This is a genomic window from Sphingomonas sp. QA11 (assembly GCF_028473665.1).
In the GTDB taxonomy this organism is placed as follows: Bacteria; Pseudomonadota; Alphaproteobacteria; order Sphingomonadales; family Sphingomonadaceae; genus Sphingomonas; species Sphingomonas phytovorans.
In genome coordinates, this window is record NZ_CP098774.1 from 450,093 (window position 1) to 505,612 (window position 55,520).

Annotated in this window: 55 protein-coding genes, 1 tRNA gene and 1 pseudogene (2 of these 57 cut by a window edge); 36 read left to right on the top strand and 21 right to left on the bottom strand. The window is 64.9% G+C overall.

Features of this window, described 5'->3' with window-relative positions; genetic code table 11:
• From NDN01_RS02160 to NDN01_RS02170, 3 genes are all read left to right on the top strand, one after another.
• Positions 1-2,941, top strand: the 3' portion of a protein-coding gene (locus tag NDN01_RS02160) for an acyl-[ACP]--phospholipid O-acyltransferase (RefSeq protein ID WP_272625498.1). It extends 464 nt beyond the left edge of the window; only the last 2,941 of its 3,405 coding nucleotides appear in the window; the start codon falls outside the window, past its left edge; the stop codon is at positions 2,939-2,941.
• 527 nt (positions 2,942-3,468) lie between these two features.
• Positions 3,469-3,807, top strand: coding sequence for a BLUF domain-containing protein (locus tag NDN01_RS25940; RefSeq protein ID WP_443025278.1), 339 nt, complete (start codon positions 3,469-3,471; stop codon positions 3,805-3,807).
• Positions 3,808-4,199: 392 nt separating this feature from the next.
• Positions 4,200-4,382, top strand: a complete 183-nt coding sequence (locus NDN01_RS02170; protein ID WP_272625500.1) for a CsbD family protein — start codon at positions 4,200-4,202, stop codon at positions 4,380-4,382.
• A 362-nt stretch (positions 4,383-4,744) separates the two neighbouring features.
• On the opposite strand, the gene NDN01_RS02175 is transcribed toward NDN01_RS02170, so the two are convergent.
• Positions 4,745-4,820, bottom strand: a tRNA-Ala gene (locus NDN01_RS02175).
• Between the two features lie 245 nt (positions 4,821-5,065).
• Between NDN01_RS02175 and NDN01_RS02180 the strand changes: the two genes are divergently transcribed.
• Positions 5,066-6,061 (top strand): DUF2171 domain-containing protein, encoded by a 996-nt coding sequence (locus tag NDN01_RS02180; RefSeq protein WP_272625501.1) that lies wholly within the window; start codon positions 5,066-5,068, stop codon positions 6,059-6,061.
• Positions 6,062-6,342: 281 nt separating this feature from the next.
• The gene (locus NDN01_RS02185) at positions 6,343-6,936 is read left to right on the top strand and encodes a DUF6058 family natural product biosynthesis protein (RefSeq protein WP_272625502.1); all 594 of its coding nucleotides are present in this window, start codon (positions 6,343-6,345) and stop codon (positions 6,934-6,936) included.
• On the opposite strand, the gene ypfJ is transcribed toward NDN01_RS02185, so the two are convergent.
• Complete coding sequence (gene ypfJ, locus NDN01_RS02190) at positions 6,933-7,853, bottom strand: KPN_02809 family neutral zinc metallopeptidase (RefSeq protein WP_272625503.1); 921 nt, start codon at positions 7,851-7,853, stop codon at positions 6,933-6,935. The genes NDN01_RS02185 and ypfJ overlap by 4 nt on opposite strands.
• Positions 7,854-8,050: 197 nt before the next feature.
• Between ypfJ and NDN01_RS02195 the strand changes: the two genes are divergently transcribed.
• From NDN01_RS02195 to NDN01_RS02205, 3 genes are all read left to right on the top strand, one after another.
• Entirely contained in the window at positions 8,051-9,214 is a 1,164-nt protein-coding gene (locus NDN01_RS02195) for a patatin-like phospholipase family protein (RefSeq protein WP_272628458.1), read from the top strand.
• A 22-nt stretch (positions 9,215-9,236) separates the two neighbouring features.
• On the top strand, positions 9,237-10,022 hold the full coding sequence (locus tag NDN01_RS02200; protein WP_272625504.1) for a 3-hydroxybutyrate dehydrogenase: 786 nt from the start codon (positions 9,237-9,239) through the stop codon (positions 10,020-10,022).
• 81 nt (positions 10,023-10,103) lie between these two features.
• Entirely contained in the window at positions 10,104-10,802 is a 699-nt protein-coding gene (locus tag NDN01_RS02205) for a DUF4893 domain-containing protein (RefSeq protein ID WP_272625505.1), read from the top strand.
• A gap of 10 nt (positions 10,803-10,812) precedes the next feature.
• Here NDN01_RS02205 and NDN01_RS02210 read toward each other — a convergent pair whose 3' ends face one another.
• Entirely contained in the window at positions 10,813-11,772 is a 960-nt protein-coding gene (locus NDN01_RS02210; protein ID WP_272625506.1) for a cation diffusion facilitator family transporter, read from the bottom strand.
• A 93-nt stretch (positions 11,773-11,865) separates the two neighbouring features.
• Between NDN01_RS02210 and NDN01_RS02215 the strand changes: the two genes are divergently transcribed.
• The 4 genes from NDN01_RS02215 to NDN01_RS02230 all read left to right on the top strand — a co-directional run bounded on the left by NDN01_RS02215 (position 11,866) and on the right by NDN01_RS02230 (position 15,906).
• The gene (locus tag NDN01_RS02215; RefSeq protein WP_272625507.1) at positions 11,866-12,111 is read left to right on the top strand and encodes an AbrB/MazE/SpoVT family DNA-binding domain-containing protein; all 246 of its coding nucleotides are present in this window, start codon (positions 11,866-11,868) and stop codon (positions 12,109-12,111) included.
• 3 nt (positions 12,112-12,114) lie between these two features.
• Positions 12,115-12,504 carry a type II toxin-antitoxin system death-on-curing family toxin gene (locus tag NDN01_RS02220; protein ID WP_272625508.1) on the top strand — a complete coding sequence of 130 codons (390 nt, stop codon included), beginning with the start codon at positions 12,115-12,117 and terminating at the stop codon, positions 12,502-12,504.
• Between the two features lie 284 nt (positions 12,505-12,788).
• Entirely contained in the window at positions 12,789-14,171 is a 1,383-nt protein-coding gene (locus tag NDN01_RS02225; protein WP_272625509.1) for a helix-turn-helix domain-containing protein, read from the top strand.
• A gap of 139 nt (positions 14,172-14,310) precedes the next feature.
• Positions 14,311-15,906, top strand: coding sequence for an isocitrate lyase (locus NDN01_RS02230; protein ID WP_272625510.1), 1,596 nt, complete (start codon positions 14,311-14,313; stop codon positions 15,904-15,906).
• Between the two features lie 354 nt (positions 15,907-16,260).
• On the opposite strand, the gene NDN01_RS02235 is transcribed toward NDN01_RS02230, so the two are convergent.
• Positions 16,261-16,701 carry a hypothetical protein gene (locus NDN01_RS02235; protein WP_272625511.1) on the bottom strand — a complete coding sequence of 147 codons (441 nt, stop codon included), beginning with the start codon at positions 16,699-16,701 and terminating at the stop codon, positions 16,261-16,263.
• A gap of 31 nt (positions 16,702-16,732) precedes the next feature.
• Positions 16,733-17,434 carry a helix-turn-helix transcriptional regulator gene (locus NDN01_RS02240; RefSeq protein ID WP_272625512.1) on the bottom strand — a complete coding sequence of 234 codons (702 nt, stop codon included), beginning with the start codon at positions 17,432-17,434 and terminating at the stop codon, positions 16,733-16,735.
• A gap of 96 nt (positions 17,435-17,530) precedes the next feature.
• On the opposite strand from NDN01_RS02240, the gene NDN01_RS02245 reads away from it, so the two are divergent.
• On the top strand, positions 17,531-17,935 hold the full coding sequence (locus NDN01_RS02245; RefSeq protein ID WP_272625513.1) for a GFA family protein: 405 nt from the start codon (positions 17,531-17,533) through the stop codon (positions 17,933-17,935).
• Between the two features lie 30 nt (positions 17,936-17,965).
• Here NDN01_RS02245 and NDN01_RS02250 read toward each other — a convergent pair whose 3' ends face one another.
• From NDN01_RS02250 to NDN01_RS02265, 4 genes are all read right to left on the bottom strand, one after another.
• On the bottom strand, positions 17,966-18,943 hold the full coding sequence (locus tag NDN01_RS02250; RefSeq protein ID WP_272625514.1) for an SMP-30/gluconolactonase/LRE family protein: 978 nt from the start codon (positions 18,941-18,943) through the stop codon (positions 17,966-17,968).
• 26 nt (positions 18,944-18,969) lie between these two features.
• Entirely contained in the window at positions 18,970-19,920 is a 951-nt protein-coding gene (locus NDN01_RS02255; protein ID WP_272625515.1) for an aldo/keto reductase, read from the bottom strand.
• On the bottom strand, positions 19,917-20,123 hold the full coding sequence (locus tag NDN01_RS02260; RefSeq protein ID WP_272625516.1) for a hypothetical protein: 207 nt from the start codon (positions 20,121-20,123) through the stop codon (positions 19,917-19,919). The genes NDN01_RS02255 and NDN01_RS02260 overlap by 4 nt, the downstream gene beginning before the upstream one ends.
• A 109-nt stretch (positions 20,124-20,232) precedes the next feature.
• The gene (locus NDN01_RS02265; RefSeq protein ID WP_272625517.1) at positions 20,233-20,523 is read right to left on the bottom strand and encodes a hypothetical protein; all 291 of its coding nucleotides are present in this window, start codon (positions 20,521-20,523) and stop codon (positions 20,233-20,235) included.
• 147 nt (positions 20,524-20,670) lie between these two features.
• Between NDN01_RS02265 and NDN01_RS02270 the strand changes: the two genes are divergently transcribed.
• From NDN01_RS02270 to NDN01_RS02300, 7 genes and pseudogenes are all read left to right on the top strand, one after another.
• Positions 20,671-21,642 (top strand): ArsR/SmtB family transcription factor, encoded by a 972-nt coding sequence (locus NDN01_RS02270; RefSeq protein ID WP_272625518.1) that lies wholly within the window; start codon positions 20,671-20,673, stop codon positions 21,640-21,642.
• The gene (metF, locus tag NDN01_RS02275; RefSeq protein WP_272625519.1) at positions 21,639-22,577 is read left to right on the top strand and encodes a methylenetetrahydrofolate reductase; all 939 of its coding nucleotides are present in this window, start codon (positions 21,639-21,641) and stop codon (positions 22,575-22,577) included. Before NDN01_RS02270 ends, metF begins: the two co-directional genes overlap by 4 nt.
• A gap of 11 nt (positions 22,578-22,588) precedes the next feature.
• The gene (locus NDN01_RS02280) at positions 22,589-23,635 is read left to right on the top strand and encodes a homocysteine S-methyltransferase family protein (protein WP_272625520.1); all 1,047 of its coding nucleotides are present in this window, start codon (positions 22,589-22,591) and stop codon (positions 23,633-23,635) included.
• Between the two features lie 103 nt (positions 23,636-23,738).
• Positions 23,739-26,342, top strand: a complete 2,604-nt coding sequence (gene metH, locus NDN01_RS02285) for a methionine synthase (protein ID WP_443025189.1) — start codon at positions 23,739-23,741, stop codon at positions 26,340-26,342.
• A 124-nt stretch (positions 26,343-26,466) separates the two neighbouring features.
• Positions 26,467-26,796: pseudogene (locus NDN01_RS02290) on the top strand (DMT family transporter).
• A gap of 309 nt (positions 26,797-27,105) precedes the next feature.
• Complete coding sequence (locus NDN01_RS02295; RefSeq protein WP_272625521.1) at positions 27,106-27,441, top strand: hypothetical protein; 336 nt, start codon at positions 27,106-27,108, stop codon at positions 27,439-27,441.
• 34 nt (positions 27,442-27,475) lie between these two features.
• Positions 27,476-27,730: a hypothetical protein gene (locus NDN01_RS02300; RefSeq protein ID WP_272625522.1), complete on the top strand. Its 255-nt coding sequence runs from the start codon at positions 27,476-27,478 to the stop codon at positions 27,728-27,730.
• 112 nt (positions 27,731-27,842) lie between these two features.
• Here NDN01_RS02300 and NDN01_RS02305 read toward each other — a convergent pair whose 3' ends face one another.
• Both NDN01_RS02305 and NDN01_RS02310 read right to left on the bottom strand, forming a co-directional pair.
• Positions 27,843-28,853: a phytanoyl-CoA dioxygenase family protein gene (locus NDN01_RS02305; RefSeq protein ID WP_272625523.1), complete on the bottom strand. Its 1,011-nt coding sequence runs from the start codon at positions 28,851-28,853 to the stop codon at positions 27,843-27,845.
• 54 nt (positions 28,854-28,907) lie between these two features.
• Positions 28,908-30,560, bottom strand: a complete 1,653-nt coding sequence (locus tag NDN01_RS02310) for an alkaline phosphatase family protein (RefSeq protein WP_272628460.1) — start codon at positions 30,558-30,560, stop codon at positions 28,908-28,910.
• An 89-nt stretch (positions 30,561-30,649) separates the two neighbouring features.
• Between NDN01_RS02310 and NDN01_RS02315 the strand changes: the two genes are divergently transcribed.
• A complete protein-coding gene (locus tag NDN01_RS02315) occupies positions 30,650-32,695 on the top strand; it encodes a protein-disulfide reductase DsbD family protein (RefSeq protein WP_272625525.1) in 2,046 nt (681 codons plus the stop codon).
• A gap of 97 nt (positions 32,696-32,792) precedes the next feature.
• On the opposite strand, the gene NDN01_RS02320 is transcribed toward NDN01_RS02315, so the two are convergent.
• Positions 32,793-33,071 (bottom strand): hypothetical protein, encoded by a 279-nt coding sequence (locus tag NDN01_RS02320; RefSeq protein WP_272625526.1) that lies wholly within the window; start codon positions 33,069-33,071, stop codon positions 32,793-32,795.
• 6 nt (positions 33,072-33,077) lie between these two features.
• Positions 33,078-34,136: a radical SAM/SPASM domain-containing protein gene (locus NDN01_RS02325; RefSeq protein ID WP_272625527.1), complete on the bottom strand. Its 1,059-nt coding sequence runs from the start codon at positions 34,134-34,136 to the stop codon at positions 33,078-33,080.
• A 425-nt stretch (positions 34,137-34,561) separates the two neighbouring features.
• Between NDN01_RS02325 and NDN01_RS02330 the strand changes: the two genes are divergently transcribed.
• Genes NDN01_RS02330 through NDN01_RS02340 form a run of 3 tightly spaced genes read left to right on the top strand, consistent with a single transcriptional unit; the run spans position 34,562 to position 37,822 of the window.
• The gene (locus NDN01_RS02330; RefSeq protein ID WP_272625528.1) at positions 34,562-36,025 is read left to right on the top strand and encodes a circularly permuted type 2 ATP-grasp protein; all 1,464 of its coding nucleotides are present in this window, start codon (positions 34,562-34,564) and stop codon (positions 36,023-36,025) included.
• 43 nt (positions 36,026-36,068) lie between these two features.
• Complete coding sequence (locus tag NDN01_RS02335; protein ID WP_272625529.1) at positions 36,069-37,004, top strand: alpha-E domain-containing protein; 936 nt, start codon at positions 36,069-36,071, stop codon at positions 37,002-37,004.
• Positions 37,004-37,822, top strand: coding sequence for a transglutaminase family protein (locus NDN01_RS02340; protein WP_272625530.1), 819 nt, complete (start codon positions 37,004-37,006; stop codon positions 37,820-37,822). The genes NDN01_RS02335 and NDN01_RS02340 overlap by 1 nt, the downstream gene beginning before the upstream one ends.
• Before the next feature lie 34 nt (positions 37,823-37,856).
• On the opposite strand, the gene NDN01_RS02345 is transcribed toward NDN01_RS02340, so the two are convergent.
• Together NDN01_RS02345 and NDN01_RS02350 are read right to left on the bottom strand one after the other, a co-directional pair.
• A complete protein-coding gene (locus tag NDN01_RS02345) occupies positions 37,857-38,651 on the bottom strand; it encodes an arginyltransferase (RefSeq protein WP_272625531.1) in 795 nt (264 codons plus the stop codon).
• Between the two features lie 227 nt (positions 38,652-38,878).
• Positions 38,879-40,117, bottom strand: a complete 1,239-nt coding sequence (locus NDN01_RS02350; RefSeq protein ID WP_272625532.1) for a threonine ammonia-lyase — start codon at positions 40,115-40,117, stop codon at positions 38,879-38,881.
• A 106-nt stretch (positions 40,118-40,223) separates the two neighbouring features.
• Between NDN01_RS02350 and NDN01_RS02355 the strand changes: the two genes are divergently transcribed.
• The 3 genes from NDN01_RS02355 (at position 40,224) to NDN01_RS02365 (ending at position 43,163) form a co-directional block, all read left to right on the top strand.
• A complete protein-coding gene (locus NDN01_RS02355; RefSeq protein WP_272625533.1) occupies positions 40,224-41,090 on the top strand; it encodes an NAD(P)-dependent oxidoreductase in 867 nt (288 codons plus the stop codon).
• On the top strand, positions 41,087-42,730 hold the full coding sequence (locus tag NDN01_RS02360; protein WP_272625534.1) for an amidohydrolase: 1,644 nt from the start codon (positions 41,087-41,089) through the stop codon (positions 42,728-42,730). Before NDN01_RS02355 ends, NDN01_RS02360 begins: the two co-directional genes overlap by 4 nt.
• Before the next feature lie 85 nt (positions 42,731-42,815).
• On the top strand, positions 42,816-43,163 hold the full coding sequence (locus tag NDN01_RS02365) for a GIY-YIG nuclease family protein (protein ID WP_272625535.1): 348 nt from the start codon (positions 42,816-42,818) through the stop codon (positions 43,161-43,163).
• 93 nt (positions 43,164-43,256) lie between these two features.
• Here NDN01_RS02365 and ctrA read toward each other — a convergent pair whose 3' ends face one another.
• Both ctrA and NDN01_RS02375 read right to left on the bottom strand, forming a co-directional pair.
• Positions 43,257-43,964, bottom strand: a complete 708-nt coding sequence (ctrA, locus tag NDN01_RS02370) for a response regulator transcription factor CtrA (protein WP_272625536.1) — start codon at positions 43,962-43,964, stop codon at positions 43,257-43,259.
• 175 nt (positions 43,965-44,139) lie between these two features.
• Complete coding sequence (locus NDN01_RS02375; protein WP_272625537.1) at positions 44,140-45,057, bottom strand: LysR family transcriptional regulator; 918 nt, start codon at positions 45,055-45,057, stop codon at positions 44,140-44,142.
• Positions 45,058-45,187: 130 nt separating this feature from the next.
• Here NDN01_RS02375 and NDN01_RS02380 point away from each other — a divergent pair, with 130 nt between their 5' ends.
• Together NDN01_RS02380 and wrbA are read left to right on the top strand one after the other, a co-directional pair.
• Positions 45,188-45,886, top strand: coding sequence for a pirin family protein (locus NDN01_RS02380; RefSeq protein ID WP_272625538.1), 699 nt, complete (start codon positions 45,188-45,190; stop codon positions 45,884-45,886).
• A 162-nt stretch (positions 45,887-46,048) separates the two neighbouring features.
• Positions 46,049-46,651 (top strand): NAD(P)H:quinone oxidoreductase, encoded by a 603-nt coding sequence (gene wrbA / locus NDN01_RS02385; RefSeq protein WP_272625539.1) that lies wholly within the window; start codon positions 46,049-46,051, stop codon positions 46,649-46,651.
• Between the two features lie 230 nt (positions 46,652-46,881).
• Here wrbA and NDN01_RS02390 read toward each other — a convergent pair whose 3' ends face one another.
• A complete protein-coding gene (locus tag NDN01_RS02390) occupies positions 46,882-47,580 on the bottom strand; it encodes a M15 family metallopeptidase (RefSeq protein WP_272625540.1) in 699 nt (232 codons plus the stop codon).
• 162 nt (positions 47,581-47,742) lie between these two features.
• On the opposite strand from NDN01_RS02390, the gene NDN01_RS02395 reads away from it, so the two are divergent.
• On the top strand, positions 47,743-48,402 hold the full coding sequence (locus NDN01_RS02395) for an RluA family pseudouridine synthase (protein ID WP_272625541.1): 660 nt from the start codon (positions 47,743-47,745) through the stop codon (positions 48,400-48,402).
• Between the two features lie 860 nt (positions 48,403-49,262).
• Here the strand turns inward: NDN01_RS02395 and arfB are convergent.
• On the bottom strand, positions 49,263-49,685 hold the full coding sequence (arfB, locus tag NDN01_RS02400; protein WP_272625542.1) for an alternative ribosome rescue aminoacyl-tRNA hydrolase ArfB: 423 nt from the start codon (positions 49,683-49,685) through the stop codon (positions 49,263-49,265).
• Between the two features lie 128 nt (positions 49,686-49,813).
• On the opposite strand from arfB, the gene NDN01_RS02405 reads away from it, so the two are divergent.
• Together NDN01_RS02405 and NDN01_RS02410 are read left to right on the top strand one after the other, a co-directional pair.
• Entirely contained in the window at positions 49,814-50,299 is a 486-nt protein-coding gene (locus NDN01_RS02405) for a GAF domain-containing protein (protein ID WP_272625543.1), read from the top strand.
• Positions 50,300-50,400: 101 nt separating this feature from the next.
• Entirely contained in the window at positions 50,401-51,435 is a 1,035-nt protein-coding gene (locus NDN01_RS02410; protein WP_272625544.1) for an RcnB family protein, read from the top strand.
• A gap of 97 nt (positions 51,436-51,532) precedes the next feature.
• On the opposite strand, the gene NDN01_RS02415 is transcribed toward NDN01_RS02410, so the two are convergent.
• On the bottom strand, positions 51,533-52,828 hold the full coding sequence (locus NDN01_RS02415; RefSeq protein ID WP_272625545.1) for a M20/M25/M40 family metallo-hydrolase: 1,296 nt from the start codon (positions 52,826-52,828) through the stop codon (positions 51,533-51,535).
• 56 nt (positions 52,829-52,884) lie between these two features.
• Positions 52,885-53,340, bottom strand: coding sequence for a universal stress protein (locus tag NDN01_RS02420; RefSeq protein ID WP_272625546.1), 456 nt, complete (start codon positions 53,338-53,340; stop codon positions 52,885-52,887).
• 143 nt (positions 53,341-53,483) lie between these two features.
• Between NDN01_RS02420 and NDN01_RS02425 the strand changes: the two genes are divergently transcribed.
• The 4 genes from NDN01_RS02425 to NDN01_RS02440 all read left to right on the top strand — a co-directional run.
• On the top strand, positions 53,484-54,767 hold the full coding sequence (locus tag NDN01_RS02425) for a pyruvate dehydrogenase complex dihydrolipoamide acetyltransferase (RefSeq protein WP_272625547.1): 1,284 nt from the start codon (positions 53,484-53,486) through the stop codon (positions 54,765-54,767).
• Between the two features lie 7 nt (positions 54,768-54,774).
• On the top strand, positions 54,775-54,999 hold the full coding sequence (locus NDN01_RS02430) for a hypothetical protein (protein ID WP_272625548.1): 225 nt from the start codon (positions 54,775-54,777) through the stop codon (positions 54,997-54,999).
• The gene (locus NDN01_RS02435; protein WP_272625549.1) at positions 54,992-55,372 is read left to right on the top strand and encodes an acyl-CoA thioesterase; all 381 of its coding nucleotides are present in this window, start codon (positions 54,992-54,994) and stop codon (positions 55,370-55,372) included. The genes NDN01_RS02430 and NDN01_RS02435 overlap by 8 nt, the downstream gene beginning before the upstream one ends.
• A gap of 113 nt (positions 55,373-55,485) precedes the next feature.
• Positions 55,486-55,520: the 5' end (the start) of an endonuclease domain-containing protein gene (locus NDN01_RS02440; RefSeq protein ID WP_443025190.1), read on the top strand. 361 nt of this gene lie beyond the right edge of the window; 35 of the gene's 396 nt are visible here — the first part of the coding sequence; it begins with the start codon at positions 55,486-55,488; its stop codon lies off the right edge, out of view.

Here is a 55,520-nt window from a genome sequence, read left to right on the forward strand (position 1 = left end):
CCTCGCCATCCTGGGCGGGCAGTTGCTCGCGGTGACCGGCGTGCTGCCGGCGTGGGAATGCGGCCTGGCGGCCACCGCGCTGGCTGGCGTTGGCTTCGCGGCAAGCCTGGCGATCCCGCCCGCGCCGCCGGCGGCGCCCGACCTGAGGATCGACCGAAATCCGTTCCGCAGTACCTGGCAGATCCTGAAGTCGGCGCATGAGGGTGAAGGGGTGTGGCTGTGCATCCTCGGGATCAGCTGGTTCTTCGCGGTTGGCGCGATCCTCGTCACCAATTTCCTGCCGCTGGTATCCGGCGCATTGGGCGGCACGCAGGGCGTGGTGACGCTGTTCCTGATCATCTTCTCCGTGTCGATCGCGCTCGGCTCGACCCTGGTCAACCGACTGCTCAAGGGAGCCGTGTCGGCGAAATATGTGCCGGCCTCGGCACTGGCGATGGCGGCCTTCATGATCGACCTGTGGCTCGCCACCCGCCACTATCCGATCCCCGGCACGCCGGTGACCTCCTGGGAGTTCGCGAAGAACCCGGGCAACTGGCGGGTGCTGGTCGATCTCGTCGGCATCTCGGCTGCAGGCGGCATGTTCGTCGTGCCGCTCTATGCGATCCTCCAGACGGCGACCCCGCCGGAGGAGCGCTCGCGCATCATCGCCGCCAACAATATCGTCAACGCGGCGATCATGGTCGCGGTGGTGGCGGTCGTCCTCTTCATCCAGGCCCAGGGCGCGAGCATCCCCGGCGTGATAGGGGCGCTTGGCTTCTCCACCATGGCGATCGCGCTGATCTCCTGCTGGCTGTTGCCGGAGACGGTGATCAAGTCGCTCCTGCGCGGCCTGCTCACCCTGGTCTATCGCATCGAGGTGCACGGCGCGGAGAATATGCCGCAACCGGGCGAACGCGCCGTCGTGGTGGTCAATCACGTGTCCTGGCTGGACGGCCTGCTCCTCGCCGTGTTCCTGCCCGGCAAGCCGGTGTTCGCGGTCAACAGCCTGGTGGTGAAGCTGTGGTGGATCCAGCCGGCGCTGAAGCTGTTCCGCGCCTTTCCGGTCGATCCGACCAACCCGATGTCGGCCAAGTCGATGGTCAAGGCGGTGCGCGGCGGTAACACCCTGGTGATCTTCCCTGAGGGGCGCATCACCGTCACCGGCGCGCTGATGAAGATCTTCGACGGCCCCGGCATGGTTGCCGACAAGGCCGATGCGCCGATCGTCCCGGTACGCATCGACGGGGCACAGTTCACACCCTTCTCCTATCTCAAGGGCAAGGTCAGGCAGCGCACCTTCCCGCAGATCAGCCTGACGATCCTGCCGCCGCGCCGCTTCGTGATCGAGGGGCAGATGAGCGCGCGTGCGCGCCGCGCCATCGCCGGGCGGCATCTCTACGACGTGATGAGCGACATGATCTTCGCCACCTCCGACATCGACCGGACCCTGTTCCAGGCGCTGCTCGACGCGAAGGACATTCATGGCGGCAAGACGGCGGTGGTCGAGGACATCAAGCGCGATCCGCTGACCTACAAAAAGCTGATCACCGGCAGCCTGGCGCTTGGCCGCACGTTCGAACGGGGCACGAAGCAGGGCGAGGCGGTCGGCGTGCTGCTGCCCAACGTGTCGAGCGTGGTGGCGACCTTCTTCGCGCTCCAGACGATCGGGCGGGTGCCGGCGATGCTCAACTATACCGCCGGTCTCGCCAACCTGAAGGCGGCGTGCGTGGCGGCGGAGGTCCGCACCATCGTCACCGCGCGCGCCTTCATCGCCCAGGCCAAGCTCGAGGCGGTGGCCGAGGGGCTGGCGGCGGAGGGTATTGCGATCCGCTATCTTGAGGATGTCGCGGCCGGCATCGGTACGGGTGCCAAGCTTCGTGCCCTGCTCGCCACCCGCTTTGCCGGCCGGCTGCATCGCCGTCGCGTCGTCCCGCCGACGAGCGGCGCGGTGATCCTGTTCACCAGCGGATCGGAAGGCCTGCCCAAGGGCGTGGTGCTCACTCATCGCAACCTGCTGGCCAATTGCCTGCAGCTCTCGGCGCGGATCGACTTCAACAAGAGCGACCTGGTGCTGAATGCGCTACCGGTCTTCCACAGCTTCGGTCTGACCGGTGGCACGCTCCTGCCGATCCTCAGCGGCATCAAGACCCTGCTTTATCCGAGCCCGCTGCATTACCGGATCGTGCCAGCCCTGGCCTATGACGCAAATGCGACGATCCTGTTCGGCACCGACACTTTCCTCGCCGGTTATGCGCGCATGGCGCACAGCTATGATTTCTATTCGCTGCGCTACATCTTCGCCGGGGCCGAGCGCGTGCGGGACGAGACGCGGCGTGCCTATGCCGACAAGTTCGGGCTGCGTATCCTTGAAGGTTACGGCGCGACCGAGGCGGGGCCGGTGATCGCGGTCAACACGCCGATGTATTTCCGCTCGGGCAGCGTCGGCCGCCTGCTGCCGGGGATCGAGGCGACGCTTGAGGCGGTACCCGGTATCGAGGAGGGCGGGCGCCTGTCGATCCGTGGCCCGAACATCATGGCCGGCTATCTCAAGGTCGACGCACCCGGCCAGCTCCAGCCCCCGGCCGAAGGCTGGCACGATACCGGCGATATCGTCACGATCGACGAGGCCGGCTTCGTCACCATTCGCGGCCGCGCCAAGCGCTTCGCCAAGATCGGCGGCGAGATGGTCTCGCTCCCCGCGGTCGAGGGCTATGCCGCCGCGCTATGGCCTGACTCGGAGCACGCCGTCGTCACCCGGCCTGACGCACGCAAGGGCGAGCAACTCGTGTTGTTCACCACCCGCGCAAATGCCAGCGCAGCCGAACTGCTGGCCTGGGGCAAGGCGAACGGCGTGGCCGAACTGGCGCTGCCGCGCGAGATACGCGTGGTCGACGCGCTGCCCGTGCTCGGCACCGGCAAGCTCGATTATGTGACGATGGGGGAGATGGCGGCGGGCGGCTGATCGGCTTGGATGAATCTGGCGCCGGAATGTGGTCAGTTTTTCGCCTCTCCAGCGGAGGAGCAGAGGGCGCGTTCGAATTGGTCGGCACAACCGCACCGGCTGGCTCGGATGGTTCATTGGCCAGAGATTCGAGGGTGCCGCTTAATCGATTATATTAAGGTTCTCAGCCCCTCCAGCCGGCAACGCTAGTCGCGGGTATGACAGGGATGTGGGTAGGATTTACCAAGTCCGCCCTGGATGTGAACTGCACTGGACTATACGGTGGGCGAGAAGATCCGCACCAACGAAAGACCCGGTATCCTGCTCGAGCAATGGAGCGACGAGGCCTCTCGTGTTCCTGGATGGGTTCAGAAGCTGCGGCAGTTTCTATTAGGCTGAATACACGACCTCTGACTAGCGGTGTGATCGTGCCCCGGAACGGAGGAACGATTGGCACGTTATGCCAAGTAGATGAAGGGCAAAGGAACTGATTTCTGCTGCAGCTTGTCTATACCAGCGTAGCCCGGAAGGGTCTTGATCTCGGCGAAATAACGCATTTATGCGAGCAGGCCCGGAGCAACAACAAGATCTTTGAGATTACCGGTGTCTTGGCATGCAAGTCGGGCCGATTCCTTCAGGTTCTTGAAGGTCCGAAAGAGGCCGTTGAGGATACCTTCCTGCGCATCGTCAGGGACGATCGTCATCACGACCTGCTCTTGCTGAGCCGACGCGTCACGACCCGGCGCGAGTTCGGTGAATGGGACATGGCCTATCGCGAGGATCGGGCCCAGATAGACGAGGTCGCGGCTCGGGTTGCCGAGCTGACCGCCAGCGCCGCCGAGCCGGTCAGGCAAGCCTTTGCCGATTTCCTGAACGCGCCAGATTAGGGCGCTTCCAGCTCCGGGGCGATCGCGGCACTGCTGGATCGATTGCGGACAACGGGGCGGTTTTGCGAGCATGGCTCCGGCAAGCCGATGCAGTCAGATCGATGGGGGAAACGTTGTCCTGGATGGTCTTGCGTGAGGTCGCGTGCGACCACCCTGTGAGCCGCCATTTCATCATTCAGGTTCTGCTCTCGGCGAACCCTTGGATACGAGCACCGTACCCTGGAGACGAAGGTGCCCGGAGCTGGCGAGAAAATTCCTCAGCGAGACGCCAGGTTCTACCGGGACCGGCTCATGCATCGTGTTCTGAGCCCATGTGTCGTTTTGGCGGAACGATTCGCGCCAGCGAGATTTGAGCACCCGCGGCATCGTTGCCGCTTGTGAGGAGAGTTCCCGTGGGTGAGTTCGCAGACAAAGCCAAAGGTGTTGCAAACGAGGCGATCGGCAAGACCAAGGAAGCGGTCGGCAAGGCGACCGGCGACCACAAGCTCGAGGCGTCAGGCGCGGCCCAGGTCATCAAGGGCAAAGCCGAAAAAGCCGTCGGTGACGCAAAGGGCGCGATCAAGAAGCACCTCTGAGCCGATATGGCGCGGCCTTTGATTGGGCCGCGCCTTATTCACCGCCGCCCACGCCTCCAGCGCCACACGCAAGGACAAGGACAGGTCCGCTCGCTGTACCGTCATAGGCGGCGTTGCCAGATACTAAGTTGACTCGCACCCTCGGATTCCGCCGTAGGTCGTCACGGCCTGACCTCGAACCGCGCGCATCCAGTTCCGCGCCAGGCTTATCGAGTGAATAATGCTTGGCGCTTTTGCTGGCTCGATCGTCATCATTCAGCGCCGCTCGCCCTTGTTCGCATCATTGTGTGGGAGCAATTGGGGCCTGGCGTATCTATTGTTCAATATTTTCGCAGGGTACCAATATCTTGGTCGGCGGGCGCTGGTGGAGCTGAGGGGAATCGAACCCCTGACCTCTGCAGTGCGATTGCAGCGCTCTCCCATCTGAGCTACAGCCCCGCACCCGCTCCGGGTCCGTATTTCGGGCCGGAACCGCGCGTTTAGCGAGCCTTTCAGGGCGATGCAACCGGATCGCCCGGGCCCTCCGAACTTTCGCTGCGCCGAACTGCTCCAACGACGCGGCGAGATTTCGCTACGTCAGCGTAACTATCGGAACAATCACGGCTTTCATCCCTTTCTTGGCTGTCGGGCAGGCGCGATAGTGCGGCCCGCCGGCACCGCAGAATTGAAGGAAGGACGCCGTCATGGATAATGGACGCTATCTCCGCAACACCAACCCGCAGGCCGACTATTCGGACAGCGGCGAAGGGAACTACACCCGCGATTACGGGTCTGGCCAGGACTACACCTATTCAAGCGCCCGGGAATATCGGGCGGCGGGCGAACTGGGGCGCGGTCGTGACGGGGACGAGGGTCGGCGCGACTATGGGCCGCGCGACTACGGCAATTCGGGCTATGCCTATCGCGACCAGCGCGGGCTTGGCCAGGGTCAGCGTCGCTATACTCGCGATAGCGGTTTCCAGGGCGACTATCGCGGCAGTTATGGTGCTGACGGGCATCGCTTCACCGAGACGGGTGACCGCGATTATCGCCGCCGGGACACCTATGGCCAGCGGCGGGATCGTGAACGGCCCGAAGGCTATGACTATCAGGATCGGGACTTTTTCAGCCGTGCCGGTGACGAGGTTCGTTCGTGGTTCGGCGACGAGGAGGCGGAGCGTCGCCGTGAACTGGACTCGCGCTACGACGAACGCCATGGCGGCGGACGCCAGCACAGCCCCTATGCGCGCGACGACGATTATCATAGCTGGCGCCGGTCGCAGATCGACGCGCTGGACCGTGACTATGACGAATATCGCCACGAGAACCGCTCGAAGTTCGAGAACGAGTTCGGCAGCTGGCGCACAGAACGCCAGACGCAGCGCAGCGCGCTGTCGAAGGTTTCCGAGCATATGGAAGTGCTCGGCTCCGATGGTGAGCATGTCGGCACCGTCGACAAGGTGCGCGGCGATCGCATCATCCTGACCAAGAGCGATGTCGATGCCGGCGGACGACACCATTCGATCCCGTCGCGCTGGATCGAGTCGGTCGATGACAAGGTGAAGATCCGCAAGACGGCGGAGGATGCCAAGGCACACTGGCGCGACGAGGAGCGCAGCGGCGCCTTCTTCAACGAGAATCGCGACGAGGACAGCGGCAAGGGCCGGCATACTCCCAACCGCAGCTTCTCGGGCACCTGAAGCCTTTTTCCCTCTCTCGGTAGGAGAGGGGCAAGTCGTTTAGCGGCGTGGGGTGAGGGCGATCGGTGTACATCGGTTGTCCTCGCCCTTCCCTTCGCAAATGCTCTTTGTGGCCGGGCATCGTTCAGGCACGGCCGAAGCATCTTTCCAGCTTACGGCGCTATGGCTGGCGCATGACAAATCTTGCCTAAGTCCAGCGCTGGTTCCTGACGCCTCAATTCTTCTGCCGACAGATCGGTGCTGCTCCTGATCTCGTCGAAAGTCTCGTCGCGGCCGGTGCGATGCCCGGTCCCATCTATGCCGAGCATGACGGCGTCTGGTGGAGTGCGCTCGAGGCGACTGAAGCGCCGCCGCTCGGCAAGCTCTGGTATGCTCCGGCCGCCATCTGGTGGGGGCGTCGCGCGCTGCTTGGTCTGAAGCGAGGCCTGTCCGTCGAGGAAGCGGCGATACGGAATCGCGCGCATTTCATCGCGACCTTTGTCGAGGCCCTGGCCGCTGAACCGCTTGCCATTCTTGCCTCTCCCGGCGCCTTCGCGAAAGCGAGTGTCGATCCCGAAGGCGCCATCCGTTGCGCCGAAGCCGAATGGGCAAGCTGGACTGATGGAGGCTATGCCGTCTGCCTGCGGCGGTTCTCGGGCGAGAGCTGCGTCAGGAAGGAATCCCTCTCTCGGCGCATCCGCCATCACATGGAACAGGTGCCCGGCTATCGGCTCGACGACGATGCGCTGTTCGACCTGGTCGAACGGCTGGAGAACCTGATGCTGCCTTTTGCGCCATGGCAGCGGCGCACGGGATCGCCGGGCCGGGCGGTGGATGCGCCGCTTGCCGCCATGGGGCTTGGTGCCGAGATCCCGTACGATATCGGCGGGGATTAGATCGCTCCGCTGAACGTATCGCACTGGTTGGGATCGCCGCTGTCGAGCCCGCGCTTCAACCAGGCCATGCGCTGCGCCGAGGTGCCATGAGTGAAGCTGTCGGGTACCACGCGGCCCTGGGCCTCCTGCTGCAGCGTGTCGTCGCCGATCGCGTGCGCGGCGGTCATGCCCTCTTCCAGGTCGCCTGGTTCCATGCGGTCGCGATTCTGCGCTGCCCAGACGCCGGCGAAGCAATCCGCCTGGAGCTCGAGCCGTACCGACAGCGCATTGCCTTGGGCCCGGCTGGAACGTGCCTGCTGCTGCTGCACCTTGTCGGAGGTGCCGAGCAGGTTCTGGATGTGATGGCCGAATTCATGGGCGATCACATAATCCTGCGCGAAATCGCCCTTGGCGCCGAAGCGGGTGGCGAGCTCGTCGAAGAAGCTGGTGTCGAGATAGATGCCCTGGTCGCTCGGGCAGTAGAATGGCCCCATCGCGCTCTGCGCAGCGCCGCAGCCGGAACGTCCTTCGCCGCCATAGAAGACCAGCTTGGGCTGGACGAAGCGCTCGCCGCCGCGGCTGAACAGTGCCGCCCAGGTCTTGTCGGCCGAGCTGAACGCGTTGCACGCCGCCTTGCTTGCCGCATTGAGCGTGCAGCTCGATTTCGTGTCGGTGCCGCCCGCCTGGCGATCGCTGACCTGAGTCGTCGGCGCGGACAATTGGCTGCCCCCGCCGGTGAGCGAGCCGAGACCGCCGCCAAAGATCGCGAAGACGATCAGCAGGACGACCACGCCGCCGCAGCCGAATCGGCTGAACACCAGCGGCAGCAGCCCGAACAGCATGCCGCCGCCCCCGCCACCGCCGCCGAACCCTAGTCCGCCGCCCTGTCCGCGCTGATCCTCGACATTGATGTTGGGATCGAAATCGTCGAGCCGCATGGGAGTGTTCCGGGGTCGTTGCCGATGCGGCATGAATGCGCGGCGGCCCGGCTTGTTGCAAGCGTCGCGGCGATATTCGGGCGTTAGGCCCTTTCTTGCCACCCGCCGCCCTTTCGTGCCGCCCGCCGAGCGTGCGTGACGCGCTTTTCATCAAACTGCCGTTGATCCTGCCGTCGCGGCGGCGCATGGCGAGATCGATGGCCGATGTCGAACCTACCAGGCCGCCGCGCCAGGCTGATGCGCTGCCGCTGCCCGATTGCGTCGCGCTGGTGCTCCAGGGCGGCGGAGCGCTCGGCAGCTTCCAGGCGGGCGTGATCGAGGGACTGGCGAGCCGCGGGATCGAGATAGACTGGGTCGCCGGAATCTCGATCGGCGCGGTCAATGCGGCGATCGTCGCCGGCAATCCGCCGCACAAGCGGGTCGAAATGCTCACCGCCTTCTGGGACATGGTGACGTCGTCCCTGCCCAGCTTCCCCATCTATCCCGACGATCATATCCGCGAATGGCTGCACGAATGGTCGGCCGGCTACGTCATGGCCGCTGGCGTGCCCGGCTTTTTCACGCCCCGCATGGTTTCACCGGTATTCGCCGCGCCAGGCACGTGCGAGGCGCTGAGCTTCTATGATTCGACGCCGCTGAAGGAGACGCTCGATTCGCTGGTCGACTGGGATCTGCTGAACAACGGTCCGGTCCGGCTCTCCGTCGGCGCGGTCGATGTGGAGAGCGGCAACTTCACCTATTTCGACACCACCACGACCCGAATCGACGCGCGGCACATCATGGCATCCGGGGCGCTGCCGCCCGGCCTCCCGCCGGTCGAGATCGACGGGAAATGGTGGTGGGACGGGGGGCTCGTCTCCAACACCCCGCTGACTCATGTGCTGGACAACCAGTCGGAGCCCCTGCTCGCGTTCCAGGTCGATCTTTTCGCCGCGGCAGCCGAACGGCCCAAGACGATCATGGATGTCGCTGCGCGCGAGAAGGAGATTCGCTTCTCGAGCCGGACCCGGCAGGTATCCAATCAGGTGATGCGCATCCGCAAGGACCGGGAGATCGCGCGCAAGGTGCTCGCCAAGCTGCCGGAATCGATGCTGGAAGATCCCGATGTCGCGGCGCTGGCCGCCTGCTCGGCTGAGCACCCGGTCAGCCTCGTCCAGCTCATCTATCGCACCAACGCCTGGGAAGGCGGGTCGCGCGACTTCGAATTCTCGGCGCGGACCATGCGCGAACATTGGCATGCCGGGCGCGAGGCGGTCGCCGAGACGATGGTCAATGCGCGCCTCGTTGCGGCCAACATCGAAACCGGCAAGACAGCGGCGTTCGACCTGACGGTGCGCCCCCCGGCCAAATCCGCCACCTGACGTTTCAACCACGGAGATACCCATGTTCCTCAAGGGCAAGAGCGCGATCATCACCGGTTCCACCTCGGGCATCGGCCTTGCCTATGCCAAGGCGCTGGCCGGCGAGGGTGCGAGCGTGATGATCAACGGCTTTGGCGATGCCGCGGCGATCGAGACGGAGCGCGCCGCGCTTGAGGCGACGAACGGCGCCAAGGCGCTGTACGATGCCGCCGACATGACTGATCCGGCGGCGATCGCCGCGATGGTCAAGCGCTGCCATGACGAGCTTGGCGGGCCGGACATCATCATCAACAATGCCGGCATCCAGCATGTCGCGCCGATCGAGGATTTCCCGGCCGACGCGTTCGAGGCGATCATCAAGATCAACCTCACCTCGGCCTGGTACATGATGCGCGCGGCGGTGTCGTACATGAAGGCGGCGAAATGGGGCCGGATCATCTCGACCGCCTCGGCCCATTCGCTCGTCGCGAGCCCCAACAAAAGCGCCTATGTGATGGCCAAGTTCGGCATTGCCGGCCTGACCAAGACGATCGCGCTCGAGACGGCGACCGACGGCATCACCGTCAATTGCATCTCGCCCGGCTATGTCTGGACGCCCCTTGTCGAGAACCAGATTCCTGACACGATGAAGGCGCGGAACATGACGCGCGAGCAGGTGTTGAACGATGTGTTGCTCTCCGCTCAGCCGACCAAGGAGTTCGTGACGTCGGAGCAGGTCGCGGCACTTGGCCTGTTCCTGTGCCGGGACGAGGCGAAGTCGATCACCGGCGCGAACCTGTCGGTCGACGGAGGCTGGACTGCTGCCTAGGCATCTGCTCGGGCTCAATCGGGTTGGCATTCGAGGCGGGGCATGGTTAGCTGCACCCTTGCTGTAGAAAGAACCGGTCGCTTGAAAAGACTATCCCTCGGCCTGTGCGGTTGCGCTCTCCTCGCCGGTTGCGGCGGCAAGGCGCACAAGTCCGTCGAGGTTGCCGCGCCGCCGGTGATCGTGTCGACGACCACGCCACCGCCGGTGCCGGTACCACCTTTGCCGGCGGCGCTGAAGACGGCGGGCGCGGACTGGCACAAGGTCGTGACCGACCGTGATCGGGAAAGGCTGCGCACCTGGCGTACCGCCTGGCTCACTGCCCTGGCAAAGGTCAAGGCAGCCGGTCGCGGTGCTGACCTGACCGGGCAAGGCAGCCTGTTCGAGCCCGACAGGGCGCTGACGAAGCCGGCGCCTCCCCCGGGGCGGTATCGCTGCCGCGTTTTCAAGCTGGGCGCCAACGGCACCGCGATGCGCGATTTCACTGCCTATCCACCCTATGAATGCCGGGTCAACGACGAGGGCGAGGTATCAAGCCTGTACAAGGCCGGCGGATCGCAGCGCCCGGTGGGGCTGTTGTTCGCCGACAGTGCCTCGCGGCAGGTGTTTCTCGGCACGATGATGTTCGGTGACGAGAAGAAGCCGATGGATTATGGCCACGACAATGGCCGGGACATGGTCGGCTATATCGAGCGCGTCGACGAGAGGCGCTGGCGGCTGGTACTGCCCTGGCCGAAGTTCGAATCGATCATCGACGTGATCGAACTGGTGCCGGCGGAATAGCCGGCGGGCATCAGCCGCCGTTCTCCGCTTCGTTGAGATGGAGAAGGGGCGCATCCTCCCGCCGTTCGGGGCGGATATAGATTGAGGAGAGCATCGGCAGCGCTGCCTTGAGCTCGCTCTCGATCGCTTCGATCAGCGGCTCGGCATCGCCCATGCTGAGCGTGGCGCGGAAATCGGCGCTGATCGCGACGAAGATTCGGTCCGGCGCCGTGTGGAGCGTGCGGACATGGTTCACCCAGATGATCTCCGGACGTGAATCGACGATCTTGCGCACTTGCGCGACGACCGCGGGATCCGCGCCTTCGCCGATCAGCAGGCCCTTGGCCTCCCGCGCGAGCAGGGCGGCGACCACGCCCAGCAGCAGGCCGATCGCGATCGAGGCGACGCCGTCGATGCGCGGATCGCCCCAGGCATGGCTTGCCCACACGCCGATCGCGGCGATCACGAGGCCTGCCAGCGCGGCCGAATCCTCGAACAGCACGATGAAGCCGGCCGGGTCCTTCGACGCGCGCACCGCCTGCCACCAGCTCGTGCCGCGCACCGACCCGGCAAACTCGCGCATGGCGAACAGCCAGGACGCGCCTTCCATCGCGAAGGCGACGGCAAGCACGACATAGTTGATCGTCGGGTCGCGGAGCGGCTCGGGCTCGGCGATATGGACCCAGCCCTCATAGATCGACACGCCAGCGCCGACCGCGAAGATCAGGATCGCGACGACAAAGCTCCAGAAATACAGTTCGCGACCATAGCCGAAGGGATGATCGGCATCGGGCGGGCGGCGCCCGCGTTTCTGGCCGTAGAGCAGCAGGACCTGGTTGAGGCTGTCGACGACCGAGTGGAAACCTTCGGTGAGCATCGAGGACGAGCCCGAAATGGCGGCCGCAACGAACTTCGCGACGGCGATGCCGAGATTGGCCGCGAGCGCCGCATAGATGACGAAGTTGGAGCCGCCATGCTTGGTCGCCGCCACGATCACATTTCCTTCCACAAGCAATCCCGGGCACAGATGGCAGGAGCGCACGAGCGATTGAAACGATCCGCGCCCGTATGTTATAACATAGGTATGAACGCTCCCGTTAGGACCACGAAGAAGTTGAAGCTGATCAAGATCGGCAACTCGATGGGCGTCATCCTGCCCAAGGAGGTGCTGGCCAAGCTAGGTGCGGAGGCGGGTGATTCTCTCGACCTCAGCGATACGCCGGAGGGCATTCACATCCGGCGGCATGACCAAGGTTTTGCCGAGCAGATGGAACTCGCGCGCATGGTGATGAAGCGGCGCCGCAACGCTCTGCGCGAGCTCGCCAAATAAGCGGTGGCGCGGGATTGGATCTGGGTCGACATCGCGGTGACGATTGCCACGCATGAGGAGCAGCTTGCCGAGCACGGCGGTGCAGCGGGCATTCGTGACATGGGCATGCTCGAAAGCGCGCTGGCCCGTCCGCTGAATCTCGTCGCCTATGGCGAGCCCGACATCGCCGATCTTGCCGCGAACTACGCTTTCGGGATCGCGCGCAATCATCCCTTCGTGGACGGCAACAAGCGGACAGCGCTGGTGGTGAGTGAGACCTTTCTCATGCTCAACGGGTATCTGCTCGGTTGCGATGACGTTGAACTCGTCACCGTTTTTCTCGCGCTTGCGGACGGTGAATTGGCCGTCGAGACTTTGGCGGCGTGGTTCCGGAAGCATCTTGCCGCCGCCTGACGGAAATGCCCGCCGACGTATCCGTCGGCGGGCATCCTTTCCTCCCCAGGAAACTTTCAAGGCGCCGCTTCAGGCGGCTTCCTATAGTTGCGTGATTTACAAGGTGGTTACCTGACAGGGTACCTGAGACAGGCGTTACCGTGGGAAATCGTATGAGTCAGGCAGTGCAGGTCTGGCGGGAATGTCGCGGTGTCGTAACTGTGAGGCTCATTTCTGAAATTTTGTAAAAAGTTGACAAATCGTCCCATGCCAGTGAAAGCGGGCGCGTCGAAGGGATGGGCGGAATGGCGGACAGGAAGCTCTTTGCCGGACACGCGGTGCGGCGTCTGCGCCGCCAGGCGGGCCTTACCCAGGCTGCGATGTCCGACGTGCTGGCGATCTCGGCCAGCTACCTGAATCTGGTCGAGCGCAATCAGCGGCCCTTGTCGGCCTCGCTGCTGGTCAAGCTGGCCGAAAGTTTCGATTTCGATCCCCGTGCGCTCGCTGCGGGAGAGCCGGGCGGCGGGGAATCGGCGATCCGGCGGCGGCTCGCCGATCCGATGTTCGCTGACCTCGAGATCGACCGGAACGAGATCGAGGAATGGCTGGCGGGCGCGCCGGGCGGTGCCGAGGCTTTTGCCCGCGCCTATGATCGGGTCGGAGCGGGCGCGGCGCCGGGCGAGGCGAGTGATCCGATCGCCAAGGTGCGGCGGGAGATAGAGCGATGGCGTGGTCATTTCGCCGATCTCGACGGGGCGGCGGAGAAGCTGGCTGACGAATTGCGGCTTGGTGCGGGTGATCTTTACGGCGCGATCGCTGAACGCCTTCGGATCAAGCATCAGCTCACCATCCGAATCCTGCCGGTCGATGTGATGCCTGATCTGCTGCGCCGGCTCGATCTCCATGCGCGTCAGTTGCAGTTGAGCGAGACGCTTGATCCGGCCTCGCGCACCTTTGCCGCTGCCTTCCAGCTCGCCCAGATCGAGGCGCGGGGTGAGATCGAGGCGCTCGCCAAGGGCGCTGGCTTCGCCGATCGCGCGGCGGAGCGGCTCTATCGTCGCCATCTCGCCAGCTATTTCGCCGCCGCGGTGATGATGCCCTATGCGCGCTTCCTCCGGGCGTGCGAGGCGACCGGCTATGATCTCGAACTGCTCCAGCGTCGGTTCGGCGTCGGCTTCGAGCAGGTCGCGCACCGGTTGCAGACCCTGCAGCGTGTCGGCGCGCGGGGGTTGCCCTTCTTCATGGTCAGGGTCGATCGGGCAGGGCAGGCGTCGAAACGCTTTTCGGGCGCGAGCGGATCGCCGCTCGTTGAAGCCGAGGGGCGCTGTCCCTTGTGGCGTGTGCACCATGCCTTCGATCGGCCCGGCACGCTCGCGGTGCAGCTGGTCGAGCTTGAGGATGGTGCCCGCTGGTTCACCATGGCGCGCACGGTGGCGCCGCAAGGCCGGCGCTATGGCGCCGTGCCGGCGGAATTCGCCGTTGGGCTGGGCGTGGCCGCTGACTTCGCCGACGGGTTGGCGGCGGCGCGGGGAGTCGACCTCAAGGGCGAGGCGACGCCGATCGGCCTTGGCTGTCGGGCCTGTCTGCGTGATCGCTGTCCGCAACGTTCGGCACCCCCGACCGGGCGGGCTGTGTTGATCAACGAGCGCGAGCGTGGCGTATCCCCCTTCACATTCGGCGGAGATTGACTCTCTGTTATAAATTTACAAATTCACTAGATTATCTGGCAGGCTGTTACAGCTTAACGCAGTTCTCCTTCGTGGATTCGATCCAACCCTTGTCAATTTGTGTACTGATCCTCGTACTTCATCAAGCGAGGGACGTATCGTGACCTACCAAAGTGACATCGCACAGCTCGGCCAACTCATCGGCGGCAAGAACGGCACCTGGGACGGGATCGATGCCGAGGCGGTGGCGCGCATGCGCGTCCAGAACCGCTTTCGGACCGGGCTCGACATCGCGCGCTATACCGCTGCGATCATGCGCAAGGACATGGCTGCCTATGATGCCGATCCGGCGAACTACACCCAGTCGCTCGGCTGCTGGCACGGGTTCATCGGCCAGCAGAAGCTGATCGCCATCAAGAAGCATTTCGGCTCGACCGAGCGGCGCTATCTTTATCTGTCGGGCTGGATGATCGCGGCGCTCCGGTCGGAATTCGGCCCGCTGCCCGATCAGTCGATGCACGAAAAGACGTCGGTTCCCGCGCTGATCGAGGAACTCTACACCTTTCTGCGCCAGGCTGATGCCCGCGAACTCGGCATGATGTTCCGTGAGCTCGACGCCGCGCGCGAGGCAGGCGACCAGCTCAAGGAGAAGCAACTCCTCGCGTCGGTCGAGAATTACCAGACTCATGTCGTGCCGATCATTGCCGACATCGATGCCGGTTTCGGCAACGCGGAGGCGACCTATCTGCTCGCGAAGAAGATGATCGAGGCGGGCGCCTGCGCGCTGCAGATCGAAAACCAGGTCTCCGACGAGAAGCAATGCGGCCACCAGGACGGCAAGGTCACTGTGCCGCACGAGGACTTCCTCGCGAAGGTCCGCGCGTGCCGCTATGCGTTCCTTGAACTCGGCGTCGAGGACGGCATCATCGTCACGCGGACCGACTCGCTCGGTGCGGGCCTGACCAAGCAGATCGCCTTCAGCAACGAACCGGGCGATCTGGGCGACCAGTATAACGCGTTTCTCGACTGCGAGGAGATCACGCCCGAGAACGCCCGCAGCGGCGACGTGGTCATCAACCGCGACGGCAAGCTCGTGCGGCCCAAGCGGCTGGCGTCGAACCTCTATCAGTTCCGTGCCGGTTCAGGCGAGGATCGCTGCGTCCTCGACAGCATCACCTCGCTTCAGAACGGCGCCGACCTGTTGTGGATCGAGACCGAGAAGCCGCATATCGAACAGATCGCCGGCATGGTCGATCGCATCCGCGAGGTGATCCCCAACGCCAAGCTGGTCTACAACAACTCGCCGTCGTTCAACTGGACGCTCAACTTCCGCCAGCAGGTGTTCGATGCCTGGGCGACGGAGGGCAGGGACGTCTCGGCCTATGACCGGGCGAAGCTGATGAGCGTCGACTATGACGGGACTGAACTGGGCGACGAAGCCGACGAGCGTATCCGCACTTTCCAGGCTGACAGCGCGAAGCGGGCCGGCATCTTCCATCACCTGATCACGCTGCCGACCTATCACACCGCGGCACTGTCGACCGACAATCTGGCGAAGGAATATTTCGGCGAGGCCGGCATGCTCGGCTACGTCCTCGGCGTGCAGCGGCAGGAGATCCGCCAGGGCATCGCCTGCGTGAAGCACCAGAACATGTCGGGTTCCGACATCGGCGACGACCACAAGGAATATTTCGCGGGAGAGGCCGCGCTGAAGGCCGGCGGCGTGCACAACACGATGAACCAGTTCGCGGCGTAAGCGAACGGTGCGTCAGGACAGCGGCCCGGGGTGGGAGCCCCGGGCCGTTTTCCTATTCATCGTGCGGAACTCGTTTCAGGGTGAAGCGGTGCGCAATCGCCGCCTGGCTAGGGCGGATCGATATTCAGAACCTGCCCGTCGGCGGCGCAATATGGTTCGCGCGGAGGCGCCGAGGACGCCTAGTAGGTGCGGCCAGTGGCGCGCCCTGGTTTGCGATGACAAACATGTCCATGAACAGGCAAGTTGCCGGCGCACGATGATCAGGTCCGGAAATGAACTCTGCGTTCTCAGCGCCCTCCGCGCGAACCCTTCTCCTTGCTGTAACCGTGCCAGCGAAGGGAATATCGATCCGACCTAGATCTTCAGCAGGAGGATCGGCACCACCACGCCGGCCACCAGCATGATCGTCGAAAGCCGCCGCGTCGCGCGGTTGCTGAGCGCGATGATCATGCCCAGCACTGCCGACAGGATCAGCCCGATCGACATGATGACGGCGAAGATCTTGAAGGGCAGGGCCGATGGTTTGGGTTTCTGCGGCGTCTTGGGCGCCAACTTGGCGGCTGGCTTCGCATGCTCGTCGCCGCCCGCTTGTTTTGGCTGAGGCAGGCGGTCGTCCTTGTGGACGCTCGCCAGCCAGACGATCCATTCGGGCGGCGTGCCGCCCCAGCCCTTTTCCTCCTGAAGGCGAAACGTCTGCAACGCGCCGCTGAGCGCGAAGAAGATGATCGCCGGGGCAAGGAACATGCCGACATACAGATGATAGCGGCGAAGCTTCTGCAGGTTGTGGGCTTTCATGAATCCGCCCCTACGCTCGGCCACGATTCCGTCAACGGGAATCGCAGTGCCGTCGCCGTTCCACTTCAGTGAGCCATCGCGCTCGCAACTGGGCAGGGCGGGCGGGATAGCGCATGTCGAGCAGTTCGGCCGCCATGATCCGGTCGAGCCGGAAGCTCCGGAAATCCTCGCGCAACTCGCACCAGGCGATCAATATCCTCGCGCTATGGTGATAGCCGAGCAGCGCCGGCCATACGATCCGTTGAGTTGGTTCGCCATTCTCGGCGCGATAGGACAGGGCAATCTTGCGGCCCGCCCGGATCGCCTGGCGTAGTCCGGTGGCGTCGACCGCATCCTCGGGCATCCGCCATGCCGGCGGCGTCCGTGCCGCGGGATCGTCGACCAGCGCCCGCATCTCGGCCGGCACCACGGCGCCGATCTTCGCGATCAGGTTGCGCGCCGCATGGGCGAGCGCCGGGTCGCCATGCCCCGCCACCCATTGGGCGCCGAGGACCGCTGCCTCGACCTCTTCGGGATTGAGCATCAGCGGCGGCAGGTCGAAACCGCTTTCGAGGATATAGCCGATACCGGCTTCGCCCCTGATGGGCACGCGCTGCGCCGTCAGCGCCGCGATATCGCGATAGACTGATCGTTTCGAGGTTTCGAGCTCGGCCGCGATCGAGTCGGCCGTGATCGGGCGGCGCTCCCGGCGCAGGATCTGGACGATCTCGAACAGGCGGTCGGCGCGGCGCATGAGACGGTCCTAATGACAGGCTGCTGCCACCATGCTGGCAGCAGGGTGGCAGTATGTCGATCCCCGGAACGAACCAACAGTCAAAGGGAGATCATCATGCTGAAGACCTATCACGGCAGCTGCCATTGCGGCGCGGTCAAGTTCGAGGCCGACCTCGATCTCGCCACGGGCACTGGCAGGTGCAACTGCTCGATCTGCACCAAGCGGCGGGCCTGGGGGGTGACCATCAAGCCCGATGCCTTCCGTCTTCTCCAGGGCGCTGACTCGCTGTCGGATTATCAGTTCGGCACGCTGTCCGGTCATCACCGCTTCTGCCGGACATGCGGTTGCGCCCCGTTCGGCGACGGCCATGTCGAACAGATCGGCGGCGATTTCGTCAGCATCGCCGTCAACTGCCTCGATGAAGCGACCCCGCAGGAACTGGCGGATGCGCCGGTCAACTACGCCAATGGCCGCGACAATCTCTGGTGGGAGAAACCTGCGATCACCGCCTATCTATGAGGTGGGGCCGGCCGCGATCGGGGCCGGTCGTCACAGCTTTACGAATGCCAGTGCGTTGTTCGCGTTCATCGGCACGACCAGCTGGTTGGCGTCCATATCGAGGCACATCGATGCGGCGCTCGGGATGCCCGTGGCGACGAGCGTGGCCGCCTGGCCAGGCCGGATGCGCGAGATGCCGCCATGCAGCACGCTGCTGACATATTTGGTGCCGTCCGGCATGATCACCAGGCCGTCATTGCCGGCTTGCGCCGTGTGCTCGGTTCTCAGCAGCTTTGCTGCGGGCGAGAAGGTCAGCACTGAATCGTCACCGATGTTGACCACCACGATAGTGCCATCCTTGTCGATCGCGACGCCGTTCGGGCGCGACAGCGGCGCCCCTTCAAGGAAGATCGAGGTCCTGCCGTCGGGCGTGATCTTGTAGATCCGCCACGGCGTCTGGGCATCGGCGGTACCGGTCTGCGATCCGTAGATGGTGCCGTCCGCGGCCACCCCGATATCGTTGAGCCAGGCCACGTCGGGGCTTTTGATCTCGCCGGCCGGTGCGCCGGTCTTCAGGTCGAACATGCGGATGACGGAGACTCGTTTCGCGCCGTCGGCGGTGTCGCCGTCGCTGTCGGCGAGGTAGAGCTTGCCGTCGTGCACGTCGCTGCCGAACGGCTGGTTGAGCACCAGTCCGTTTCGGTTCACGCCGATCCAGCGCGAGGTGTGGACGGACCCGTCATGATTGATCAGCGAGACGAAGCCGTCGTTCGGCGCCTCTTTCTGCGCGGCGCCGCGGTTGACCGCCATGATCAGCTTGCGGGCCGGATCGTAGCTGCAGCTCTCCGCGCTGACGATCGCGCCATGGACCTTGACGTTCGAGGACATCGGGGTGTGCCTGCCCTCGATCGTCACGCCTAATGAGTCGCCCGCGGTGAAAGGCTGAGGGGTCGCGGGCGCCTGCTGCGCGCTGGCGGGCATGCCGGCAAGCAGAAGGGCGGCGAAAGTCGCCGCGACAATTGTCTTCATATCCTCGTCCCCCCTTTATTGGTCGTTCAGGCGCCGGCGTTGGTCAGCCGCTCCAGATGTGCCTCCGTCAACTCAAGGCCCATCGATCCGGCCAGTTCGTCGATCTGCGCGACACTGGTCGCGCTGGCGATCGGCGCGGTGACGCCGGGTTGCGCCGCCAGCCAGGCGAGGGCGATCTGGGCGAGCGTCGCGCCTGTCTCGGCCGCGACATCGTCCATCGCCGAAAGGACTGCCGTGCCCTTGCCTTCGAGCAGGTCGGTCATTCGCCCGCCGCGCACGCTTTTGCCGAGATCGTCGGCCGAGCGGTACTTGCCGGTGAGGAAGCCGGAAGCGAGCCCGTAATAGGGCACCACGCCGATATCGTGGACCACGCAATAGTCCTGCAATTCGCCCTCGAATTTGTGGCGGCTGACCAGATTATATTCAGGCTGGAGCACGTGATATTGCGGCAGGCCATGCGCGGTCGCCGCGTCATGTGCCGATTTCAGGCGCGCGGCGTGAAAGTTCGAGGCGCCGAGCGCGCGGACCTTGCCGGCATCGATCAGCTTGCTGAACGCCGCGAGCGCATCTTCCTGGGCGACCGCGTCATCGTCCTGATGCGCGAAATAGAGATCGATCCGCTCGATCCCGAGGCGCTTGAGCGACGCCTCCGCCGCGGCGGCGATCCGCGCGGGCGCCAGTTTCTCGCCGCCCTCGCCGGGCAGCATGCCGACCTTGGTGGCGATCTGCACCTTGTCGCGCTTGCCGCTGATGCGCAGCCACTCGCCGATCACGCTTTCGGATTCGCCGCCTTTATGGCCGGGCACCCAGGCAGAATAGACGTCTGCCGTATCGATCATCGTGCCGCCCGCCGCGACGAAGGCGTCGAGCACGGCGAAGCTTGCCGCCTTGTCCGCCGTCCAGCCGAAGACGTTGCCGCCGAGTACCAGCGGCGCGATGTGGAGATCGGTCGATCCCAGGCGGCGAAGATTGGTCATTGCGGCTGCTCCTCGTTGCCGTCGTCGATCTGGTTGGCCGACACCGCGTTCATGTCGACGCTGTTGGCGTCGAGCATCGCCGCGGCGTCGTTGAGCGCGCGCGCCTCGGCCGGCGTGGCGGCGCCCGGCGTATTGTTGTCGCCACTACAGGCGGCGAGCAACAACGCGCCGGCCAGCAGGCTCCCGGACCTCGAATAGGCCATTCGCTTGTCTCTCCGTTCGTTCCGGGCTTGTCGAAGGACCGGTCGGCCTTGCAATGTCAAAGTTGAACGCAGCGCTTCGACATGCCCGGCACGATCGGCCGGGAAGCGCCTAGTCCTCGATCTCGCTGCCCGCTGCCTTCATTGCGTTGCCCGTCTTGTCCATCGCGCGGTCGGTTGCATTGCCAATCGCATTGCCGGCATTGTCGATCGACGCCTCGGCCGCGCCGAGCGCACGGTCGGCGGCGGCGCCCGTATCGGCGGCGGCCTCGCTCATCGTCGCATTGGCGTCGGCGGCGATGGTGTCGGCTGCCTGGGCGGTTTCGTTCTGTGCCTTCGGGCTGCAGGCGCCAAGGCCGATGGTTGCGGCCAGCACGAGCGGCAGGGCCAGGAATTTCCTCATCTGTCAGACTCCCTCTTCTCAGATGCGCGCCGGCATCGGGCGCGTCGTGGTGGACGCTATCGAACGGGCGAGACGCGCGCAATCGGCTTCGGTTCCCTCGTCTCGGCGTTGACCTCATATAAAGATATCTTTATATGTCGATTCACGATGACCCTCGCCCTCGACATATTCCGCGCGCTCGCGGACGCCACCCGGCTTCGCATCCTCGCGCTGCTGCGCTCGATGGAGCTGTCGGTCGGCGAGCTGGCACAGGTGCTCGGACAAAGCCAGCCGCGCGTCAGCCGCCACGTTAAGATCCTGTGCGACGCGGGCCTTGCGGAGCGGCGCAAGGAGGGCAGCTGGGTGTTCGTGGCGCTTGGCGCCGCCTCGAAGGTCGATCCGGTGCTCGCCTCGCTTGACGAATGGGGCAAGGTCGAGCCTGACCACTGGGCGGTGGCGGATGCGGCGCGGCTCGCGGCGGTGCGCGCCGACCGCGCTGCCTCGGCGGCCGGCTGGTTCGAGGCGAATGCCGGTCAATGGGATGCGATCCGCTCGCTGCATATCGCGGAGAGCGAGGTCGAGGCGGCGATGTCGGCGGTGCTTGGCGACGCGCCGATCGGCCAGCTCATCGATATCGGCACCGGCACCGGCCGCATGCTGGAGCTGTTCGCCGGCCGCGCGAAATATGCGCTGGGTATCGACCGCAGTTCGGAAATGCTCCGCCTTGCCCGTGCCAAGCTGTCCGAGCGCGGGCTCGCCAACACTGAACTGCGTCAGGCGGATTTGTACGCGCTGCCGCTCGGCGATGGCGAGGCGGACGCGGCGATCCTTCACCACGTGCTCCATTTCGCTCAGCAGCCTGGCGCTGCCATCGCCGAGGCGGCGCGGGTACTGGCCGATGGCGGGCGCCTGCTCATCGCGGATTTCGCGTCGCACGACCGCGAGGATCTGCGGACCCGCGACGCGCATACGCGCCTCGGTTTTTCGGACGAGCAGATCGCGGCGTGGTTCGATGCCGCCGGGCTGGTCTCGGCGCGGACCGAGACGCTTGAGGGCGGCGAACTGACGGTGAAACTCTGGCTGGCGCGCAAGGCGGCGGCCCCAAAACAGATACCGGTACGAGAGGTTAAGGCAGCATGACGACCCAGAACCCGCAAAGCGAAGCGCGTCGCGCCCAGGCGTCGCCCTTGTTCGCTGATCTCGCGGGCGACGCACAGGTGTCGTTCGAGTTCTTCCCGCCCAAGACGCCCAAGATGGAAGAAACCCTGTGGGAGGCGGTGAAGACGCTTGAGCCGCTCGGCCCGCGTTTCGTCTCGGTCACCTATGGCGCTGGCGGGTCGACCCGCGAACGCACCCATGCGACGGTCGCGCGGATCCAGCGCGAGACCTCGCTGGCGGCTGCCGCGCACCTCACCTGCGTCGAGGCGAGCAAGACCGAGATCGATCAGGTGGCGGAGGAATATTGGGCCGCCGGCGTTCGGCATATCGTCGCGCTGCGCGGCGATCCGCCCGTTGCCGGTGCGAAGTTCGCTGCGCATCCTGATGGTTATGAGAATGCGGCCGCGCTGGTCGCTGGCCTGAAGAAGCTTCATCCGTTCGAGATCTCGGTCGCCGCCTATCCCGAATGCCACCCGGATTCGCCGGACGCGACGGCGGATATCGACAATCTCAAGCGAAAGCTTGATGCCGGCGCGAACCGGGCGATCACCCAGTTCTTCTTCTCGCCAGAGGCATTTTTCCGTTTCCGTGACCGTGTCGCCGCGGCCGGGATCACGGCGGAAATCGTTCCCGGCATCCTGCCCGTCTCCAACGTGGCGCAGACCCGCAAGTTCGCGGCGATGTGCGGCGCCGGGATCCCCGACTGGATGGGCCGCTTGTTCGACGGGCTCGACGATCACCCCGCCGCGCGCCAGCTCGTCGCGGCGACGGTCGCCGCCGAGATGTGCCGCCGGCTCTATGCCGGCGATGTGCGCAGCTTCCATTTCTACACGCTCAACCGCGCCGAACTGAGCTTCGCGATCTGCCACATGCTTGGGTTGCGCGCGAAGGTACCGGCGCATGAGGCGGCGGCCTGAAGGATATGACCATGACTGCACGCGAGACACTGCTGGCCGAGGCCGCCAAGCGAATCCTCATCACTGACGGCGCGTTCGGCACCGAGATCCAGAACTGGAAGCTGAGCGAGGCCGACTATGCCGGTACGCTCGGTCTGGCCAAGGACCAGAAGGGCAATAACGACATCCTGGCGCTGACCAAGCCCGAGGTGCCGGAGACGATCACCCGCGAATATCTCGACGCCGGATCCGACATCGTCTCGACCAATACCTTCAGCGCCAATGTGATCAGCCAGGCCGATTATGCGGCAGAGAGCCTGGTCAAGGAAATCAACATCGCCTCCGCGCAGATCGCGCGCCGGCTGGCCGACCAATATGCCGCGAAAGACGGTCGCCCGCGCTTCGTCGCCGGCGCGATCGGGCCGACCAACAAGACGCTGTCGTTGTCGCCCGACGTCAACGACCCCGGCTTCCGGGAGATCGACTTCGACTATCTGAAGGATGTCTATCGCGAACAGATCGACGCGCTGCTCGAAGGCGGCGTCGATTTCATCCTGATCGAGACGGTGTTCGACACCCTCAACGCCAAGGCCGGCGTCATGGCGGCGCTTGAGGCGGCGGATGCGCTCGGCCGCGACGTGCCGATCATGCTGTCGATGACCCTGACCGACCTGTCGGGCCGCAATCTTTCCGGCCATACGGTCGAGGCATTCTGGCACGCAGTGCGCCACGCAAGGCCGATCACCATCGGGCTCAACTGCTCGTTCGGGGCCGAACAGCTCCGCCCGCATGTGCGCACGCTCAGCGATATCGCCGACACGCTGATCATGGTTTATCCGAACGCGGGCCTCCCCAACGAACTCGGCGAATATGACGAGCAGCCGGCGACCACCGCCGGGCTGGTGCGCGAATGGGCGGCCAACGGCCAGGTCAACATCCTGGGCGGCTGCTGCGGATCGACCCCCGCGCATATCGCGGCGATCGCCGGGGCGGTCGCCGGTCTCCCCCCGCGCGCGCCAGCGGTGCCGCCGGTGAGGACCCGGCTCGCCGGGCTGGAGCCGATGACGATGGGCGCGTAGGCGCAGGGACAACCCAAACCGTTCGTGTCGAGCGAAGTCGAGACACAATGACGGCGCGCTCACCCAGCTTTCTCGACTTCGCTCGAAACGAACGGATTTTATTTTGGCCTCTGCCCCCTCCACCGCCCAGTTCGTCAATATCGGCGAGCGCACCAACGTCACCGGGTCGGCGCGCTTCAAGAAGCTGATCATGGCGGGTGACTATGCCGCCGCGGTCGAGGTCGCGCTGCAGCAGGTGGAATCGGGCGCCCAGGTGCTTGACGTCAACATGGACGAGGGTCTGCTCGACGCCGAAGTGGCGATGACCACCTTCCTGAAGCTGATCGCCGCCGAGCCGGATATCGCGCGAATCCCTTTCATGGTCGACAGCTCGAAATGGTCGGTGATCGAGGCCGGGCTGAAATGCGTCAGCGGCAAGCCGATCGTGAATTCGATCAGCATGAAGGAAGGGGAAGCTCAGTTCCTTTCTCAGGCCAGGAAGGTCATGCACTATGGCGCCGCCGTCGTCGTCATGGCGTTCGACGAGGTGGGCCAGGCGGATACCAGGGATCGCAAGGTCGAGATCTGCGAACGTGCCTATAACCTGCTGATGGGCATCGGCTTTCCGCCCGAGGATATCATCTTCGATCCCAACATCTTCGCCGTGGCGACGGGGATCGAGGAGCACAACAACTATGCGGTCGATTTCATCGAGGCCTGCAAGGAGATCAAGGCGCGCCTCCCGCATTGCCACATTTCCGGCGGCCTTTCGAACCTCAGCTTCTCGTTCCGCGGCAATGAGCCGGTGCGCCGCGCGATGCATTCGGTGTTCCTCTATTATGCGATCCCGGCCGGGCTGGACATGGCGATCGTCAATGCCGGGCAACTCGACGTGTACGACACGATCGATCCGGAACTGCGCCAGGCTTGTGAGGACGTCATCCTCAACAAGGACGAGGGGGGGACCGAACGGCTGATCGCTCTCGCGGAACGCTACAAGGGCACTGACGAGGTCGCCGAGAAGCAGGCGGCCGAATGGCGTGGCTGGCCCGTCGCCAAGCGGCTGGAACATGCCCTGGTCAAGGGCATCGACGCGCATGTCGTCGATGACACGGAGGAAGCGCGGCAGCTCTACGCCCGCCCGATCGAAGTGATCGAAGGCCCGCTGATGGATGGCATGAACGTCGTCGGCGACCTGTTCGGCTCGGGCAAGATGTTCCTGCCCCAGGTGGTGAAGTCGGCGCGCGTGATGAAGAAGGCGGTGGCGCATCTGCTGCCCTTCATCGAGGCGGCCAAGGAGCCCGGTGCGCGCGGGAAGGGCAAGATCATCATGGCGACCGTGAAGGGCGACGTGCATGATATCGGCAAGAACATCGTTGGCGTCGTGCTCCAGTGCAACGGCTTCGACGTGGTCGACATGGGCGTCATGGTGCCCTGGTCCGACATCCTGAAGGCGGCGAACGAGAATGACGCCGACATGATCGGCCTGTCCGGCCTGATCACCCCGTCGCTCGACGAGATGGTCACCGTCGCCGAGGAGATGAAGCGTTCCGGCATGACGATGCCGCTGCTGATCGGCGGCGCCACCACGTCGAAGGTCCATACCGCGTTGCGCATCGCCCCTGCCTATGATGGTCCCGTGGTCCATGTGCTCGACGCCAGCCGTGCGGTCGGCGTCGCCTCGACCCTGGTCAGCGACACGCAGAAAGACGCCTTCGTCCTAAAGACCGCCGACGAATATGAGGCGGTGCGCGTCGCCCGCGCCGGTCGCAGCCAGAGCGAACTGGTCACGCTCCAGGTCGCACGCGACAATGCGTTCGAGGCTGACATGAACCTCAAGCCGCCGACGCCGCTTCAGCCCGGCGTGCACATCTTCCGCGACTGGGACCTGGCCGAACTGCGCGAGGTGATCGACTGGACGCCCTTCTTCCGCGCCTGGGAACTGGCCGGCAACTACCCGGCCATTCTGGACGACAAGGTCGTCGGGGAAAGCGCGCGCAGCCTGTTCGCCGATGCCAATGCGATGCTCGACAAGATCGTTGCCGAGAAGTGGCTGGTCGCGCGGGGCGTGGCGGGCCTGTGGCCATGCCGCCGCGAAGGCGACGACGTCATCATCCATCTCGAGGACGAGAGCCATGTGACATTGCCCTTCCTCCGCCAGCAGATCGCCAAGCGCGAGGGCAGGGCGAACATGTGCCTCGCCGACTTCATCAGCCATGATGGCGACTGGATCGGCGGCTTCGCGGTCAGCGTGCACGGCATCGAACCGCACCTCGCCCGCTTCAAGGCGGCGATCGACGATTATTCGGACATCCTGTTGAAGGCGCTGGCCGATCGCTTCGCCGAGGCGCTGGCCGAGGCGATGCACCGCCATGTCCGTACCACGCTCTGGGGCTATGCGCCTGACGAGCAGCTTACCAACGAAGCGCTGATCAGGGAGCAATATCGCGGCATCCGCCCGGCGCCCGGTTATCCGGCCTGCCCCGACCACAGCCTGAAGCCGACCCTGTTCAAGCTGCTCGATGCCCATCACGCGACGGGCATCTCGCTGACGGAAAGCTTCGCGATGTTGCCGACGGCGGCTGTCTCCGGCTTTTATTTCGGCCATCCCGAGGCCGAATATTTCGGCGTGGCGCGCGTCGGGCGCGATCAGCTCGAGGAATATGCCGGGCGGCGCGGGGTTGATCTCCAGACCGCCGAGCGGTGGCTGCGGCCCAACCTGGACTGATCTTTTCATTTCTTCCCGTCGCGGACGGGGAGAGAGCGATCCGGAGGAGGGCGGAAGGGATATTTCGGGACATGTCGGCACGGCGCGTCGTGCCAATGCTGCGCCGACACTCTATGGTTCGGCGATGTCCTATCTCTATCTCGCCATCGCGATCGCCTCGGAGGTGTGCGCCACGTCCTTCATGAAGCTGTCGGAAGGGTTCACCTGACCGGTGCCGTCGATCGTCACCATCGTCGGCTATGGAATCGCCTTCTATTTCCTGTCGCTTACCCTGAGGACGATCCCGACGGGCGTCGCCTATGCGATCTGGTCCGGCGTCGGCATCGTCCTGATCGCGGCGATCGCCTGGATCTTCCACGGGCAGAAGCTCGATGCCGCCGCCATCGCTGGCATGACGCTGATCATTGCGGGTGTGCTGGTGATGAATGTCTTTTCGAAAGCGGCGGCGCATTGAGCCGGTCGCGCGTTCGTTGCTATCAGGAGCCACAGGCTCGTCATCACGCCGCCGGTGCCGATACTGTACCCTTTTCTAAGGTCAGGACTCATTGAAGTGAGAGGCTCGAAATCGGAATTGGCCCGCTCTCTCTCTCTCTCTCTCTCTCTCTCTAAGTTCTTGTTGTCGCAGCGTGAAAAGCTAGACCGCGAACTCAAGAACGACAGCTTTCGGCATGAACGTTGAACGGTCGACATTGGTGGTTAGCGGCCCGACAAGTGTTCGCTCGTTTCGGTGGAAGGCGGACACAAACAGCGATAGGCTGGCGCCATGAGAGTGACGAAAGGCGGCAACTTTTTCCGGGGCAGCCACATCCCCGGTCCGACGCATAATCTCTTGAGAATGCGAGTTCAGCCCACGCACAACGGTGGCTTCGACGTGCGGGTCTTACCGGCCATTGGTGGTTGCTCCCATGGGGACCCCATCGACGCCGATGAGACTCGCGGCTGGATCAGCGTAGGTGTCGAGCGTGCCAACGATGAACTTGGGACCAGCTACGGCGTCGTCGAAGCAGAGGTTGTCGCGAACGACAGTCGGAGACCCGAAGTTTACGCCGAGTTAGCGCGTCGGATCGTCCTCGCCGTGCATCAGGAAGCCGGGGCCTAACGTCCGCTATCGGGGCCCCCACCGGCCACCGCGAATGGCAAGAATTGCGGCGAATGCGGTCATCCAGAATTATGAGGCCATCATTCAGGCAGTCAGCGAATGCCGCGGAGCGCCGATTCAAATCGCACCAAGCCCGTCGCAACATGATCTCCACCGAAGCCCTTCGGTCCTGCTCTTTCTCATTTTCGCAACGCTGGTTTCCCTATTCCGGCAGGGATTTTCCCTGTTATCCGATAACAGGGAATTCAATATCAAGGCATTGAATATATTCGACAATATCGACGAATAAGCGTCCTGTTCCGCCTGGAAAAAAGAAGTTCCCTGTAAATTTCCCTGTTAATTGCCTGGAACAGGGAAATTGGGATGTCCGGGGCGGATATGATCCCGCTGGCGGGGCCGCGCTACCGCCATACCGGATTTGACGTCAGGTCCGCCGGATACATGTTCACATATTGCGCCATGCGCGGCCGGGCGGCGCGGTTCGGGCTTGCGCCGTGGGGCAGGTCCTGCCGCCAGAGGATGAGGTCGCCCGCACCGGCGGCGATCGGCACGGCCCGGTCGCTCAGGTCGATCGTCCGCGGGTCCCCATCGCCCACGCTTCCGAGCCAGTCCTCGATTCCGTGATGGAAACCCGGCACGAGCTGAAGCGCGCCCTGATCCCCGGTGGTCTCGGTCAGATAGAGGATGCCCTGGGTCGCGAACGGGATCGGCAGGGCAAGGCTCATGTCGAAATGCAGGTTCGGCCCGGGAAAGGTGAAACCCGGCCGCTCGGGCGGGTTGAAGCTCAGCCGGTCGGTGATCATCCAGAGGTCGGCGGTTCCCCAGAGCTGGGCGAATGCCTTGTGCACCCGTGGCGATTGTCGCGCCGCTTCCATCGCTGAATCCTGGAAGTGCTGGACCATGATGCCGTTGGGGCGGCGTTCGTACCAGCTTTGCGGATCGTCGGGCGTCGCGTTCACCTGCCGCCAGAGCAGCTCCTCGGCCGCTCTGGCCTGATCCGGGGTGATTGCCTGGCGCAGGATGACGAAGCCATGTTCGTCCCAATGCGCCAGATCCTCCCGGTCGAGGACGGGCGGGGCCTCGTCGATCGCCCGCAGCCTCTGCGCGATCCCGTCCGGCGGCGGCGCGCCGTCGAGCCATGCATGATAGCGCGCGACCTTCAGCGGATCGGGCTCCCCGGCGGTTTCCAGGACCCAGGCCTGGAATGTCGGCAAATCGGGCTGCTCGGCGCCAAGATATTTCAGCGTCTGCTCGAGCCCGAGACCCAGCACGTCGAGCAACGGGCGCGACTGGGTTTCCCGGTTCGCCTCCGCCTGCGACCGGAAGGTGCAGCGCGCCCAATAATCTTCAAGCCCGCGGATATGGGGCAGATGGTCCGGGGCGGAGGCGAGCGCGGCTGAGGAAGCGGTCATCGGGGCCCAACATCGATCAGCGCCACGGCCTCGTCAACCGTCCCGGCATCTCCGTCAGTGGCAGGTCGAACCCAGCCCCGCATCGAGATCCAGGCACCGGCCATCCGGCTTGGGCGCTGAGACCGGCAGGCCGATCAGGCCGGCGAGCGTCGGCATGATGTCGACCGTTTCGACCGACAAGGGCTGCTCGAACCCGGTCATGCCCTTGCGCCAGAACAGGATGGGCACCCGGCGGTCATAGTCCCAGAAGCTGCCATGGGTAGCGACGCTGCCCCTAGTCGGATCGGCGATCGGCGTGATGCGCGGCTTCATCGCGACAAGAATGTCGCCCGATCGCGGCGCGTAATAGGAAGCACGGGCACGCTGGAGCAATGTCCAGGTTTCGGGCGGCCCGCTCGGGCTCGGCGTCGCCGCGATCGCGCTGGCGGGGAGGGCATCGGCGACCTGGGGATGGGCGCGGATTCGGGCAAGCGCTTCCTTCAAGACCGCGGCATGCTGCTCCTTCGTCAGCGTCGGGTCGATCCAGACATCGCCCGAACCGGCATCGCCGTAGAGCAGCGGGCCGGTGACCTTGAGCTTCAGCTTGGCGATGATGTCCTCGCCGATGCCGGCCAGGGTGAAATTCGGGTCGATCCGCGCCGCTTCGGGGATGCCGTGTTCACGGTTACGCTCCGGCAGGTCGTGGCCGCCATGGTCGGCGGTGAGCGCCACGGCATAATCGACTCCGGTCTTGTCGAGTATGTCGAAGAAGGAGCCGAGCGACCGGTCGAGATTGGCGAGTTGCACGCACATCTCGTTACCCTCGGTGCCATAGCCATGGCCGACATAGTCGGTGGCCGAGGCGCCGACCGCGATCAGGTCGGTCGCGCTGCCCTGGCCGAGCTTCATGTCCTGGATCATGCCGGCGGCGAGCGCGAGGATCGCGGCGTCGAAGGCGGGCGAGGCGCGGAACTTGCCCGCGTCGCCGGCGGCTCGCTCGAAACGGCCGCTGCCGACGGTCTTGCCGCCGCCGACCGGGATGGCGCGGTCGTGCGGCAGGCAGAAATCGGGTTCGTCGAGCGGCCCCTGTGCCTGCGCGATCAGCGCCGACACGGTTGTGTTGGTACGCTCGACCACCGGCGGCGCGACTCGGCCGGCATAGGAGACGAACGCCTTGCCGTTCCACCACCAGAGCTCGTCCACCTTGTGGCCGCCCATCATCACCGCCGCGCGGTCCTTGCCTGCCACCGACACGACGCGCGCCGCCGGGTTCGCCGCCTTCATCCGCTCGCCGAGCGTCGGGACGAGCAGATGCTTGTCTGACACGGTATATTTGGAGGAGGTGCTGCCGGGCACGCTCTCGTCCTCGGCGCAATAGACCTGCTTGTCGGCCCGCGGCGTCTTCAGGTCGGTCCAGTTGTTGGCGATGATGCCGGTATGTTCGGGGCGGAACCCGGACAGGATGGTCGAATGGCCTGGGCAGGTCTCGGTCGCGGCATGGCTCTGATAGCCCGAGGGGAAGACCGCGCCGTTCAGCAGCCGCGCAAAGCCACCGGTGAAGCGGTTGCGATATTCGGCGAACAGGTCGGCGGAGAATTGATCGACCGAGATGGTGACGATCAGCTTCGGCGGGGTCCGGGGGGCGGCTGCGGCGCTTGGCGGGGGCGTTTCCTGGGCCTGGAGCGGGGCCGACAAGGCGATGGCGGCCAGGGTGGCGATCGATGCCAATCTTTTCACGTGTTGTTTCTCCGCGCTCAGGTGCAATGCACCCCACCTGCCGCTATGGGCGAGTGGGTGACTGCCGACAAGGATGGGCGATGCGCGCGTTCGGTTACCTGATTGTGACGATGCTGGCCGCGATGTTCGCGGCGGCAAGCGCCCCGGCGGAGGCGCCGGGCGCCCTTGGCAAGGGCCCGCACCTCGCGATGCGCCTGGTCGCCGAGAGCATGACGCCGGCCGCCGGGCAGGACGTGGCGCTCGCGCTCGACTCGCGGCCCGAGCCTGGCTGGCACGGCTATTGGCAGAACCCTGGCGACGCGGGCTTTCCGGCGACGCTCAAATGGACTCTGCCCAAGGGCGTGACCGCGGGCGAGCCGGCCTATCCGGTTCCAGGCATGCTGCTGATGGCCGGCCTGATGAACTATGTGTTCGAGGCGCCCTACGCGCCGCTGGTCACGCTCAGGATACCGGCCGGACTCGCGCCGGGAACGGCGCTGCCGGTGAAGCTCTATGCGCAATATCTCGTCTGCACCAAGACGGTTTGCGTGCCAGAGGAGGCGGATCTGTCGGTCGACCTGACGATCGGCGACGGCGCGGTCACGGCTGAATCCCGCGCGCGTTTCGATGCCTGGCGCCGAGCGATCCCGAAGCCGCTCGATGCGAAGGCGAGCTTTCAGGCCGCGGCGGGACAGATCCGGATCGCCATCCCCTATCCCGCGAGCGCGCCGCTGGCCGACGCTTATTTCTTCCCGGTCACGACCGGCCTGGTCGATTATGCGGCCGGGCAGAAGGTCTCCCACGACGGCGACCGGGTCGTGGTCGAGACCAAGGCCGGCGTCAGCGGCGGCGCGGGGCCGCTGGTCGGCGTGCTGCGGATCGCGCCGGGGCAGGGGCTGATGGTGACGGCGGCGGCCGGAACCGTCGCTGCCTCTTCGACTGGCATTCCGGACGGTGTCCTGATGGCGACGCTGATCGCCTTTGCCGGTGCGATGCTTGGTGGGCTGATCCTCAACATAATGCCCTGCGTCTTCCCGATCCTGAGCCTGAAGGCGCTCAGCCTCGCGCGCGGGCATCTCGATGAACGCTCGGCGCGGCACGAGGCGCTTGCCTATACCGCGGGGGTGGTCGCGGTATGCGTGGCGCTGGGCGGCGCGATCCTCGCGCTCCGGGCTGGCGGCAGCGCGGTCGGCTGGGCGTTCCAGCTTCAGGATCCGCGGGCGATCATGCTGCTGCTGCTGCTCACCGTGGCGCTCTCGCTGAACCTCGGCGGCCTGTTCGAGATTCCCACGCCGCGCTTCGTCAACCAGGCTGGTGGTGCCGGCGGTGCCTTCGCGACCGGCGCGCTGGCGGCGTTCATCGCGACTCCCTGCACCGGCCCGTTCATGGGCGCGGCACTGGGCGCGGCACTGATCCTGCCCTGGCCCGCCGCGCTCGCTGTATTCGCCGGGCTCGGGCTTGGGCTTGCCTTACCCTTCCTGGCGCTGGGCTTCGTGCCGGCGCTGCGCAAGCGCCTGCCCAAACCGGGCGCCTGGATGGAGACGTTCCGCCGTTTCCTCTCGATCCCGATGTGGCTCACCGCCATCGCCCTGGTCTGGGTGCTTGGCCGCCAGACCGGCGTTGACGGCATGACTCAGGGGCTGCTCGTCGCGCTCGGCGCGGCGGTTATACTGTGGGCGGCCGGCCGCCGCCAGGCACGCGGGCTGGGCTTCGGTATCGTCGCCATCGCCCTGCTGCTCGCGATCGTCGCGGGCGGCATCTGGCTCGCCGCGACCGCGCACCGCCCCGAAGCGGCGGGCGCGAAGGCGGCCGGTATGGCTGAGCCGTTCAGCGAGGCGCGGCTTGCCGCGCTCCGGGCCGAGGGCAGGCCGGTGTTCGCCTATTTCACCGCCGACTGGTGCCTGACCTGCAAGGTCAACGAAAAGGTGGCGATCGAGACCGAAGCGACTCAATCCGCCTTTGCGGCGCACAAGGTCGCGGTAATGGTCGGCGACTGGACCGACGGCGATCCAGCGCTCGGCCGCTTCATCCAGGCGCACAACCGCGCCGGCGTGCCGCTCTACCTCTATTACGCGCCCGGCGCCGCCGAACCCCAGGTGTTGCCGCAGGTCCTCACACCCGGAATACTGGCGGCGCTCGGCTCTTGACGGGTAGAAGCAGGCGCTTGGTTTCGTCAGCACGCTGGCAGGAGCGGAACCGCACAAGATCGAAGAGATTTACGGCGAGCAAAGGGTCGCCGATTGATTAAATATCGACCTCCTCGGTCCAGTTTGGATTCTTCAGCGTCCCGGACCATTTGGGTTTTGAGTCCGCGAAGACGATAAGCCGCCAACCCACTTTTCCCAACGTGTTGCATTCGGCATGTTCGGGCAGGCGCTGGCCGGGGCGCATCACGATTTCACCGCTACACCTCGAGCATTGATAAATGCCCTGATACGCGACGGGACTCCCTGTCGCGAGCACTTCGTCGTAGCAGGGCTGGTCGCAATGCTTGAGATAGTCGCCATATTTGAACCAGGGCATGAGCGATCAATTCGTGCGTGGCGGGCAGGTGTGCGGCGGGCATTCGTCGCTGGGTCGGCAGCCATTGCCCGGAATGCAACTCGGCGTGCCGGGCGTGCATAGCGGGCCGCACCCCCAGGGATTGCATGGGGACGGATCGGCGGGCGCGCATACTGGCGAGCATCCAGCTGGGTTGCATTCGGGCGTGCAGTCGGCGTTGATGGTGTTCGCCCTTGCCTCCTCCGCATATGCAATGCGAAAGGCAGTTAGTGTCGCGCCCTTTACAATCTCGCTCAACGTTGACGCCCTGATATTCCCGACATTCTCATGGCGCGAGAAAATGCAAGGGTAGCAATTTCCATCGAACGAAACAGCAAGCGTTCCCTTCCAGCATCCGCCGCACAGCGTTTCGGATTGCGATACGAAAGGCGTTATCTTGCTTCCTCGCCCGACGGGCCTGACATTGTCGACACCGATTCTCTGTCGGCTTACGCCAAGATGCTCAAGGTAGATCATCGTTCTTTCGATATCATCTCGAACGGACGCTTGCTTTTCGTCTTCCAGATTTATCAACCCCACTCGAATGGGAATGTCGTGCTCAAGCGCCAATTTGATGCCGGAAACTGTCTGGTCGAAGCTTCCATCAGTCAATGTTATGGCATCGTGCTTGCGAGCATCCGCAGAGTAAAATGAGGTGGCGAGTTGCACGCCGAATTTGGCCATGAGCTGGCAAACCCCCTCGCCCAGAAGGGCGGCATTTGAGAATATCTCGATATTCGAGAACCCGTTCTCGCCGGCGAACGTGATATAGTCGTTGATTCTGGGGTGCGTTAGCGGCTCGCCTCCAATGAACTGAACGCCCTCGCAGCCCAGCGCCCTGGCTTGAGCAAGCAGGTCGAGCCAATCGATGTCGTTGTGCGGCCTAGCGGGCGATGATGTGGTGTAGCAATGGCGGCATCGAAGGTTGCAATGTTGAGTCAACTCAAGCCAGATAAACCGCAACCCCTTCGCATGATCCAAGATGTCATCGGCATGATCATAGTGCTCATGAATGCGAGATTCGCCTGCGATTTCCAGTTCGAGCATGTCGACTCCTCGGCGCTACGAAACGCAAATCAAACATCATTCAAAGTCGAGAGAATGCAATAACGACTGCTGCGCATTCGCGGTTGAGCTATCTCGCTTCTAAGATTGCCGATTCGTGTCTTGATGAAACCTATGCTTTTCCGCGGAAGAGTCCATATCCGGATTGATCATTGTATCGGCTGCAAGTTTCAGATGTGAGGATGCGTGCGGAATGATTCAAACATTGAATATGTCCGACAGAAAACGAGAGGAATATGGATGTCGTTACTCCCAAAGGTTGCTCATGACACTGGCGGGCGGATGCCAGGCGTCTTATCTTGACCATCAGGCTGGGGGCAGTTGCAGCGCGAAGAACGCCCCTTGTGCGTCGCAGCAAAACATCGCAGCATGGAACCAGGCGGTCATATGGGGGCTTTACCGTTTCGATGGGGATAAGAAGCGCGTTTGACGAGATCATGGGGCAGGGCGGTTCGACCACGCCGCGACCGGAACTCGCCGCGCTTGGCGACTGGCTGGACGAGACGCCCGACGCCGAACTGCGTCGCCGCCAGCAATCTGCGGAGGCGACCTTCCGCCAGCTCGGCATCACCTTCGCGGTCTATGGTGACAGCGACGCGTCGGAACGCATCATCCCCTTCGACATCGTCCCGCGCATCTTCCTCGCTGACGAATGGTCGCGGCTATCCGAAGGGCTGGTGCAGCGGGTCGAGGCGATCAACGCCTTTCTCGACGATATCTATGGCGATCGGAAGATCCTCAAGGCGGGTATCCTTCCCGAGGACCTGATCTTCGGCAACCCGCAGTTCCGGCCCGAGATCGCGGGCATGCGACCGCCGCATGGCATCTGGGCGCATATCTGCGGCATCGATCTTGTCCGTACGGGCCCCGACGAATTCTTCGTGCTTGAGGACAATGCCCGCACTCCCTCCGGCGTCAGCTACATGCTTGAAAATCGCGAGGCGATGCTGCGCCTCTGTCCCGAACTGTTCCGCGACTTCCGCGTGGCGGCGGTGGACAGCTATCCCGACCGGCTGCTCGAGACGATGAAGTCGGTCGCGCCGCATGGCTCGGGCCAGAATCCGGTCTGCGTCGTGCTGACGCCTGGCCATTACAACTCGGCCTATTACGAGCACAGCTTCCTCGCTGATTCGATGGGCATCGAGCTGGTCGAGGCGGCTGACCTCGTGGTCGACGACGATATCGTCTGGATGCGCACCATTGCCGGGCGGGTGAAGGTCGATGTGATCTACCGCCGCATCGACGACGATTATCTCGATCCTTTGGTGTTCCGTCCGGATTCGATGCTCGGTGTGCCTGGCCTGATCGCCGCTTATGCTGCGGGCAATGTCGCCCTGCTCAACGCGCCGGGCAACGGCATCGCCGACGACAAGGCGATCTACAGCTACATGCCGGAGATCGTCCGTTTCTATTCGGGCGGCGAGCCGAAGCTGCCCAATGTCGAGACCTGGCGCTGCCGTGAGCCGCAGGCGCTGAAATACGTGCTCGATAATCTCGAGGATGTGGTGGTGAAGCTGGTCGACGGTTCGGGCGGCTACGGCATGCTCGTCGGCCCGACCGCGACCAGGGCCGAGATCGAGACTTTCCGCGCCGCGCTGATCGCCGAGCCACACCGCTATATCGCCCAGCCGACGCTCGCGCTGTCGACGGTGCCCACCCTGAGCGACAGCGGCCTCGCCCCGCGCCACGTCGACTTCCGGCCTTTCGTGCTGACCGGATCCAGGGGAGTCCAGGTGGTACCCGGCGGCCTGACCCGCGTTGCGCTCAAGGAGGGCTCGCTGGTGGTGAACTCGTCGCAGGGCGGCGGGACCAAGGACAGCTTCGTGCTGATGGACGGCGGGAACAGCCAGACTCAGGGGCAGCAATTGTGAGGGCCGTAGCGCGGATCCTCCACGGTATGGGGAGGATCTAACGATGCTCTCCCGCACCGCCTCCTCCCTCTACTGGCTCGGCCGCTATATCGAGCGCGCCGATTTCATCGCACGGCTTGTCGAGGCGACCGTCCGGCTCGACGTTCTTTCGCCACGCCCCGCCGGCGAGGCAGCCTGGGCCAGCGCCCTCGCCGTCACTGAAACCGACACCGCCTTCGCCGCCACGGGCGAGACAATGACCCAGCAGCATGTCGTGCGGTTCCTGACGCTCGACGGGAGCCACCCCGGGTCGATCGTCCGCTGCCTCGACATGGCGCGCAACAATGCGCGCGCGGTGCGCACCGCGCTGACCCGCGAGGCCTGGACGGCGATCAACCGCGCCTGGCTGATCTTTCACAGTCGCTCGAGCCCCGGCGGCGTTACCGCGACGCTCGGCCTGGTCGATGCGGTGAAGACGGAGGCGCGGGGGTTCGAGGGGGCGATCCACCGCATGCTGCGCAACCAGACGACCTGGTTCATCCGTCTCGGCCAGGCGGTCGAGCGTGCCGACAACACCGCCCGCCTGCTGGATGTGAAATATCACCTGCTGCTGCCCAAGGGCGAGCAGGTCGGCGGCGTGGTCGATCGCGACCAGTGGACCACCATCCTGCAGACCGTGTCCGCGGTCACCGCCTATCGCTGGCTTTATTCGGAAGGGCTGCGGCCGTCGAACGTGATCGACCTGCTGATCTCCCGCGCCGAACTGCCGCGCAGCCTCGCCGCCTCGGCCGAGGAGACGCTCGAAATCCTCAACCTGCTCGCCAAGCGTACCGGCCTTCACGGCGAGGCTGACCGCATGGCACGGATGCGCCAGCAGCGATTGGCCAAGACCCGTTCGGGCGAGGTGATCGCCAACGGGCTGCACCAGTATCTCCAGGCCTTCAACGCCGAGAATGATCTCCTCCACGAGGCGATCGGCCGGCAGTTCAAGTTCGGCTGATGCGGATAACGGTCGACCACCGAACGATCTATCGCTTCTCGGTGCCGCAAGGGCGCCTCACCCAGATGCTCCGCCTCACGCCGGAGGATACGCACGACCAGACCGTCGCGGGCTGGCAGCTCCATGTCGATTGCGATGCGCGGATGCGGCCGGGTCGCGACGGCTTCGGCAATCGGGTGACGATGCTCTATGTCGAGGGCCCGATCGGCCATATCGAGATATCCGTCTCGGGCGAGGTGCTGACCAATAGCTCCAACGGCATCGTCTATGGCGCGCACGAGCCGCTGCCGCCGCCCCTGTTCCTGCGCGCCACGCCGCTGACCGAGCCGAGCGCGGCGCTGGCCGGGTTCGCGGCGGAAGCGGTCTCCGGCAGGGATGATCCGGTCGAAAGGCTCCATGCGCTGAACCTGGCCTTCCACAGGCGTTTCGCGCTCGATCGCGGACGTCCCGTTTCCGGGCGGACCGCGGCGGAGGCATTCGTGCTGGACACGGCGACGCCGCGCGATTTCGCGCAGATGTTCGCCGCTGCCGCGCGCGGGCTCGGCGTGCCGGCGCGCTATGTTTCGGGTTACAGTTCGGTCTGCGTCATCGGTGACACGCCGCCGGCGCCGCATGGCTGGGCTGAGGCCTGGGTCGAGGGACTTGGCTGGGTGGCGTTCGATCCGTGCACCGGGCTGTCGGCTGACGAGGCGCACGCGCGCGTCGCGGTGGCGCTGGATTCCGGTGGCGCCGCACCCGTTGCCGGATCAAGGCTGGGCGAGGGTGATGAGGAGCTCGACGTTGACCTGCACGTCGGAAGAGGAAGTCCGCAGGATTGATTCAGCGCCCGGCTGGCGGGAGGGGCCGTGGCGTTCAGACCAGTTCGTCGGCCATCAGCACATTCTTCTGGGCAGGCGGTGCGTAGGTCGCGTCCTCGTCGGTCAGTACGGTCCAGCCGGTCGGGCCAAGCACTTCGATTGGGCGGTAGCGCGTCTTGTACGCCATGCGCTCCGACCCCTTCACCCAATAGCCGAGATAGACATAAGGCAGGCCGATGCTCCGCGCGCGCAGGATATGGTCCATGATGATCATGTTGCCCATGCCCGCCCGCAGCGAATGTTCGGCGTCGAAGAAGCTGTAGATCATCGACAGCCCGTCCGCCTGCTGGTCGGTCAGGCAAGCCCCGATCAGCCGTCCGCGCACGCCGTTCTGCGCCGGCTCGCGATATTCGATGATGTAGCTGTTGACTGGCGAATGCTCGACCATGTCGGCGTAATCGCCCTCGTCCATATCGGCCATGCCGCCTCCGGGATGACGTGAGGCGAGATAGCGGCGCAGTAGCTGATATTGTTCGTCGGTCGCCCAGGCGCGGCAGGGGCTGACCTCAAGATCCGCATTGCGACGGATCTGCTTGCGCTGGGTGGCGTTGGGCACGAAATCCGATGCGACGACACGGACGGAGACGCAGGCGGTGCAGCCCGCGCAGCTTGGCCGGTACGCGACTGACTGGCTGCGGCGGAAGCCGATCCGCCCAAGCGCGTCGTTGAGATCGCCGGCATGCGGGCCGTTCAGTTCGGTGAAAACCTTCCGCTCCTGGCGCCCCGGTAGATAGGGGCAGGGCGATGGGCTCGTCACGAAGAAGCGCGGAAAACGAAATGGCGCGGTCACCGCCTATAACCCCCTTTTCCACCCTGGCCCGATGCCTGGTTCGACCCCGTTATGAATCGCCTGAGTCGTGATGAAAAGCGGCTTTACCATGAAAGAGAGTTAACGCCGCGGTTGCTTTGAGTCTTGGGGATTCATGGTCCGAGCGGACTTGACGCGCAGCATATCGCATCCCGCGACTCGCGGATAGAGTCGCGGGAATCGGTTCACCGCAGCTGTGATTCATTTCGTCAGGCGAGTTCGACCGGACTGACTTCGTATCCGTCCGCGCGCAGCGCCGCCATCAGCCGGTCGAGATGCGCCTTGTCGCGCGTCTCGCACTCGATGTCGGTGATCAGGCCCTTGGCCGGCAGCGTGGTGAACACGCGCTGATGATAGATTTCGATGATGTTGACGCGTTCCGCGTCGAAGATCCGGGCGACGTTGAACAGCGCGCCGGGCTGGTCCTGCAGGCGGATGCGCAATCGGGCGAGCCGGCCTGACCGGGCAAGGTCGCGCAACAGCACATTGGCGAGCAGCCGCGTGTCGATATTGCCGCCGCACAGGATGATGCCGACGGTCTTGCCCCGGAACCGCTCGGGATGCTGCAGCAGCGCGGCGAGGCCGGCGGCGCCCGCGCCCTCGACCACGGTCTTCTCAATCTGGAGCAGCAGGCTGACCGATTCCTCCAGGCTTCGCTCGCTGACCAGCACGATGTCGTCGACCAGCGCCTTCACCATGCGCGAGGTGATCCCGCCGGGTTCCTTCACCGCGATGCCCTCGGCCAGCGTGTCGCCGGCGCAGGGAAGATCGGTGCCGTTGAGGCGGTTGTACATCGACGGGAAAAGCTCGGCCTGCACGCCGATCACCTCGACTGGATGGTCGGCCGCGCGGGCGACCGTCGCCGTGCCGGAGATCAGTCCGCCGCCGCCGATCGGCGTGATGAAGGTGTCGATCGCCGGTGCATCTTCCAGCATCTCCAGCGCGACCGTGCCCTGGCCCGCGATCACGCGGACATCGTCGAACGGATGGACGAAGGTCAGGCCGCGCTCCGTTTCAAGCTCCCGGGCATGGGCATAGGCTGCGTCGAAGGTGGTGCCGAACAGCACGACGGTCGCGCCGTGGCCCTCGGTCTGGGTCACCTTCACCGTCGGCGTCGTGGTCGGCATCACGATCGTCGCGGGAATGCCGAGCCGGTTGGCGTGATACGCCAGGCCCTGTGCATGGTTGCCGGCCGAGGCGGCGATCACGCCCTTGGTCTCCGGGGCGAGCTGCAACAGCGTGTTGAGTGCGCCGCGCTCCTTATAGGCTGCGGTGAACTGAAGGTTCTCGAACTTCAGATAGACGGTGGCGCCGGTCAGCCTGGACAGCGTCTTGCTGATGAAGGTGGGCGTCCGGACGATCGACGTGGCGATCCGCGCATGCGCCGCCTTGACGTCGGCCAGGGTGACGGGGAGCGTTTCAGCGGCGGGCAGGGGATCGGTAGCCATAGCTGCGCGAGGTAGGCCCTGAAATCGTCAGCCGCAATGGTCGTTACTGCATGCGCCCCGTCACTCTCATCTAGCATGAGGCGGAAACAGCCCCTATCGCGGCGCGATGACCAATATCGCATTCATCGGAACCGGAGTGATGGGCGCGCCGATGGCGGGACATCTCGTCGCCGCCGGCCATAGCGTCACCGTCTATAACCGCTCGCGCGCCAAGGCCGAGGCCTGGGCCGGGAAACATGGCGGCACGGTCGCCGCGACCCCGGCTGAGGCAGCGGCCGGCAAGGATGCGGTGTTCAGCTGTGTCGGCAATGACGACGACCTGGCCGAGGTGACGCTGGGCGCCAACGGCGCGTTCGGCGCGATGGCGGCGGGCGCCCTGTTCGTCGATCATACCACTGTTTCAGCACAGATCGCGCGTAGGCTGGGGGAAGAGGGCGGGGCGAAGGGCCTGCTCGTGGTCGATGCGCCCGTCTCGGGTGGCCAGGCGGGCGCCGAAAACGGCAAGCTCTCGATCATGTGCGGCGGCACCGCCGAAGCGATGGCCGTGGCCGAGCCACTGATGCAGGCCTATGCGCTGCGCATCGTCCATATCGGCGCGGCGGGTGCGGGCCAGACGACCAAGATGGTCAACCAGATCGCGATCGCGGGCGTGGTGCAGGGCGTGGCGGAAGCATTGCGTTTCGCGCAGATCGCCGGGCTCGACACCGACAAGGTGTTCGAAGCGGTATCGGGCGGCGCTGCGTCGAGCTGGCAGATGGTGAATCGCTGGGCGACGATGAGCGAGGACAAGTTCGATTTCGGCTTCGCGGTCGACTGGATGCGCAAGGATCTGGGCCTCACGCTTGACGAGGCACGGCGGAACGGTGCCACGCTGCCGCTGACGGCGCTGGTCGATCAATTCTATGCCGACGTCCAGAAAATGGGCGGCGGCCGCAACGATACGAGCTCGCTGGTGCGCAGGTTGCCGCGGTGAGGCTCCTTGTCTCGGCGTTGGCCGCACTCGCATTTTCCACGCCCGCTTTCGCTGATGCCCTGGTCGACAATGTCAACGGCATGACGCTCGACAAGGATGGCAAGGTCATCCATTTCAACGGCCTGCTGATGACGCCCGACGGCAAGGTCATCCGGCTGATGCAGCCCAGCGACAAGCGTCCGGAGAAACTTGACTGGCGCGCCGACATGAAGGGGAAGGTCCTGCTCCCCGGCTTCATCGACGCGCATGGTCATGTGATGGAACTGGGCTTTCGCGATGTCGAACTCGATCTGTCGGGCACGAAATCGCTCGACGAGGCCCTGGCCAGGATCGCCGTCTATGTCGCCGCCAATCCCGACAAGAAATGGGTCCTCGGCGGTGGTTGGAACCAGGAAGCATGGGGCCTTGGCCGCTTCCCGACCGCGGCAGATCTCGACGCGGTGGTGAGCGATCGGCCGGTCTGGCTGTCCCGCGCCGATGGGCATGCAAGCTGGGGCAACAGCGCCGCGATGAAGGCGGCTGGCGTCACCTCGAAAAGCGTGGCGCCGCCGGGCGGCCGGATCGAGAAGACCGGCCTGCAGCCGAACGGTGTGTTCGTCGACGCGGCGATGGAACTGGTCGCCAAGGCCGTGCCGCAACCCCTGCCCAAGGATCGCGACGCAGCCTTCCTCAAGGCGCAGGCGCGGCTGCTCAGCCTCGGCATCACCGCGACGGCTGACATGGGGACCAGTCTTGACGACTGGCTCAGCTATCGCCGTGCCGGGGATGCGGGCGCGCTGCGCATCCGCATCATGAGCTACAGCAGCGGTGTCGAGACGGCGATCCGGGTCGGCGGGGCAGGGCCCACCTCCTGGCTCTACGCTGATCGGCTGCGCATGGGCGGCGTGAAGCTCTATGCCGACGGTGCGCTCGGTTCGCGCGGCGCGTGGCTCAAGGCTCCGTATAGCGACGTTCCCAAACAGTCGGGCCTTGGCTTCATGGCGGACGACGTCATCCGCAACCTGATGAGCCGCGCGGCAATGGACAATTACCAGGTCGCGGTCCACGCGATCGGCGACAAGGCCAATGCGCAGGTGCTCGATGCGATCGAGGAACTGTCCGAAACCTACAAGGGCGATCGCCGCTGGCGGATCGAGCATGCCCAGATCGTCGATCCGGCCGACCTGCCGCGCTTCGGCCGGCACGGCACGATCGCGTCGATGCAGCCGGTGCACCAGACGTCCGACCGGGCGATGGCGGAGGCGCGGCTCGGACCAGACAGGCTCGCGGGGGCCTATGCGTGGGCCTCGATGCTGAAGAACGGCGCGGTGCTGGCGTTCGGCTCCGACTATCCGGTCGAGAGCCCGGATCCCTTTGCCGGCTGGGCGGCGGGGTTCACCCGGCAGGATGCGGAAGGCCAGCCCTATGGCGGCTGGCGGCCTGAGGAAAAGCTGACTCGCGAACAGGCCTGGTGGGCGTTCACCGGCGCGGCGGCCTATGCCGGGTTCGCTGAAGAGAAATTCGGCCGGCTCGCACCCGGCCAGCGCGCCGACTTCATCATCGTCGACCGGGATCCGTTGCTGGCAAGCCCAAGCGATTTGCGCGCCACGAAGGTCGAGGAGACCTGGGTCGGCGGGCACAAGGAGTTCGTGCGGAAATAGGACGACCTGATCCCGACCGCCATTGCGGTCATCCTGAACTTGTTTCAGGATCCATGCGCGGTCTGGTCGACGGGGGATAACGCCAATGGAGCGTACGCCAGCGGTCTACATCGTCGCCAGTCAGAAGCGCGGCACGGTGTATATAGGAGTCACCTCCAACCCGATCGGTCGTATGATCCAATACCGCCACGGCATCACCGAAGGCTTCGTCACGAAATATGGTGCCACACGGTTGGTGCTTATCGAATTCTTCGGGGACATGGAAAACGCCATCCGTCGGGAGAAGCAACTCAAGGCATGGCATCGCGCCTGGAAGATCAATCTGATCGAAGCGACCAATCCGGGCTGGCGCGATCTGGCACTGGATTATGGCCTCGATCCGCTCTCCACGCCGCGATGGCCGCGCCTGGATGCTGAAACAAGTTCAGCATGACGGATGGGGTATGTTGGTCCCCCCAAAAAAACAAAAGGCCGCGGCACCCCCCGGTGCCGCGGCCCTAAGCCTGGAGACGATTGCCGGGAAGGCTCAGGCGACCTCGGCGACCGGTGCGCCGATTTCGTCCGCGTCGCGCAGCACATAGCCGCGGCCCCAGACGGTCTCGATATAGTTCTCGCCCTCGCAGGCAAGGCTCAGCTTCTTGCGGAGCTTGCAGATGAAGACGTCGATGATCTTGAGTTCGGGTTCGTCCATGCCACCATACAGGTGGTTCAGGAACATTTCCTTGGTCAGCGTCGTGCCCTTGCGGAGCGACAGCAGCTCGAGCATCGCATATTCCTTGCCGGTCAGGTGAACACGGCTACCGTCGACCTCGACCGTCTTGGCGTCGAGGTTCACGGCGAGCTTGCCGGTGCGGATGACCGACTGGCTATGGCCCTTGGAACGGCGGACCACGGCGTGGATGCGGGCGGTCAGCTCTTCGCGGTGGAAGGGCTTGGTGACGTAGTCGTCGGCGCCGAAGCCGAAGCTGCGTACCTTGGAATCCATCTCGTTGATGCCCGACAGGATCAGCACCGGCGTCTGCACCCGGGCGACCCGGAGCTTCTTCAGCACGTCATAGCCGTGCATGTCCGGCAGGTTCAGGTCGAGCAGGATGATGTCGTAATCATACAGTTTGCCCAGATCGAGGCCTTCCTCGCCCAGATCGGTGGTGTAGACATTGAAGCCTTCGGTCGTCAGCATGAGCTCGATCGCCTTGGCGGTCGTCGGCTCGTCTTCGATCAGCAGCACGCGCATCTGGCAGTTCCCCTGTCACTTCGCGGCGCTCGATGCCCCCTACGGCCCGACGCACCCTGCATAAACTATTAACCTGATCAGGAATGAACGCAAAAGGTTAATTCTTCGCTAACCGGCCTGACTCCGCGAGTCGCGGGGAATCCGTGGATCAGGAATTACCCTTAGGCAGATGGTTTCAGGCGGCCCGCCGCTCCTCGCTCGCGCAGATATTGCGAAACCTGTCGGTAAGGAAACTTATCAAGGCTTCCACGCGCGCGGGGCGCAGATTGCCCGGCGGAGTGAGCAGGTGCAGCGCGATCGGCGGCGTGTGCCAGTCGGTCAGGATCGCCTCGAGCGTGCCCGCCGCCAGATCGCCGCCCACGATGAAGTCCGGCAGGACGCCGATGCCGAGGCCAGCCCGGAGCGCCGGCAGCAACGCATCGCCGCTGTTCGATCGCAGCGGCCCGGCCGGTCGCACCGCCGCTTCGCCACCATCGGGACCGACGAAGCGCCAGGGACCGGTCACATTGGTATAGCCGAGACAGGCATGCTCCCCGAGCTGCGCCGGGTGCGTCGGACGACCGTGCTTGTGGAGATAGGAAGGGGCGGCGACGATATGCGTCGCGATCGGGCCGAGCCGGCGCGCGCGCAGCGAGCTGTCGGGCAGGTCGGCGATGCGCAGCGCGACGTCGATTCCCTCTGCCACGATATCGACCTTCGCATCGGACAGGTTGAGATCGATCTCGATCCCCGGATGATCGGCCAGGAACTCGGCGAGCGCGGGCGTCAGGCTGAGCAGCCCGAGCGTCATCGGCGCGGTGACGCGGATCAGGCCATGCGGCGCGGTCGCGGCGTCGTGCGCGGCCTCCTCGGCGGCCATCGCCTCGGCCAGGATGCGCGCGGCATGTTCAGCCAGGCTCTTGCCGCTCTCGGTCAGGGTCAGCCGGCGAGAGGTGCGGTGGAACAGCGATTGGCCGAGATGCGCTTCCAGCCGGGTGACTGCCTTCGACACCGTCGCCTTCGACACGCCGATCGCATCAGCCGCCCCGCTGAACGAGCGATGCTCGACGACGGAAGCGAAGATCGCCCACGCTTCCAGATCCGGCAGACGCATATCCATTCCTCCCGAGCTTGCGGGGGAGATTAGAGTGGGAAACGATCAGTTTCCAGCGTTTCCATTTACGTGGCGATCCAGGCCCCTATCTTGGCGGCAACCCAATTCCTGCTTCTTAGGGAGACATGCGATGATCGAGAAAAGATCGTTCGAAAGCCTGGGCCATGCGGATCATGGCTGGCTCAACGCCCGGCACCATTTCAGCTTCGCCAATTATTATGATCCTGCCCGCATGGGCTGGGGCGCGATCCGCGTCTGGAACGACGACGAGATCGGGCCGAACTCCGGCTTCCCGGCGCATCCGCACCGCGACATGGAGATCATCACCTATGTTCGCAAAGGTGCCATCACCCACAAGGATTCGATGGGGAACGAGGGCCGCACCGGGGCGGGCGACGTCCAGGTGATGAGCGCTGGCACCGGCGTCCGCCACGCCGAATATAATCTCGAGCCCGAGACCACGACGCTCTTCCAGATCTGGATCGAGCCGAAGAGGACCGGCGGCTCGCCGAGCTGGGGCGCCAAGCCTTTCCCGAAGAGCGACCGCAGCGGCAGGTTCGCCGTGCTGGCCAGCGGGTTCGCGGAGGACAAGGACGCCCTGCCGATCCGTGCCGACGCGCGGGTGCTCGGGGCGACGGTAAAGGCCGGGGAGACGATCACTCATAGCGTGGGCGAGGGGCGGCATGCCTATCTCGTCCCCGCGACCGGCGCGATCGAGATCGACGGCCAGCCCTTCAAGGCGCGTGACGGCGCGGCGATCGGCGGCGGCCAGACGGTCGAGATCAAGGCGGTCGAGGATGCCGAGCTGGTGCTCGTCGACTCCGAATAGCGAGTTCCTGTTCCCGCCTCATCCCTCCGGGGCGGGAGCAGGCCGGGGGTGGGCATTCGTCCTCCCCGAACGCCCGGCCAGTTGCAAACCGGGCGCCCACCCCCAGTCCCTCCCGCCCGGATTTCCCATGGCGCGGGAGGGACATTTTTCAGGAGAATTCCCATGCCGAAGGTTCTTGTGCTCTATTATTCGTCCTATGGTCATCTCGAGCAGATGGCGGATGCCGTCGCCGAGGGCGCCCGCGCCGCCGGTGCCGAGGTGGATATCCGTCGCGTGCCCGAAACGGCGCCGGCCGAGGTCGTTGCCGCCGCTGGCTTCAAGGCCGATACGGCGCATCCGGTGATTGAGGGCGTCGAGGCGCTGGCGAATTATGACGCGATCATCATCGGCGCGCCGACCCGCTTCGGCCGCATGTCGAGCCAGATGGCATCGTTCCTCGACCAGGCTGGCGGCCTGTGGTTCCGCGGCGCGCTCAACGGCAAGATCGGCGGTGCCTTCACCTCGACCGCCACCCAGCATGGCGGCCAGGAGACGACGCTCTTCTCGATCATCACCAACCTGCTGCATTTCGGCCTGACCGTTGTCGGCCTGGACTATGGCTTCGCCGGCCAGATGGGCGTGCAGGAAGTGCACGGCAATTCGCCCTACGGCGCGACCACCATCGCCGATGGCGACGGCAGCCGCCAGCCGAGCAGTGTCGAGCTTGACGGCGCGCGCTACCAGGGCCGCCGGATCGCGGAGGTCGCCGCCAAGGTGTTCGGCTGACGTCGGGTATCCGAAGCGTCAAAGGGGGCGTTCGCGGCTTGCCGCGGACGCCCCCTTCCGTGCGATGTCTCTCCAACTCACTACCCGTTCGTTTCGAGCGAAGTCGAGAAACCAGCGTCGGGGCTTAGCAGTGCCTCTCGACTTCAGCCGAAAGGGCCGAGGCCTGTCCTGAGCGCCTGCCTCGGCTGGCAAAGTCGAAGCGCTCGACACCAACTGAGAGGGATGGTCCCCTAATAATAGACCCCCGGCCAGAAGACCGGGATCGGCAGCACGGCCGGCGATGGCCTGGCGTGAGTCACCTGAATCACCGGCTCAGCGATCATCGGCCTTGCCGGGAATTGCGCGCGGGCGCGGGCGAAGATCGTGCGGGCCCGCGCCGCGCCGGGTGCCTGGGCGGTTCTGCCGACCCAGCGCCAGTGCCAAGGCTCCCAGCCGACATTCTGCTTGTTGCCCGCCGGGAAGGACAGTTCGAAGCCGAACTCCCGCGCATGGGCAATCAGCCAAAGGCCGGTGGGCGTGCTGGCCATGCACCATTCGAGATCCCGGCAGCCGGGCGAGGGATGGACCCCGAAGTCGATCGCATAGCCGGTGGAATGCTCGCTATATCCTGGCGGCCCGACATCGTGTGCGCGAGAGGCCGTGTCGCCGCAGGAATCGCGTCCGCCAGCCCGACAGAATACCGACCGCTGATAAGCGATCGTTCGGTAGCAGGAGACACCCCTGAGTTTGTGCGCGATGCCCGGCGTCGCGTTGGCCGCCTCGATCAACATGACGAGGTCGGCCGCCGCGTCCTTTTGCAGGCGGCACGTTCCGCCAAGCGCGAAGCCGGGCGACGTAACGGGCACCATGTCGGTTGCCGGGGCTTCGGCATAGGGCAGGTGGCCGAACATCCGCCCATCGGCGCTGGTGACGCCGATACCGGGTACCATGACTGGTGCGATTGATGCCGGGGTTCCCGCATTCGGGACCTGAGCGAGAACCGGCACCGTACCGAGGCACGCCACCGACAAGACCATCCCGATCGCGTGCTTTGTCTTCGACGTCACGGGGATCCTCTGGCATGTGGGTGCGCGGAGTGGCAAGGGCAGGAAATGCTCCTCGATAAAGTCCTGTTCCTCGATGGCGAGGCAATCGTCATCGACAAGCCGGCCGGCCTTCCGGTCGACCGCCCGCGTGACGGCTCGCTAAGCCTCGAAAATCATCTTGAGGCGCTTGCCTTCGGCTTCCGCCGCTGGCCGCAGGCGGTGCACCGGCTCGACCGCGATACCTCCGGTTGTCTGCTGCTTTCGCGCAACCCAAAGGCGCACGCGCGTTTCCACCATGCCTTCGAGGCAGGCATCGTCGAGAAACGCTATCTTGCCGTGCTTGAGGGCGTGCCCGATGGGGAGAGCGGCCTGATCGATCTCGCCTTGTCGAAAGTCAGCACCGCCGAAACCGGCTGGCGCATGCGTGGCGACCCGAACGGCAAGCCTTCGCGCACCGCCTGGCGCGTGCTGGCGGTGAAGGACGGGCGCAGCTTCGTCGAGTTCCGGCCCGAGACCGGGCGCACCCACCAGATCCGCGTCCATGCCGCCGAGGCGCTCGGTGCGCCGGTGGTGGGCGACCCGGTTTATGGCGACGGCAAGGGCGAGACCCTGCTTCACGCCGCATCGCTGCTCGTACCGCGTACCGGCAAGGATCCGATCAAGGCCGAAGCGCCGCTGCCGGAGCGCTTCCTGAAGGCGGGTTTCAGCCTCTCTGCCAAGCTGTAAAGCACATCCGAACGCGAACGGAGTTTGGCGAGAGCCAAATAGTTGAATTGCACCTGTCCGGTGTCAACGCCTCGAAGCGTTTTGAGCTTGTTGAACAGGAACTCGACAAGGGCACGGTATCCGGCAGACTGGCTAGCGGATGGAGAAGTCCATGATGAAGTCATCCACGAATCTGTATGGAATTTTTCAGTTCGCGATGGTGATATCGTTAAGTTGACAATAAGAGCCGCTGCTCGGTGTATAATAAGCAAGTGTGACGGATTTATTCGCAGTATATGCAGTCAGAAGAGCTGAAACCTTGGCATCATAGTTGTCGTCGGAAGGCTTGTTTATATATAGAAATTCACACGCTGGTAAGGAGGGGCTGACGGATACTCTGAACGCATAATTTGAAGCGCCAGATAGTTGAATTTTATATATATGGCCGCTGTACGTAGAGATGGTTTGCGCGTAGGCGGGCGCAGAAAGAGTTGCTAACAAGATGCAAGTGATAGCAGTTAATATATGGCACGTTGTATCATATGTCTTGTTCATAGGCTCTGTTATCCTAAGGTAATTTACGTTGCGATGTAAGTTAGCGGGACTTTTTTTGATGTATCTCGATTTTTGGATTTGCAAAGTGGTTAATTGAAGGCGATGGGATGGACGGCGGTACGTCGACTGCTCGGTCGCTTGTGCCCTTTTCAAGCTTGCAAAGCCGCTTGGTTCCAAAAAGCTGCCAGTTCCCTGTGCTTGCTCGTTCAACTATAGGCGCGTGCCTCGAATATCCAGTGCCTACGAACCAGCCGGGTGGTATTGTCGCCACCTCGGTTCCTTTTCTCTTCGGACGCCGCTTTTCCGTAGGCACCGAGCCGCTGCCCTTAATCGATCGGCCTGCCGCGCAGCGACTTGACGCTCGACCGCTTCGCCTTCCCCTCCATGCGCCGCGCCTTTGCGGCTTTGGACGGTTTCGTGGGGCGGCGCTTCTTCGGAACGATCGTGGCTTCGCGGATCATCTCGATCAGCCGCTCGCGCACCTCCTGCCGGTTCAGGAGTTGAGACCGCGCGCCCTCGCTCCGAAGGACAATCACACCCTCCCGGGTCATCCGCGATCCCGCCAGAACGGCCAGCCGGTTCTTCACCGCAACTGGCAGGTTGGGCGAGGCGCCGACATCGAACCGCAGCAGCACGGCGGAATCCGTCGTGTTGACATGCTGGCCACCCGGTCCTCCCGCACGCGTGAAGGATTCTTCCAGCTCATCGCTGTCGATCGAGATCGATCGGGTGACGGGAATGGCAGTCATGGTGCCCGGTTAGGCGATTCGGAGTTCTTGGCCAAATGGATGATGGCGCCGGGCCATCTCGATGCCCTGGACGACTTGCGAAGCGAGGCGCCCGGCCTCATCTCGCGCGGGCAGACAAAGGAATATGTGTGTACCAGTTCGACATCACCAGCGGCTCAAAGGCCGAGCTCTATCACGACCTTGAAGCGGCGCTTGGTGCGCTCACCGCTGAAGAGCCTGACGCCATCGCCAACATGGCCAATGCCGCTGCCCTGATCTGGCAATATCTGCCCGACCTCAACTGGGCCGGTTTCTACCGCCTTGTCGAAGGGGAGCTTGTGCTTGGCCCGTTCCAGGGCAAGGCCGCCTGCATCCGCATCGCGATCGGCACCGGCGTGTGCGGCGCGGCCGCGGCCAGCCTCGAAACCCAGTTGGTCGACGACGTCCATGCCTTTCCCGGCCATATCGCCTGCGACGCGGCGAGCCGGTCGGAACTGGTCGTGCCGATCGTCCATGACGGCCGGCTGATCGGCGTGCTCGATCTCGACAGCCCGGAACCGGCGCGCTTCGATGCGGCTGATGCGGCTGGTTGTGAGGCTCTCGTCAGGCTGCTGGCACCCCGCATCGCGGGCTGATCCGTTTCGGGACAGGAGTCTGACTCGCCGAAATCGACGCAATTTGGTAACGAAACTCTTAATCATCGGGCGATCGCGCGCCCTTACGGGAGTTGTTTACCATGCGGAACCTCACGATCGCAGGCCTTGTAATGGTTACCGCGATTACCGCGACTCCGGCCGAGGCGCAGCGGAATCCGTCCAATGGTCAGGGCTGGCAGAATGGCCGGGCCATGCCGCCGCCGGCCGTCGTGCCCAGCATGCCGGCCAGCAATTCTCAGCCGGGTGTGACCTGGAACCGCACTGGCCCGGGCCCGCATGTCGCGCCGCCCGCGACCGTGTCGCCCAATCCGCCCTTCCGCAACGGGCCCGACGGCCGGCGTTGGTCAGGCAACCGTCAGTGGTCTGGTAACGGGCAATGGTCGGGCAACCGCCAATGGTCGGGCGGTAACCGTGGCAATCACGGTGCGACGTCGCTGCCCGGTTATCGTCCGGTCCAGCCGGGGACTCGCCCCAGCCGCTGGGGCGGTTCGGTGGGCGGGCGCTGGTATGCCGGCAGTAACGCGCCCGGTGGCTGGAAGGCCTATCGCCGCCCGGACCGTGGCTGGACGCTGCCGCGCTACTGGATCGCGCCGAGCTTCTTCATCGGCAATTATGGCCTCTACGGCCTGTCCTCGCCGCCCGTCGGGTATAACTGGACGCGCTATTATGATGATGCGGTCCTGACCGATTCCTATGGCCGCGTGTATGATTCGGTCGGTGGGATCGACTGGGATTCCTATGACGACGGGTACGGCTATGGCGACGACTACGCCTATGGCGGCGGCGACGATGGTTATGCTTCCGGTGGAGATGGCTATGGCGCGCGCTACGCGCCGCCGCCGGTCCAATATACCCAGGGCCCGCCGCCGCAGGTCGTGCAGGGCGGTTATACCCAGACCTATTCCTCTGGCTATGCCGGCTCGGGCGGCTATGCGAGCGGCGGTTACTGGTATCCGCCTGCGACCACCACGACGATCACCGTCCAGTCGGCGCCCGTGGTGACCACCACGACCACCGAATATATCGAAACCACCTATCGGCCGGTGCGGCGTGTCTATAAGGCGGCCAAGCGGACCTGGCGTCCCAAGTCCAAGATACGCTGCGCCTGCAACTGAGGTCGATCCGGACACCCCTCCCCGCAAACGGGAGGTTGGGGCCCGCGCCGCGCGCGGGAGAGTGAGGGCGAGCCGGGGGGACTCGCCCTCCTCTGTCTCAAGGGCCTGCGAAGGTCACCAGGCTTTCCGCGCCGTCCGTCCCAAGTGCCGAGACGCCGACGAAATGGTCGTCGACCGGCACGCCCTTCAACACATCGGTCACCGCGCTCGCCGGAAGGTCGATCGATTTCTGCCAGTCCCGCGCGTCGTTGCGGCGCCAGTGAACGCGGTAGCCCGTCGCGCCATCGACCAGCTGCCATTTGACTGTCGTGTCATAACCCAGCGCACCCGAGATCGTGACGCCTGACGGCGCGGCGGGTGCCGCGGCGAGCCGGCGGATCGTCGCGACGTTGATCGCTGTCACCTTGGCGAGATAGTCGAAATCCATCTTGTCGACCGTGTCGCCATAGGCGACGCCTTTCTCGGCCCGCACGTCCTGGTGCTGCCCCTTCCAGTTTTCCGCCGCGACGGTGAAACGGATCGCCGGATAGCCCAGCGCCAGGAACGGGCTGTGGTCGCCACCCCGGCCGAACCGGTCGGGCCTGCGGTCGACGAAGACATCGATCCCGCCCTTGATCTTGCCGGCGATCCCGTCGACCGCCTTGGCCAGCGCGCGGGAGGGGCCGTCATCTTCGCCGCCATTCTGCCGGCGTTTCTGGAGTGTCGGCAGATCCTCCGCCGCGCCGATGCCTTCGGAAAACACCCGCACCCGATCGGCGACGCGCGCACCATTCTCGCCGATCGTATTGCCGACGATGTCGTTGTTGAGCATCGCGGAGACGGTCCACTTCTTCTCCTTCGCCGTCTCCGCCAGCAGGGTGCCGCCCCACAGTCCCTGCTCCTCGCCGGAGAAGAGGGCGTAGACGATCGTCGCGCGGAATTTTTCCTTCGACAGGATTCGCGCCGCCTCGAGCACCAGCGCGACGCCGGAACCATTGTCGTTGGCGCCGGGCGCGTCGCTCGTCGCGTTCATCACGTCGGTAACCCGGCTGTCGATATGCGCGCCGATGATGATCACGCGGCGCGGTTCGATTCCCTGCTGGAATCCGAGCACGTCGACGATCTCCACGCCGTTCGGCGCGCGCGGGCCGGTGAAGCTGCGCGCGATATTGGCGCTGGTGATGCAGCCGCCGCACCCGTCCGAAATCCGGGTCAGCTCGCCCGCCGCCCATCGCCGCGCCGCGCCGATGCCGCGCACCGGGTCGTCGGTGGAGGACAGGCTGTGCCGCGTGCCGAAGCTCACCAGCTTCTCGACCGTCGCCTTCAGCCGGGCGGGGTCGGGGGTGTCCTGCGCGACTGCCGGGGTGACGGCGATGAACTGGACCAGGGCGGCGAGGGGGAGGAAACGATGCATGGCCCAATGGTGGCGGGAAGCACGGGCGCCTTCAACCCTCTTCCGTATTGCCGGCGTCAGCTCAGCCGGTCGATCGCCTCGCGACTCAACGAGCCCGGGATGATCATCAGCGGGATCGGCAGCGCCCCCGCGTCGGTGCCGGCGAAATGCGCGACGAGCGGCCCGGGCGCGCCGCTCGCGGCGGCGCCGAGCACCAGTGCCGAGATATCGGGATTCTCGGCGATCATGTCGCGGATGATCTTCGGGCCTTCGCCTTGCCGCACGGTGATCGATGGGCGCAGGCCCGATTCCTCGAGCAACGTGCCAGCCGCGCCGGCGACCAGCGCCTCGGCATGGATTCGCGCCTCGTCCTCGATCGTCGCCTGAACGCCGCCGAACGCGACGAACTCGGCCGGCGGGATCAGGGCGAGGATCTCGACCCCCCCGCCGGTCTTCACCGCGCGCCGGGCCGCGAAACGCAGGGCGATCTCGCTTTCCGGATTCTCGTCGATCACGACCAGATAGATGCGCATGGCTTACCCCTCTCTGCGCTAGTTGGGCCGGGCCCGGGTTTTGCGCAAGAGCAGCGTCGTTGAACGCACCCGGTCTTGACCCCGCTCGCATCGGGCGCGAAGGGAACGGGCCGCTACGGATTCGGTTAGAGGAAAGCCTCCCCATGTCGATCGAGATCAAAATGCCCGCGTTGTCGCCTACCATGGAGGAGGGCACGCTGGCGAAGTGGCTCGTGAAGGAAGGCGATATCGTCAAGTCGGGCGACCTGATGGCCGAGATCGAGACCGACAAGGCGACGATGGAATTCGAAGCCGTCGACGAAGGCGTGATCGGCAAGATCCTGGTCGCCGAGGGCACCGACAATGTGAAGGTCGGTACCGTCATCGCCACCCTGCTGGCAGAGGGCGAGAGCGCCGATTCAGCCCCCGCGCCCAAGGCCGCCGCGCCGAAGGAGGAGCCCAAGGCAGACGCGCCGAAGCAGGAAGCCGCGCCCGCTCCCGCCGTGGAAGCGCCCAAGCCAGCCGCAACTCCGGACGCCGCCTCGGGCGATCGAGTGAAGGCAAGCCCGCTCGCCCGGCGAATCGCCGCGGAAAAGGGCGTCGAGCTGTCGGCGCTCGCCGGTACCGGCCCGAACGGCCGCATCGTCAAGGCTGACGTCGAAGGCGCCAAGCCCGGCGCCGCGCCTGCCGCTGCCGCGCCAGCACCTGAAGCCGCCGCTCCAGTTGCTGCACCCGCCAGGCCGGCGGTCGTCCCCGACATCCCGCATACCGCGGAAAAGCTGTCGAACATCCGCAAGACGATCGCGCGCCGTCTCACCGAATCCAAGCAGACGGTGCCGCACATCTACCTCACGGTCGATATCCGGCTCGACAAGCTGCTGAAGCTGCGCACCGAATTCAACGCCGCCCTCGAATCGCGCGGCGTGAAGCTGTCGGTCAACGACCTCCTCATCAAGGCGCTGGGCGTCAGCCTGATCCAGGTGCCCAAGTGCAACGTCATGTTCACGCCCGACCAGCTCATTTCCTTCCAGCGTGCCGACATCTCGGTCGCCGTCTCGACGCCGTCGGGCCTGATCACCCCGATCATCGCGGGGGCCGATACGAAGGGCCTTGCCGCTATCTCGGAGCAGATGAAGGATCTCGCGACCCGTGCCCGCGACAACAAGCTGAAGCCCGAGGAATATCAGGGCGGCACCGCCAGCCTTTCCAACATGGGCATGTTCGGCATCAAGCAGTTCGAGGCGGTGATCAATCCGCCCCAGGGCATGATCATGGCGATCGGCGCGGGGGAGAAGCGCCCCTGGATCATCGACGATGCGCTCGGCATCGCGACGGTCATGTCGGCGACCGGCAGCTTCGATCACCGCGCGATCGATGGCGCCGATGGCGCGCAGCTGATGCAGGCGTTCAAGGCGCTGGTGGAGAACCCGTTGGGCATGGTCGCGTGAGGGCGCGGTGAAGCGGACTCTCTTCGAACTGCTTCATATCGCGGCCGGCCTCGTGGGCACGGCGCTGCTCGCGTCGGCTGCTGCCTGGGGCGTGCCCCGCTCGGCGGGCGCGATCTGGGATGTCGCCTATGTCGTGATGGCGGTGGTGGCGTTCATGGGCATCAGGCCGCTCAGGCTCGCCTGGCGCGCCGATCAGGAGTCGAAGACCGGCCAGCCAAGCGCCAATGGCTGACCGCCCTCCCGAAAGCCCGCCCGTCATCCGGGCAACCGCGATGGCGGCGGATGCGAACCCCTATGGCTTCATCTTCGTCGGCTGGCTGATGGGGCAGATGGCCCTTGCCGCCGGCTCCGTCGCCTCGCGCCATTGCGGCGGGCACGCGCCGGTGGTCGCGGCGAATGATTTCAGCTTCACCACGCCGGTCAACATCGGCGACGAAGTGTCCTTCCACGCCGAGATCGTCGCGACCGGCAAGACCTCGATGACGGTCGCGGTCGAAGTCTGGCGCCGCGACCGCCACGGCGAAGGCACTGCGCAGGCGGCGCGGGGCACCTATATTCTGGTATCGATGGGCAAGGGCGGCAGGCCAAAGGCGTTGGCCGGATGATCGGCATATCTTCTAACCCTTCCCCCCTTGCGGGGGAGGGAGGGGCCCGACGCGAAGCGTTGGGAGGGAGAGGGGGCTCGACGAAGTCGAGCGCACTTGGCAACGCTAGGCACATGCGCTCCCATCCTACAGAAGCGGAACGAGCGCT

Excerpts from the sequence above, each read along its gene's own strand:
- NDN01_RS02180 (WP_272625501.1), top strand. The coding sequence starts at position 5,066 with ATGGATAATGGACGCTATCTCCGCAACACCAACCCGCAGGCCGACTAT.
- NDN01_RS02185 (WP_272625502.1), top strand. The coding sequence starts at position 6,343 with ATGCCCGGTCCCATCTATGCCGAGCATGACGGCGTCTGGTGGAGTGCG.
- ypfJ (WP_272625503.1), bottom strand. The coding sequence starts at position 7,853 with ATGCGGCTCGACGATTTCGATCCCAACATCAATGTCGAGGATCAGCGC.
- NDN01_RS02195 (WP_272628458.1), top strand. The coding sequence starts at position 8,051 with ATGGCCGATGTCGAACCTACCAGGCCGCCGCGCCAGGCTGATGCGCTG.
- NDN01_RS02200 (WP_272625504.1), top strand. The coding sequence starts at position 9,237 with ATGTTCCTCAAGGGCAAGAGCGCGATCATCACCGGTTCCACCTCGGGC.
- NDN01_RS02215 (WP_272625507.1), top strand. The coding sequence starts at position 11,866 with ATGAACGCTCCCGTTAGGACCACGAAGAAGTTGAAGCTGATCAAGATC.
- NDN01_RS02225 (WP_272625509.1), top strand. The coding sequence starts at position 12,789 with ATGGCGGACAGGAAGCTCTTTGCCGGACACGCGGTGCGGCGTCTGCGC.
- NDN01_RS02235 (WP_272625511.1), bottom strand. The coding sequence starts at position 16,701 with ATGAAAGCCCACAACCTGCAGAAGCTTCGCCGCTATCATCTGTATGTC.
- NDN01_RS02240 (WP_272625512.1), bottom strand. The coding sequence starts at position 17,434 with ATGCGCCGCGCCGACCGCCTGTTCGAGATCGTCCAGATCCTGCGCCGG.
- NDN01_RS02245 (WP_272625513.1), top strand. The coding sequence starts at position 17,531 with ATGCTGAAGACCTATCACGGCAGCTGCCATTGCGGCGCGGTCAAGTTC.
- NDN01_RS02250 (WP_272625514.1), bottom strand. The coding sequence starts at position 18,943 with ATGAAGACAATTGTCGCGGCGACTTTCGCCGCCCTTCTGCTTGCCGGC.
- NDN01_RS02255 (WP_272625515.1), bottom strand. The coding sequence starts at position 19,920 with ATGACCAATCTTCGCCGCCTGGGATCGACCGATCTCCACATCGCGCCG.
- NDN01_RS02260 (WP_272625516.1), bottom strand. The coding sequence starts at position 20,123 with ATGGCCTATTCGAGGTCCGGGAGCCTGCTGGCCGGCGCGTTGTTGCTC.
- NDN01_RS02265 (WP_272625517.1), bottom strand. The coding sequence starts at position 20,523 with ATGAGGAAATTCCTGGCCCTGCCGCTCGTGCTGGCCGCAACCATCGGC.
- NDN01_RS02270 (WP_272625518.1), top strand. The coding sequence starts at position 20,671 with ATGACCCTCGCCCTCGACATATTCCGCGCGCTCGCGGACGCCACCCGG.
- metF (WP_272625519.1), top strand. The coding sequence starts at position 21,639 with ATGACGACCCAGAACCCGCAAAGCGAAGCGCGTCGCGCCCAGGCGTCG.
- NDN01_RS02280 (WP_272625520.1), top strand. The coding sequence starts at position 22,589 with ATGACTGCACGCGAGACACTGCTGGCCGAGGCCGCCAAGCGAATCCTC.
- NDN01_RS02295 (WP_272625521.1), top strand. The coding sequence starts at position 27,106 with ATGAGAGTGACGAAAGGCGGCAACTTTTTCCGGGGCAGCCACATCCCC.
- NDN01_RS02300 (WP_272625522.1), top strand. The coding sequence starts at position 27,476 with ATGGCAAGAATTGCGGCGAATGCGGTCATCCAGAATTATGAGGCCATC.
- NDN01_RS02305 (WP_272625523.1), bottom strand. The coding sequence starts at position 28,853 with ATGACCGCTTCCTCAGCCGCGCTCGCCTCCGCCCCGGACCATCTGCCC.
- NDN01_RS02315 (WP_272625525.1), top strand. The coding sequence starts at position 30,650 with ATGCGCGCGTTCGGTTACCTGATTGTGACGATGCTGGCCGCGATGTTC.
- NDN01_RS02320 (WP_272625526.1), bottom strand. The coding sequence starts at position 33,071 with ATGCCCTGGTTCAAATATGGCGACTATCTCAAGCATTGCGACCAGCCC.
- NDN01_RS02325 (WP_272625527.1), bottom strand. The coding sequence starts at position 34,136 with ATGCTCGAACTGGAAATCGCAGGCGAATCTCGCATTCATGAGCACTAT.
- NDN01_RS02330 (WP_272625528.1), top strand. The coding sequence starts at position 34,562 with ATGGGGATAAGAAGCGCGTTTGACGAGATCATGGGGCAGGGCGGTTCG.
- NDN01_RS02335 (WP_272625529.1), top strand. The coding sequence starts at position 36,069 with ATGCTCTCCCGCACCGCCTCCTCCCTCTACTGGCTCGGCCGCTATATC.
- NDN01_RS02340 (WP_272625530.1), top strand. The coding sequence starts at position 37,004 with ATGCGGATAACGGTCGACCACCGAACGATCTATCGCTTCTCGGTGCCG.
- NDN01_RS02350 (WP_272625532.1), bottom strand. The coding sequence starts at position 40,117 with ATGGCTACCGATCCCCTGCCCGCCGCTGAAACGCTCCCCGTCACCCTG.
- NDN01_RS02355 (WP_272625533.1), top strand. The coding sequence starts at position 40,224 with ATGACCAATATCGCATTCATCGGAACCGGAGTGATGGGCGCGCCGATG.
- NDN01_RS02365 (WP_272625535.1), top strand. The coding sequence starts at position 42,816 with ATGGAGCGTACGCCAGCGGTCTACATCGTCGCCAGTCAGAAGCGCGGC.
- ctrA (WP_272625536.1), bottom strand. The coding sequence starts at position 43,964 with ATGCGCGTGCTGCTGATCGAAGACGAGCCGACGACCGCCAAGGCGATC.
- NDN01_RS02375 (WP_272625537.1), bottom strand. The coding sequence starts at position 45,057 with ATGCGTCTGCCGGATCTGGAAGCGTGGGCGATCTTCGCTTCCGTCGTC.
- NDN01_RS02380 (WP_272625538.1), top strand. The coding sequence starts at position 45,188 with ATGATCGAGAAAAGATCGTTCGAAAGCCTGGGCCATGCGGATCATGGC.
- wrbA (WP_272625539.1), top strand. The coding sequence starts at position 46,049 with ATGCCGAAGGTTCTTGTGCTCTATTATTCGTCCTATGGTCATCTCGAG.
- NDN01_RS02390 (WP_272625540.1), bottom strand. The coding sequence starts at position 47,580 with ATGGTACCCGGTATCGGCGTCACCAGCGCCGATGGGCGGATGTTCGGC.
- NDN01_RS02395 (WP_272625541.1), top strand. The coding sequence starts at position 47,743 with ATGCTCCTCGATAAAGTCCTGTTCCTCGATGGCGAGGCAATCGTCATC.
- arfB (WP_272625542.1), bottom strand. The coding sequence starts at position 49,685 with ATGACTGCCATTCCCGTCACCCGATCGATCTCGATCGACAGCGATGAG.
- NDN01_RS02410 (WP_272625544.1), top strand. The coding sequence starts at position 50,401 with ATGCGGAACCTCACGATCGCAGGCCTTGTAATGGTTACCGCGATTACC.
- NDN01_RS02415 (WP_272625545.1), bottom strand. The coding sequence starts at position 52,828 with ATGCATCGTTTCCTCCCCCTCGCCGCCCTGGTCCAGTTCATCGCCGTC.
- NDN01_RS02420 (WP_272625546.1), bottom strand. The coding sequence starts at position 53,340 with ATGCGCATCTATCTGGTCGTGATCGACGAGAATCCGGAAAGCGAGATC.
- NDN01_RS02425 (WP_272625547.1), top strand. The coding sequence starts at position 53,484 with ATGTCGATCGAGATCAAAATGCCCGCGTTGTCGCCTACCATGGAGGAG.
- NDN01_RS02435 (WP_272625549.1), top strand. The coding sequence starts at position 54,992 with ATGGCTGACCGCCCTCCCGAAAGCCCGCCCGTCATCCGGGCAACCGCG.